49 protein-coding genes, 2 tRNA genes and 1 other RNA gene (2 of these 52 cut by a window edge) are annotated in these 57,413 nt (G+C 58.9%); 33 read left to right on the forward strand and 19 right to left on the reverse strand.

Features of this window, described 5'->3' with window-relative positions; translation table 11 throughout:
- Nucleotides 1-643, forward strand: the 3' portion of a protein-coding gene (locus HX807_RS21355) for a DJ-1/PfpI family protein (protein ID WP_003212262.1). 212 nt of this gene lie to the left of the window's left edge; only the last 643 of its 855 coding nucleotides appear in the window; the start codon falls outside the window, past its left edge; the stop codon is at nucleotides 641-643.
- A 123-nt stretch (nucleotides 644-766) separates the two neighbouring features.
- Complete coding sequence (locus tag HX807_RS21360; protein ID WP_003212260.1) at nucleotides 767-1,228, forward strand: DUF4440 domain-containing protein; 462 nt, start codon at nucleotides 767-769, stop codon at nucleotides 1,226-1,228.
- A 68-nt stretch (nucleotides 1,229-1,296) separates the two neighbouring features.
- Here HX807_RS21360 and HX807_RS21365 read toward each other — a convergent pair whose 3' ends face one another.
- Nucleotides 1,297-2,244: a GlxA family transcriptional regulator gene (locus HX807_RS21365; RefSeq protein ID WP_177050965.1), complete on the reverse strand. Its 948-nt coding sequence runs from the start codon at nucleotides 2,242-2,244 to the stop codon at nucleotides 1,297-1,299.
- 236 nt (nucleotides 2,245-2,480) lie between these two features.
- Between HX807_RS21365 and HX807_RS21370 the strand changes: the two genes are divergently transcribed.
- The 3 genes from HX807_RS21370 to tatC are packed head-to-tail and all read left to right on the forward strand — an operon-like array spanning nucleotide 2,481 to nucleotide 3,830.
- The gene (locus HX807_RS21370; protein WP_003212256.1) at nucleotides 2,481-2,717 is read left to right on the forward strand and encodes a twin-arginine translocase TatA/TatE family subunit; all 237 of its coding nucleotides are present in this window, start codon (nucleotides 2,481-2,483) and stop codon (nucleotides 2,715-2,717) included.
- Between the two features lie 10 nt (nucleotides 2,718-2,727).
- Nucleotides 2,728-3,042 (forward strand): Sec-independent protein translocase protein TatB, encoded by a 315-nt coding sequence (gene tatB, locus HX807_RS21375; protein ID WP_003212255.1) that lies wholly within the window; start codon nucleotides 2,728-2,730, stop codon nucleotides 3,040-3,042.
- A gap of 11 nt (nucleotides 3,043-3,053) precedes the next feature.
- Entirely contained in the window at nucleotides 3,054-3,830 is a 777-nt protein-coding gene (tatC, locus tag HX807_RS21380) for a twin-arginine translocase subunit TatC (protein WP_043226579.1), read from the forward strand.
- A 77-nt stretch (nucleotides 3,831-3,907) separates the two neighbouring features.
- Here the strand turns inward: tatC and ssrA are convergent.
- The 4 genes from ssrA to HX807_RS21400 form a co-directional block, all read right to left on the reverse strand.
- Nucleotides 3,908-4,301: a transfer-messenger RNA gene (gene ssrA / locus HX807_RS21385) on the reverse strand.
- Between the two features lie 102 nt (nucleotides 4,302-4,403).
- Entirely contained in the window at nucleotides 4,404-4,688 is a 285-nt protein-coding gene (locus HX807_RS21390; protein WP_003212250.1) for a hypothetical protein, read from the reverse strand.
- Between the two features lie 186 nt (nucleotides 4,689-4,874).
- Nucleotides 4,875-7,685, reverse strand: coding sequence for an FAD-binding and (Fe-S)-binding domain-containing protein (locus HX807_RS21395; protein ID WP_177050967.1), 2,811 nt, complete (start codon nucleotides 7,683-7,685; stop codon nucleotides 4,875-4,877).
- A gap of 70 nt (nucleotides 7,686-7,755) precedes the next feature.
- Complete coding sequence (locus HX807_RS21400; RefSeq protein WP_003212243.1) at nucleotides 7,756-9,450, reverse strand: lactate permease LctP family transporter; 1,695 nt, start codon at nucleotides 9,448-9,450, stop codon at nucleotides 7,756-7,758.
- Between the two features lie 261 nt (nucleotides 9,451-9,711).
- On the opposite strand from HX807_RS21400, the gene HX807_RS21405 reads away from it, so the two are divergent.
- A complete protein-coding gene (locus tag HX807_RS21405) occupies nucleotides 9,712-10,479 on the forward strand; it encodes an FCD domain-containing protein (protein WP_003212240.1) in 768 nt (255 codons plus the stop codon).
- Between the two features lie 55 nt (nucleotides 10,480-10,534).
- On the opposite strand, the gene smpB is transcribed toward HX807_RS21405, so the two are convergent.
- A complete protein-coding gene (gene smpB, locus HX807_RS21410; protein WP_003212238.1) occupies nucleotides 10,535-11,017 on the reverse strand; it encodes an SsrA-binding protein SmpB in 483 nt (160 codons plus the stop codon).
- Between the two features lie 168 nt (nucleotides 11,018-11,185).
- Between smpB and HX807_RS21415 the strand changes: the two genes are divergently transcribed.
- Together HX807_RS21415 and HX807_RS21420 are read left to right on the forward strand one after the other, a co-directional pair.
- Entirely contained in the window at nucleotides 11,186-11,620 is a 435-nt protein-coding gene (locus HX807_RS21415) for a type II toxin-antitoxin system RatA family toxin (protein WP_003212236.1), read from the forward strand.
- Nucleotides 11,613-11,927: an RnfH family protein gene (locus HX807_RS21420; protein WP_177009217.1), complete on the forward strand. Its 315-nt coding sequence runs from the start codon at nucleotides 11,613-11,615 to the stop codon at nucleotides 11,925-11,927. The genes HX807_RS21415 and HX807_RS21420 overlap by 8 nt, the downstream gene beginning before the upstream one ends.
- Before the next feature lie 62 nt (nucleotides 11,928-11,989).
- Here HX807_RS21420 and HX807_RS21425 read toward each other — a convergent pair whose 3' ends face one another.
- Complete coding sequence (locus HX807_RS21425) at nucleotides 11,990-12,517, reverse strand: outer membrane protein assembly factor BamE (RefSeq protein ID WP_177050969.1); 528 nt, start codon at nucleotides 12,515-12,517, stop codon at nucleotides 11,990-11,992.
- Nucleotides 12,518-12,615: 98 nt separating this feature from the next.
- On the opposite strand from HX807_RS21425, the gene fur reads away from it, so the two are divergent.
- Nucleotides 12,616-13,020, forward strand: coding sequence for a ferric iron uptake transcriptional regulator (gene fur, locus HX807_RS21430; RefSeq protein ID WP_003212228.1), 405 nt, complete (start codon nucleotides 12,616-12,618; stop codon nucleotides 13,018-13,020).
- A 96-nt stretch (nucleotides 13,021-13,116) separates the two neighbouring features.
- On the opposite strand, the gene recN is transcribed toward fur, so the two are convergent.
- Nucleotides 13,117-14,790, reverse strand: a complete 1,674-nt coding sequence (gene recN / locus HX807_RS21435) for a DNA repair protein RecN (protein WP_008436836.1) — start codon at nucleotides 14,788-14,790, stop codon at nucleotides 13,117-13,119.
- Nucleotides 14,791-15,043: 253 nt separating this feature from the next.
- Between recN and grpE the strand changes: the two genes are divergently transcribed.
- The 8 genes from grpE (at nucleotide 15,044) to HX807_RS21475 (ending at nucleotide 25,510) form a co-directional block, all read left to right on the forward strand.
- Complete coding sequence (gene grpE / locus HX807_RS21440) at nucleotides 15,044-15,604, forward strand: nucleotide exchange factor GrpE (protein WP_003212224.1); 561 nt, start codon at nucleotides 15,044-15,046, stop codon at nucleotides 15,602-15,604.
- A gap of 102 nt (nucleotides 15,605-15,706) precedes the next feature.
- Nucleotides 15,707-17,623, forward strand: a complete 1,917-nt coding sequence (gene dnaK, locus HX807_RS21445) for a molecular chaperone DnaK (protein ID WP_003212222.1) — start codon at nucleotides 15,707-15,709, stop codon at nucleotides 17,621-17,623.
- 316 nt (nucleotides 17,624-17,939) lie between these two features.
- On the forward strand, nucleotides 17,940-19,064 hold the full coding sequence (dnaJ, locus tag HX807_RS21450; protein ID WP_003212219.1) for a molecular chaperone DnaJ: 1,125 nt from the start codon (nucleotides 17,940-17,942) through the stop codon (nucleotides 19,062-19,064).
- Nucleotides 19,065-19,074: 10 nt separating this feature from the next.
- Nucleotides 19,075-19,881: a 4-hydroxy-tetrahydrodipicolinate reductase gene (dapB, locus tag HX807_RS21455; RefSeq protein WP_003212216.1), complete on the forward strand. Its 807-nt coding sequence runs from the start codon at nucleotides 19,075-19,077 to the stop codon at nucleotides 19,879-19,881.
- A 259-nt stretch (nucleotides 19,882-20,140) separates the two neighbouring features.
- A complete protein-coding gene (carA, locus tag HX807_RS21460) occupies nucleotides 20,141-21,277 on the forward strand; it encodes a glutamine-hydrolyzing carbamoyl-phosphate synthase small subunit (protein ID WP_177050978.1) in 1,137 nt (378 codons plus the stop codon).
- A 105-nt stretch (nucleotides 21,278-21,382) separates the two neighbouring features.
- On the forward strand, nucleotides 21,383-24,604 hold the full coding sequence (gene carB, locus HX807_RS21465; RefSeq protein WP_177050987.1) for a carbamoyl-phosphate synthase large subunit: 3,222 nt from the start codon (nucleotides 21,383-21,385) through the stop codon (nucleotides 24,602-24,604).
- Complete coding sequence (greA, locus tag HX807_RS21470; protein WP_003212209.1) at nucleotides 24,601-25,077, forward strand: transcription elongation factor GreA; 477 nt, start codon at nucleotides 24,601-24,603, stop codon at nucleotides 25,075-25,077. The genes carB and greA overlap by 4 nt, the downstream gene beginning before the upstream one ends.
- Nucleotides 25,078-25,105: 28 nt before the next feature.
- Nucleotides 25,106-25,510 (forward strand): hypothetical protein, encoded by a 405-nt coding sequence (locus tag HX807_RS21475; protein ID WP_003212207.1) that lies wholly within the window; start codon nucleotides 25,106-25,108, stop codon nucleotides 25,508-25,510.
- An 8-nt stretch (nucleotides 25,511-25,518) separates the two neighbouring features.
- Here the strand turns inward: HX807_RS21475 and yhbY are convergent, their stop codons facing one another.
- Nucleotides 25,519-25,827 (reverse strand): ribosome assembly RNA-binding protein YhbY, encoded by a 309-nt coding sequence (gene yhbY, locus HX807_RS21480; RefSeq protein WP_003212205.1) that lies wholly within the window; start codon nucleotides 25,825-25,827, stop codon nucleotides 25,519-25,521.
- 105 nt (nucleotides 25,828-25,932) lie between these two features.
- Here yhbY and rlmE point away from each other — a divergent pair, with 105 nt between their 5' ends.
- The 16 genes from rlmE to HX807_RS21560 all read left to right on the forward strand — a co-directional run bounded on the left by rlmE (nucleotide 25,933) and on the right by HX807_RS21560 (nucleotide 42,203).
- Nucleotides 25,933-26,583, forward strand: a complete 651-nt coding sequence (rlmE, locus tag HX807_RS21485) for a 23S rRNA (uridine(2552)-2'-O)-methyltransferase RlmE (protein ID WP_003212203.1) — start codon at nucleotides 25,933-25,935, stop codon at nucleotides 26,581-26,583.
- A 200-nt stretch (nucleotides 26,584-26,783) separates the two neighbouring features.
- The gene (gene ftsH, locus HX807_RS21490; protein ID WP_008436840.1) at nucleotides 26,784-28,694 is read left to right on the forward strand and encodes an ATP-dependent zinc metalloprotease FtsH; all 1,911 of its coding nucleotides are present in this window, start codon (nucleotides 26,784-26,786) and stop codon (nucleotides 28,692-28,694) included.
- An 8-nt stretch (nucleotides 28,695-28,702) separates the two neighbouring features.
- Nucleotides 28,703-29,554, forward strand: coding sequence for a dihydropteroate synthase (gene folP, locus HX807_RS21495; RefSeq protein ID WP_102368079.1), 852 nt, complete (start codon nucleotides 28,703-28,705; stop codon nucleotides 29,552-29,554).
- Nucleotides 29,555-29,570: 16 nt separating this feature from the next.
- Nucleotides 29,571-30,908 (forward strand): phosphoglucosamine mutase, encoded by a 1,338-nt coding sequence (gene glmM, locus HX807_RS21500; RefSeq protein WP_003212196.1) that lies wholly within the window; start codon nucleotides 29,571-29,573, stop codon nucleotides 30,906-30,908.
- A 66-nt stretch (nucleotides 30,909-30,974) separates the two neighbouring features.
- Nucleotides 30,975-31,730 carry a triose-phosphate isomerase gene (tpiA, locus tag HX807_RS21505; RefSeq protein WP_003212194.1) on the forward strand — a complete coding sequence of 252 codons (756 nt, stop codon included), beginning with the start codon at nucleotides 30,975-30,977 and terminating at the stop codon, nucleotides 31,728-31,730.
- A gap of 4 nt (nucleotides 31,731-31,734) precedes the next feature.
- Complete coding sequence (secG, locus tag HX807_RS21510; RefSeq protein WP_026078118.1) at nucleotides 31,735-32,118, forward strand: preprotein translocase subunit SecG; 384 nt, start codon at nucleotides 31,735-31,737, stop codon at nucleotides 32,116-32,118.
- Nucleotides 32,119-32,139: 21 nt separating this feature from the next.
- Nucleotides 32,140-32,225, forward strand: a tRNA-Leu gene (locus tag HX807_RS21515).
- A 96-nt stretch (nucleotides 32,226-32,321) separates the two neighbouring features.
- Nucleotides 32,322-32,398: transfer RNA gene (locus HX807_RS21520), tRNA-Met, on the forward strand.
- 140 nt (nucleotides 32,399-32,538) lie between these two features.
- Nucleotides 32,539-32,997 carry a ribosome maturation factor RimP gene (gene rimP / locus HX807_RS21525; protein ID WP_003235029.1) on the forward strand — a complete coding sequence of 153 codons (459 nt, stop codon included), beginning with the start codon at nucleotides 32,539-32,541 and terminating at the stop codon, nucleotides 32,995-32,997.
- Between the two features lie 47 nt (nucleotides 32,998-33,044).
- Complete coding sequence (nusA, locus tag HX807_RS21530) at nucleotides 33,045-34,526, forward strand: transcription termination factor NusA (RefSeq protein ID WP_003212187.1); 1,482 nt, start codon at nucleotides 33,045-33,047, stop codon at nucleotides 34,524-34,526.
- A gap of 27 nt (nucleotides 34,527-34,553) precedes the next feature.
- A complete protein-coding gene (gene infB, locus HX807_RS21535; protein ID WP_003212186.1) occupies nucleotides 34,554-37,076 on the forward strand; it encodes a translation initiation factor IF-2 in 2,523 nt (840 codons plus the stop codon).
- 159 nt (nucleotides 37,077-37,235) lie between these two features.
- On the forward strand, nucleotides 37,236-37,637 hold the full coding sequence (gene rbfA / locus HX807_RS21540; protein ID WP_003212184.1) for a 30S ribosome-binding factor RbfA: 402 nt from the start codon (nucleotides 37,236-37,238) through the stop codon (nucleotides 37,635-37,637).
- Between the two features lie 3 nt (nucleotides 37,638-37,640).
- Entirely contained in the window at nucleotides 37,641-38,558 is a 918-nt protein-coding gene (gene truB / locus HX807_RS21545) for a tRNA pseudouridine(55) synthase TruB (protein WP_003212182.1), read from the forward strand.
- Nucleotides 38,559-38,717: 159 nt separating this feature from the next.
- Nucleotides 38,718-38,987, forward strand: a complete 270-nt coding sequence (gene rpsO / locus HX807_RS21550) for a 30S ribosomal protein S15 (RefSeq protein WP_003177875.1) — start codon at nucleotides 38,718-38,720, stop codon at nucleotides 38,985-38,987.
- Between the two features lie 194 nt (nucleotides 38,988-39,181).
- Entirely contained in the window at nucleotides 39,182-41,287 is a 2,106-nt protein-coding gene (pnp, locus tag HX807_RS21555) for a polyribonucleotide nucleotidyltransferase (protein WP_003212180.1), read from the forward strand.
- Between the two features lie 295 nt (nucleotides 41,288-41,582).
- Nucleotides 41,583-42,203: a BON domain-containing protein gene (locus tag HX807_RS21560; RefSeq protein WP_003212178.1), complete on the forward strand. Its 621-nt coding sequence runs from the start codon at nucleotides 41,583-41,585 to the stop codon at nucleotides 42,201-42,203.
- Between the two features lie 331 nt (nucleotides 42,204-42,534).
- On the opposite strand, the gene HX807_RS21565 is transcribed toward HX807_RS21560, so the two are convergent.
- From HX807_RS21565 to HX807_RS21610, 10 genes are all read right to left on the reverse strand, one after another.
- Nucleotides 42,535-45,474: a DUF748 domain-containing protein gene (locus HX807_RS21565; RefSeq protein ID WP_003212176.1), complete on the reverse strand. Its 2,940-nt coding sequence runs from the start codon at nucleotides 45,472-45,474 to the stop codon at nucleotides 42,535-42,537.
- Nucleotides 45,475-45,582: 108 nt separating this feature from the next.
- The gene (locus tag HX807_RS21570; RefSeq protein ID WP_102368082.1) at nucleotides 45,583-46,599 is read right to left on the reverse strand and encodes a class I SAM-dependent rRNA methyltransferase; all 1,017 of its coding nucleotides are present in this window, start codon (nucleotides 46,597-46,599) and stop codon (nucleotides 45,583-45,585) included.
- Between the two features lie 43 nt (nucleotides 46,600-46,642).
- A complete protein-coding gene (locus tag HX807_RS21575) occupies nucleotides 46,643-47,518 on the reverse strand; it encodes an oxygenase MpaB family protein (protein WP_102368083.1) in 876 nt (291 codons plus the stop codon).
- 6 nt (nucleotides 47,519-47,524) lie between these two features.
- Complete coding sequence (acs, locus tag HX807_RS21580) at nucleotides 47,525-49,462, reverse strand: acetate--CoA ligase (RefSeq protein ID WP_177050989.1); 1,938 nt, start codon at nucleotides 49,460-49,462, stop codon at nucleotides 47,525-47,527.
- Nucleotides 49,463-49,646: 184 nt separating this feature from the next.
- Nucleotides 49,647-51,311, reverse strand: coding sequence for a glucose-6-phosphate isomerase (gene pgi, locus HX807_RS21585; RefSeq protein ID WP_076013744.1), 1,665 nt, complete (start codon nucleotides 51,309-51,311; stop codon nucleotides 49,647-49,649).
- A gap of 225 nt (nucleotides 51,312-51,536) precedes the next feature.
- Complete coding sequence (gene panC / locus HX807_RS21590; RefSeq protein ID WP_008436871.1) at nucleotides 51,537-52,388, reverse strand: pantoate--beta-alanine ligase; 852 nt, start codon at nucleotides 52,386-52,388, stop codon at nucleotides 51,537-51,539.
- Complete coding sequence (panB, locus tag HX807_RS21595) at nucleotides 52,385-53,185, reverse strand: 3-methyl-2-oxobutanoate hydroxymethyltransferase (RefSeq protein WP_008436874.1); 801 nt, start codon at nucleotides 53,183-53,185, stop codon at nucleotides 52,385-52,387. The genes panC and panB overlap by 4 nt, the downstream gene beginning before the upstream one ends.
- A gap of 348 nt (nucleotides 53,186-53,533) precedes the next feature.
- Nucleotides 53,534-54,022: a 2-amino-4-hydroxy-6-hydroxymethyldihydropteridine diphosphokinase gene (gene folK, locus HX807_RS21600; protein WP_003212163.1), complete on the reverse strand. Its 489-nt coding sequence runs from the start codon at nucleotides 54,020-54,022 to the stop codon at nucleotides 53,534-53,536.
- Between the two features lie 4 nt (nucleotides 54,023-54,026).
- Nucleotides 54,027-55,433 (reverse strand): polynucleotide adenylyltransferase PcnB, encoded by a 1,407-nt coding sequence (locus tag HX807_RS21605; protein WP_003212161.1) that lies wholly within the window; start codon nucleotides 55,431-55,433, stop codon nucleotides 54,027-54,029.
- A gap of 711 nt (nucleotides 55,434-56,144) precedes the next feature.
- Nucleotides 56,145-57,413 carry the 3' portion of a sigma-54 dependent transcriptional regulator gene (locus HX807_RS21610; protein WP_003212159.1) on the reverse strand. It continues 171 nt past the right edge of the window, so only the last 1,269 of its 1,440 coding nucleotides appear in the window; its start codon lies beyond the right edge, outside the window — the gene reads right to left on this strand; its stop codon occupies nucleotides 56,145-56,147.

Here is a 57,413-nt window from a genome sequence, read left to right on the forward strand (position 1 = left end):
TTATGACGGCGGTACGCTTCTCGATTTCGCTGGCCCTAGCGAGATTTTTCACCGGCTGCCCAATACAAATGTTCGCTATGCAAGCCTCAATGGGGGCAACGTGACCCTCGAATTTGGGGTCGTGTACGGCAACACCGAACGACTGGCTGATATCAAGCAGACAGACTTAATCCTGGTTCCCGGCGGGTCTGATTTATCGGCGCCGATGCAACCGGAGTACCTGGCGCAGATCCGGCGGCTGGCTGAAGGGGCCAAGCACATTACGTCGGTTTGCAATGGATCGCTCGTACTGGCCGCCGCCGGCGTTCTCAACGGTAAGCGAAGCGCTTGCCACTGGGCCTTCGTCAACAAACTGGCTGAATATGGCGCGATCGGCGTTCCGGATCGTTTCGTAGAGGACGACAACGGCCGGTTCATGAGCGGCGGTGGCGTAACGGCAGGCATCGACTTCGCCATTCGCGTTGCCGCGAAAATGCGCGGGAACCTGGACGCCGAATTCACGCAACTGGCGATTGAATACGATCCTGATCCGCCGTTCCACTCCGGTCACCCCAGAGACGCTCGGCCGGAAGTCATCGCGATGGTCGACAAAATATTGCCTAACGCATCCAAGGGGCTCGCACGAATTCCGGGCGTTCGCTGAAACAAGTGGCAGGCATCATTATGGCCGCATCCCTTACTCCTAATGATGCCCGATTGACACGCGCCCGATCTGTTCAATCCGGCGCAGCACTCATTAACTCAAGTCAAAATGGGAAATCATTAGATGAAGTTTCATATTATTGCCGCTGCTCTCACAGCCTGCGTCTCGCTGTTTACCTTCTCTGTAGAGGCATCTGCAGGTGACCAGCAGCGCCCGCCTGAGGCGGCCATCAAAGCCGAGAATGCACGATTTGCGCAAGCTTACGGACAAGGTGATTATGCGGCGATCGGCCGTCTTTATACGAAGGATGGCGCACTCTTGCCACCTGGAGGCGGCAAAATCACTGGAGCCGCGGCAATCACGGAATACTTCAGCAAACAACATGTTGGGGCCAGGTCCGACACCGTGTCTTTCGCCAATTACGAGTTTTACGGTGACGGTCAGACCGTTACCGAAGTATCGGATGCCGAGATCCGTGATGCCGATGGAACGCTCAAGTACAGCGGGAAACAGACGCTGATCTTCCTGAAACAGGATGGCGTTTGGAAGTTGCATCGCGACATGTGGAACGATCACGCCCTTTAAGGTGAAGTGATGGCGATTCCCGGGTGAAACTCTTCGGTCTGCCGAAGCCTTGATGGGCCATCGAACCATCAACTGCTACCGCTGAGCCTGCTCTCACGTCGAATGGATTGCGGTGGATGCCCGTAGATTTTGACGAAGGCTCTGCGCATGCGTTCTGGATCGGTGAACCCTATGGCCAGCGCAATCTGCTCGATTGGTTCACTCCCGTCTTGCAGACGCAAACACGCCGCCTCAACTCGCAAGCGCTCGACCGCTTTGGCCGGCGTTTCACCCGTTTCTCGGCGGAATGCTCGTCCGAACTGTCGCAGGCTCAATCTCGCGGCGTCAGCAAGTCGCTCGACAGGCAGCGACTCTGCCAGGTGTTCTCTGGCAAAGTTCAGGGCGATGCGGATGCGATCCGACTCTGGCTCCATTTGTGACATCGCGGAGAATTGGGACTGACCTCCCGGCCGACGATAGGGAACGACCAGGAGCCTGGAGACTTTGTGCGCAGTTTCCGCGCCCATATCCCGTTCAATCATGGCCAACGTCAAGTCGATTCCGGAGGCGATGCCCGCCGATGTCCAGATGCGTCCATCCGCGATATAAATGCTATCGCCCTCAACCCTGATATTGGGGAAGCGCATCTGCAATTGTGCGGTGTAGCTCCAGTGCGTTGTTGCTCTCAGACCGTCCAGCAGGCCGGTTTCCGCCAGCAAAAAAGCCCCTGTACACACACTTGCCACGCGCGAGGCCTTGGAGGCCAATTGCTTGGCAACCGCGATGTTCTCCGGTGACTGCATCGGCTCGATATCTCCGCCTACAAACACCACGGTATCAAACTTGCGGTTGCCGACCGGCCTTGTTTCGATCGGCAGGCCTGCATTGCCAACAATCAGCCCACCGGACGTCGAGATGACACGAAGATCATAAGGGGTATGGCCGGCAGCGGTGCTCACCTGATTAAAAGCAGAAAGTGGCCCTGCAAGATCCAGAGCATCGTGACCATGGCAAACGAAGAATCCAACGCGATGCATGTTGAGCGACCTCAAATATTCAGAAGGCTTTTTTTATAGATAACCCTCGAGTTACGCCATAGCAACTCATTTTTCGAGGCGCGTCGATGCTGAAACGAAATTGGCCGGAAGTAAGGGAAATATGTCGTTTGCGCCTTCGGGCGTCAGACGTACAGTCGACGGTCTGAGGTCAGCATGTCTGACGCTTAAGGGCTATCTCCAAAACAGCCGATTTGTAGGCTTAAGAGGCACGTGACATGGGCATTTTTGACTGGAAACACTGGATCGTCATTCTGGTGGTGGTCGTATTGGTTTTCGGCACCAAGAAACTCAAGACCCTGGGTACCGATGTCGGTGAGTCGATCAAGGGGTTTCGCAAAGCCATGAGTGATGAAGAAAAAACTGGCGGACAACCTCCAGTCCAGCCGCTGTATCAGCCGCAGACCCTCGACGCCACAGCACCACGATTCGAAGAGCCCATCCGCAAAGAATAGGTCGTGACGCATGTTTGGTATCAGTTTCTCTGAACTGTTGCTGGTTGCTCTCGTTGCCCTGCTGGTATTGGGCCCCGAGCGACTGCCGGGTGCCGCGCGTACTGCCGGGCTTTGGGTTGGGCGTTTGAAACGCAGCTTCAACATCATCAAACAGGACGTCGAGCGTGAACTCGGCGCTGACGAAATTCGCCGCCAATTGCGTCACGAGCATATCCCCGCGCAGGAAGAGCACACGCCGCTGGTTGAGTTCGAGCCAGTGCAGCCTGCTCTTCCGGCTGAGCCAGTCTCGATGAACGCGCATTGCACCAATGAGCCGACATCATGACCACGAGTCCCATGAGCGAAATCCCGGAAAACGACCAGCCAATGTCGTTGGTCTCACACCTCACCGAACTGCGATCGCGTTTGCTGCGTTGTGTGCTGGCGATCTTCGTGATCTTCTGCGGACTGTTCTACTTCACGCAGAGGATCTACACATTCGTCTCGGCGCCGTTGCGCAAATTCTTGCCTGAAGGTGCGACGATGATTGCCACCGATGTGGCGTCGCCATTTATTACACCGTTCAAGCTGACCATTATGGTCGCGTTGTGCCTGGCTATGCCGGTGATCCTTTATCAGATCTGGGGTTTCATCGCGCCAGGTTTGTACACGCGCGAAAAGCGCGTCGCGGTACCGCTGCTGATTTCCAGCATTGCCCTGTTCTACGCAGGCATGGCGTTCGCCTACTTCCTTGTGTTCCCGTTGATTTTCCACTTCTTCGCCAGCGTCACCCCGCAAGGGGTGTCGATGATGACCGACATTGCCAGTTACCTGGATTTCGTCATGACGTTGTTTCTCGCTTTTGGCGTCGCGTTCGAGATTCCCGTTGCCGTGGTGCTGCTGGTGTGGATCGGCATCGTAGACGTCAAATACATGAAGAAGATTCGTCCGTACGTGGTCATAGGCTGCTTTGTGGTTGGCATGATTCTTACGCCGCCGGATATTTTTTCGCAGACGCTGCTTGCTGTGCCGATGTGGCTGCTGTTCGAAATCGGTGTGCTATGCAGTTCGATGGTGACCCCCCGTGGCGAGTACGAAGACGACTTGGAACAATCGCCAGTGGCCCGGTTGTGAGTTCGTTGTCGGCATCTGCTGGTTACTGAATTTCAGGCACAAAAAAAGACGTCCGTGGACGTCTTTAGATGATGAAGTGGTGGAGCCGGGGGGATTTGAACCCCCGTCCGCCAGTACTCCGCTGTCGGTACTACATGCGTAGCCGTTTCTATTAAGTTAACCCTCAGCGACCCGAAGGGCAGGGTGCTTTGGGCGAGTTGTGTAAGTTTTAGCCGCTTCGTCCACAACGTACTGCACGGCGATTCTGTTCTATATGACAATCACTTTGGGTTTACAGACATCCCCTGATGATTGCTGGACCCGAAGGTACCAGGAGGGAAGGGCTAAGGCTGCTTACGCAGCGAGAGCGTATTCCCCGTAGGTTTCGTCATTGGCAACTATAAGAAGTTGCAACAGTGGATTTACGAGTTCTGTTACCAACTCGGCATGCACCTAAAGTTTCGCAACCGGCGTCGAATCCTAAACGGCCCCGTGCTTGTAACTCGTTGTTTCTTAGTGAGTGACAAGCCTGTGCAGTGTACGTCAATCGGTCACAGAAGGCCAACCCGAAGGTTGGCCTGAGCAATCAGCGAGTTACTGATTGCCGCCTTTGTCCGTGTCTTGCAGGCTTTGCAGGGCCTTGGAGGTGATCTCGATGCATTTCTTGTCATCGCCTGCCGCATGGGCTGCCTTGGCTTGGGAAACGGCGGTGTCGATTTCGCCAGATTTGCCGCTGGTGTCGGTGGCGAGCAACGCTTTACCGTTGTTGATTTTGTCCAGGTTGATTTGGCACAGATCGTCTTTTGTTCCGGCCGCAAACGCGGGGGACGCCAGCATCGCAGCGGTAATGAACAAACCAGCAAGAGCGGAACGCTTCATGGGTATCTCCTTGTGCAAATAGGGCTCGATGCTGCCGGTTTTCCGTGCAGCCAGCGAGGTCACTGATGAGCCTCGTTTGTCGAGGCCTATGCAGATGACTACGCCGGCGCGCAGGGGTTCTGTTTTGTCGCTGGATTAGTCGAAAAACCCCGAAATCATTAGGTTTTGCACCCAAAGAGGGCGGCCCTAGTGGGCGCGCGCCTGGGTTACTCGATCCACCAGGTACACCAGGCCGTGGTAATCAATTCCACCGTGTTGTGTCAGGCCAATCTCACACGTACGGCTGGTGGAGATGCCCTCGCTGCAATACTGCACGGCGTCCTTCAGGCTGCGCAGTGAGTGCGCGTTCAGCTCTGGCGTGGTGAAGCCTTTGTCGCCGGCAAACCCGCAGCAATGAATGCCTTCAGGGATCACCACGTTTTTGCTGCAACGCCTGGCCAGGTCGATCAGCGCCTGGCTCTCTCCCAGGTGTTGGGTGCTGCAGGTGACGTGCACGGCGATCGGGGCTTCCTGGGGGGTGAAGTCGAGGCGGTCCATCAGGTGCGTGCGGATAAAGCGTACCGGGTCGTAGAGGTCGAGACGGGTTTCGGCCAGGTCCTGGACCAGGCGCAGGGTGCACGGGCTGGTGTCGCAGTAGATCGGGTCGAGGCCGCCACGGCTGGCGTGGAGCAGGGCGCCGATCAGTTCCTGGCGTTTGTGTTCGGCTTGTTCGGCGTAGCCCTTGGATGCGAATGGTTGGCCGCAGCAGAGGTTGTCCTGATTGTCGGGAAAGACTACCTGATAACCGGCTTTTTCCAGCAGGCCACGGGTTTTGTCGTACAGCGACATCTGTTCGTGGTCGCCGGCTGCCGGGCCCATCGCACGTGAGACGCAGGCGGCGAGGTACACCACGCGAGGGCGCTCATCGCTCACGGCGGGGCTGAAGCGAATGGCCTTTTCCGGTTGCGGCATGGCGTTGGTCCACTGCGGGATTTGCTCCTTGGACAGCCGGGTTACCGTGGCCGAGAGCTTCGCCAGTCGCGGAGCGCCCAGCAGCATGCGCGCACCGTTGGCTACGTGCAGGGTGAAGCGCGCACCTTGCAAGGCGGTGGCGAAGTGCGTCGACAGCCATTCGGCGGTTTTCGTACGGTCGGCGTCGCGGCTGCGCAGCTTTTTCACCAGGTCGCCGGTATTGATGCCTACCGGGCAGCGTTGGGCGCAAAGCCCGGTGGCCGCGCAGGTGTCGATGCCTTGGTATTGATAGGCCGCTTCCAGTTCGGTGGTGTCGATGCCGGCGCGTTTCCGGGCCTGGATATCGCGCCAGATCACAATGCGCTGGCGCGGGCTCAGGGTCAGTCCTTTCGACGGGCAAACCGGTTCGCAGAAACCGCACTCGATGCACTTATCCACAAGCTCGTCGGCGGCGGGCAATGGCTTGAGGTGCTTGAGGTGGATTTGCGGGTCTTCGCTGAGCACCACGTCCGGGTTGAGAATGCCGTTGGGGTCAAGCAGGCGCTTGACCTGCCACATCAATTGGTAGGCATCGCTGCCCCATTCCAGCTCGACGAAGGGCGCCATGTTGCGACCGGTGCCATGCTCCGCCTTCAACGAACCGCCAAACTCCACGGCCACCAGTTGTGCGACGTCGTCCATGAACGCCTGGTAGCGTGCGACTTCTTCCGCGCTGTTGAAGCCTTGAGTGAACACAAAGTGCAGATTGCCTTCCAGGGCGTGTCCGAAAAGGATCGCTTCGTCGTAGTGATGTTTGTCGAACAACTCGATCAGGCGATTAACGCCAATGGCCAGTTGTTCCACCGGGAAGGTCACGTCTTCGATAATCACGGTGGTGCCGGTTTTGCGCACGGCGCCCACGGCGGGGAAGGTGTCTTTGCGGATTGCCCACAGGCGGGCGTTTTCCACCGGGTCTTCGGTGAAGTCGACTTGTTTCTCCACCGGGAAGCTGGCCAGGGAAGCCATGATCAGCGCCAGTTGCTCATGCAGCAGCGAGGGCGAGGCGGCGCGGGATTCGATCAGCAGGGCACAGGCATTTTCCGATAGCTGCTGTACGAAAGCCGGCATGCCGGGTTTGTCCTGCACCGAACGCATGCTGCGGCGGTCCAGTAGTTCAACCGCTGAAACAGGTTGGGTTTTGAGTAAGGTCACCGCGTTGCAGCAGGTTTCCACATCCGGGAACACGATCAGGGCCGAGGCTTTGTTCGGGTGGTCGATCACCGTGTCGTAGGTCACTGCGCTGATAAAGCCCAGGGTGCCTTCGGAGCCGACCAGCAAATGGCTGAGGATATCCAGTGGCTCGTCGAAATCCACCAGGGCGTTGAGTGACAACCCGGTGGTATTTTTCAGACGGTATTTGTGGCGGATTTTTGCAGCCAGTTCAGCGTTTGCCCGGGTTTCTCGACCGAGTGCCGCCAGGCGGTCAAGCAGCTCGCCATGGCGTTGGCGAAAGGCCGCGACACTGGCCGGATCTTCCGTGTCCAGGCGGCTGCCGTCGGCCAGTACCAAGCGAATGCCCGCCAGGGTGTGATAGGTATTCTGCGCCGTGCCGCAGCACATGCCGCTGGCATTGTTGGCGACGATGCCGCCAATCTTGCAGGCATTGATCGACGCCGGATCCGGACCGATCTTGCGCCCGAATGGCGCCAGCCAGGCGTTGGCTTGCGCCCCGATCACGCCGGGCTGCAAGCGGATTTGTGTGCCCTGGCCGCGAATCTCGCGCCCGTTCCAATTGTCCCCCAGCACGATCAGTACCGAGTCGCTGATGGCCTGTCCCGAAAGGCTGGTGCCCGCCGCACGAAAGGTCACCGGCACGCGATCGCGTTGAGCCAGTTGCAGCAGCGCCACCACCTCATCTTCCGACTCGACACGGATCACCAGTTGTGGGATCAGTCGGTAAAAGCTGGCGTCGGTGCCGAAGGCGAGGGTGGAAAGTGGATCGTCGAAACGACGATCTTTCGGGATCAGTTGTGCGGCGTCGCTCAGAAAAGCAGCAGGCAGGCTCATCGGTCCTCCAGAAATAGCAGACGCCGGAATCGCTGCCCGGCGTCGGTTCTTACCCTATCGCGTGCAGGTCTTAGTGCACCAGCATACCGGTGAACCAGTAAGCCTGGGCCAAGGTGATCAGCCCGACGATCGTCGCGAAAAACAGGCTGTGCTTGAGGGTAAAGCGGAACAGGTCGGATTCCTTGCCCACCAGGCCAGTGGCGGCGCATGCCACGGCAATCGACTGCGGCGAGATCATCTTGCCGGTCACGCCGCCGCTGGTGTTCGCCGCTACCAGCAAGGTGTCGTTGACGCCGATCTGGTGCGCGGTAGTGGCTTGCAGCGAGCTGAACAGCGCGTTGGACGAGGTGTCGGAGCCGGTCAGAAACACTCCGAGCCAGCCAAGGAATGGCGAGAAGAACGGGAATGCCGCGCCGGTAGCCGCCAGCACCAGGGCCATGGTTGATGACATGCCCGAATAGTTGGTGACGAAGGCAAAGGCCAGCACCATGCCGATGGAAAGGATCGGCCAGCGCAGCTCATAAAAGGTTTCTTTCAAGGTGGTCAGACCAGTTTTGAAATCGATTTTCAGCACCAGCATCGAAACCAAAGCGGAGAAGAAAATGGCCGTGCCGGTCGCGGAAATCGGATCAAGCTTGAATACCGCCGGGATTGCCGTCGGGGTGGCAACGATGGGCGCAACCTTGATCACCAGTTGATCCAGGTGCGGGATCGCAAAGTTGAATACCGAGCTGTACATCGCGCCGCCGGCGGCGAACATCGCCTTGAAGGGCTTGAGGGTCCAGATGGTGACCAGCACGGTCAGGATCAGGAACGGCGACCAGGCCTTGAAAATTTCCCCCAGGCTGTAAGGCGAAGCCAGGGTGTTGCGCGGCAGGCCAAAGCCACCGGCGCTGGCAGTGACGGCAGTGCCGGACGTTGCGCCAACGATTTGCGCGCCGGCACTGCGCTTGGGCTGCCAGACTTTCAGGAACAGGGTCAGGGAAATCAGGCTGGCCAGGGCCGAGGTGATGTCCGGCAGTTCCGGGCCGATGTAGTTCGAGGTGAAGAACTGGGTAACGGCGAAGCTCAGGCCCGCAACCAGCGCGGCAGGCCAGGTTTCCTTGACGCCGCGCAGCCCGTCCATCATGAACACCAGCCAAAACGGCACGAACAACGACAGCAGCGGCAACTGGCGACCGGCCATGGCGCCGATCTTGAACGCGTCGATCCCGGTCACTTGCCCGGCCACGATGATCGGAATCCCCAGTGCGCCGAACGCAACGGGGGCGGTGTTGGCAATCAGGCACAGGCCGGCGGCATACAGCGGGTTGAAACCCAGGCCTACCAGCAGTGCGGCAGTAATCGCCACCGGTGCGCCGAAACCGGCGGCGCCTTCCAGGAACGCGCCGAAGCAGAAGCCGATCAGCAGCACTTGCAGGCGCTGGTCGTCGGTAATCGACAGCACGGAGCTGCGGATGATTTCGAACTGGCCGCTCTTGACCGTCAGTTTGTACAGGAATACGGCGGCGACGATAATCCAGGCGATTGGCCACAGGCCGTAGGCGAAGCCATAACCGGCGGCGGCGAGCGCCATGTCGACCGGCATCTGGAAGGCAAAGATCGCCACCAGGATCGACAGTGCCAGGGTGATGCTGCCCGCAACGTGGCCTTTGAGGCGAAACACCGCCAGGGCCAGGAAGAAAAATACGATGGGAATGACGGCGGCCAGTGCGGACAGGCCGAGGCTGCCGAGCGGGCTGTAGAGCTGTTGCCAGGTTTGCATATGGGGTGGCCCCTAATTGTTGTTGGTCAGGCACTGCTTGGATGATTTGGGTAATTGGTATTACCAATTTACAATCACCGTTGGCTAGGTTAAAAGCCTTCTGGGGGATGTGTCAATTTGCCGCTTGTGAATCTTTGGTCGTAGGTCGGGGTTGGTGGGTGCTGATTGGCTTAAACGAGGGCGTTCTGATAGGTGCCGGATACGCGGCGATAGGCCAGAATAGGGGCCCTGGCGAGTGGTCGGGATGGTGGAGAGTGAGTTATGGGGTTTGATCAGGTGCGTCAGCGCCGTTTGTCTGACGACATCGTCGAGCAGCTTGAGGGCATGATCCTTGAGGGCACGCTGAAGTCGGGCGAGCGCTTGCCGGCCGAGCGCGCACTGGCCGAGCAGTTCGGGGTGTCGCGGCCGTCGTTGCGTGAGGCGATCCAAAAGCTGGTGGCAAAAGGTTTGCTGATCAGTCGCCAAGGTGGTGGCAATTATGTGGTGGAGTCGCTGGGTTCAACCTTCAGTGATCCGCTGCTGCATCTGCTGGAAAATAATCCGGAGGCTCAGCGTGATCTTCTGGAGTTTCGTCAGACCCTGGAGGCCTCGTGCGCGTATTACGCAGCGTTGCGTGCCACTGAGGTGGACCGCGAGCGGCTAACGGCAGCGTTCGAGGAGTTGCAGGATTGCTACACGCGGTCGGATGAAGTGAGCCGGGCGGAAGAGGGCGCGGCGGATGCGAGGTTTCACCTGGCCATCGCCGAGGCCAGCCATAACGCGGTATTGCTGCACACCATTCGCGGCTTGTTCGACCTGCTCAAGCGTAATGTGGTGACCAATATTGGCGGCATGTACCAGCAGCGTACGGAGACCCGCGACATGCTGATCAATCAGCACCGGGACCTGTACCTGGCGATTATCGAGGGGCGTGCCGAGCAGGCACGGGAAGTCTCAACACGTCACCTGCTGTACGTGCAGGAAGTGCTGGAGGAAGTGCGGCAGGAGGTTCAGCGCATGGCCCGGGCGGAGCGGCGCAAAGGGATGTAGCAAATGCTGTGGATGAGGGAGCCGGCTCCCTCATCCACATCAAGTCACAAGAAAGTCAGTCTTCCTTGCCCTTGTTGCGCACGGCACGCTGCAATTCCCGGTTGGAATCGCGCTCGCGCTCGGTATCACGCTTGTCGTATTCCTTCTTGCCCTTGCCCAGTGCGATCTCGCACTTGACCAGGTGCTTGCTCCAGTACCACGACAGGCAGACACAGGCGTAGCCCTTTTGCTGCACGGCGGCGTGGAGCTTTTCCAGCTCGCGGGCATTGAGCAACAGCTTGCGCGTGCGCACCGGGTCGGCGATCACGTGGGTGCTCGCGGTCATCAGCGGCGTGATATGACTGCCGAGCAGCCATGCCTCGCCGTCTTTGAGCAGCACATAACTGTCGACCAGCTGCAGCTTGCTGGCACGCAGACTTTTTACTTCCCAGCCGGCCAGGACCAGACCAGCCTCGAAACGATGTTCGATGAAGTAATCGTGTCGCGCCTTTTTATTTTGCGCGATGGTCCCTGTTGGGTGTTTCTTTTGTTTAGCCATAGGGGCGGCATTATAGGGAGTTGCGAGCGCGTCGGCTACGGTCAACCTGCGTGCTTGAGCGTGTTGAATGAATCCCGGACAATGCAGGCTGGTTTTTGATTTTTTTCTTTCGCGAATCCTGTTGTCCTTTCGCGATGTTTGCCGCTCAGCTGTGGAAATAACGCTCACATGACGACGCATATTCAACGTTCGGCCCTGTTGCCTTATCCGGCACAGGCGCTCTATGACCTGGTCAACGACGTGGCGCGTTACCCGGAGTTCCTGCCTTGGTGTTCGACTGCCGAGGTGTTGGAGAGCAGTGATGAGCACATGGTTGCCAGCGTGGGGGTGGCAAAGGGCGGCTTGAGCCAGCACTTTGTCACGCGCAACACGCTGGTGCCCGGGCAGTCCATCGAGATGAATCTCGAAGAAGGGCCGTTCACTCAGTTGCACGGTGTGTGGGTGTTCAAGGCGTTGAACGAGAAAGCCTGCAAGATCAGCCTGGACCTGTCGTTCGACTATGCCGGCCCTATCGTGCGTGCCACCCTGGGGCCGCTGTTCAATCAGGCGGCCAATACTCTGGTGGACGCGTTTTGCCAGCGCGCCAAGCAAATGCATGGCTGAGCCATTGGTTGAAATCGAGGTGGTGTACGCCGCGGTGGATCGCCAGGTGTTGATGAGCCTGGCAGTAGCGCCGGGCTCAACCCTCAGGGCCGCAGTGTTGGGCTCGGGAATGGCTGCGCAATTTCCGGAGCTGAATCTGCAGGATTGCCCCTTGGGGATTTTCGGCAAGGTGGTGGCAGACGCTGACGTGCGTGTGGTGCAGGCTGGAGACCGAATCGAGATCTATCGGCCATTGCTCGCAGATCCGATGGAGATACGTCGTTTGCGTGCGGCCAAGGCTGCCAAGGCAAAACAGCAGAATTCATAGCTTGAGAAACGGCAGACAACAAAAAGCCCGGCATGCCGGGCTTTTTATCGAGCGTTACAAACTTACTGCGGGCTGGCGTCCAGAGGTTCTGGAGTTGGCACCGGAACGGTTTGCACGCCGTCGACGCCTTTCTGGATCTCGTCCAGCAAGGAGCCAGGCTTGGCCGGTACTTCGGACTTCGGCTTCTCCTCGTTCTGCGCGGGCGCAGGAGTCGTGGTGCCGGTGTCTTTGCCCAGCAAGGCTTCATCGCGGCTTACGCCCGGTTTGAAGTCCCCCGACAGGCTGACGAGCTGGTCATTGCCATTGAAGATGACACTGACCCGCTCCTGCTGGCGTTCACCGCCACCAGGTTGGATGCTATAGAGATAATCCCAGCGATCGGCATGGAATGTGTCGGTCAGCAGGGGATTGCCCATGATAAACCGTACTTGCCGTCGGGTCATTCCCGGGCGTAACTGGTCTATCATGTCCTGCGTGACGACATTGCCCTGCTGGATGTCGATTTTGTAAACCCCGGGGAATGAACAACCGGCGAGTGCGAGCAGTCCCACAAAGGTGAAACTGGTTAGCAAGAGCTTGGTGTTTTGCATCGGTGGGCGACTTCCACTATCTTGGCTGGGACAACGTAAACGCCGATCATACCCGTATTAAGAGAAGCTGCGAAGCAGCATCCGCGAGAAAGCTAACCATGGTTGAAAATAGCGAACTACGCAAAGCCGGTCTTAAAGTGACTCTGCCACGAGTCAAGATTCTACAAATGCTCGATTCTGCTGAGCAGCGCCACATGAGTGCCGAGGATGTATACAAGGCGCTGATGGAGTCTAACGAGGACGTCGGCCTGGCCACGGTTTACCGTGTTCTGACCCAGTTTGAAGCAGCAGGACTGGTGGTTCGTCATAATTTCGACGGCGGTCATGCAGTGTTCGAACTGGCCGACGGCGGTCATCACGACCACATGGTTGACCTGGATACCAATGAGGTTATCGAGTTCACCAGTCCGGAAATCGAGAAGCTCCAGCACATGATCGCTGAGCAGCATGGATTCGATTTGGTGGACCACAATCTGGTTCTCTACATACGTAAGAAAAAGTAAGAAAGCTACGCAGATTCGCTCTGCGAAACGATCGAAGGCGACCCTAGGGTCGCCTTCGTGCTTTCTATAGAAAGAAAATACTCAGTAAGCCAGGCTTCAGGCCTTCGCGGTTACCACCATTTTCTTCGCGTGAGCCAAGGACTCCTTGGTCAAGTCGATGCCGCCGAGCATCCGCGCCACTTCTTCTACCCGTTCGGTCTTGTTCAGCTTGGACACGGCGGTATGGGTCGCATCGCTGCCTCGCACCTTGTGCACGAACAAGTGCTGATGCCCTTGGGCGGCTACTTGTGGCAAGTGGGTGACGGTCAGTACCTGGCCGCGATCGCCCAGCCGGCGCAGCAACTGGCCCACGATCTCGGCAGTCGGGCCGCCGATCCCTACGTCCACTTCATCGAATACCAGTGTTGGCACGCGAGAGGTCTGGGCGGTGATCACCTGAATCGCCAGGCTGATCCGCGACAGCTCGCCGCCGGAAGCTACCTTTGCCAGTGCCTTGAGTGGCTGGCCCGGGTTCGCGCTGACCAGCAGTTCTACCTGTTCAAGGCCGTTGGGCAGCAGTTCATTGCTGGTGTTAGTGTGCAACTCGATGGTGAAGCGCCCGCCGGGCATGCCCAGGCGCTGGATTTCCTGCTCTACCGCACTGGCCAGGCCGGTCGCTGCCTGATGGCGCAGGTCGCTGAGCTCTCGGGCTTTCTCGTGATAATGACGAGCAAAGGACGCCAGCTCTTCACCCAGTCGCTCGATGGATTCGTCGTTGGCGTTCAGGGTTTCAATTTCATCCAGCAGCTTTTGCTGCATGGTTGCGACTTCGGTCGGCTGGATCCGGTGTTTGCGCGCCAGGGTGTAGATGGTGTCCAGGCGCTCTTCTATATCCTGCAGGCGGGCTGGGTCGGCATCGAAGTGATCGAGGAAACGGTTCAGCTCGCCCACGGCTTCTTCTACCTGGATTTGCGCGCTGGTCAGCAAGGTGGTGGCTTCGTTCAGCGAGCCTGATGCGTTATTCACGCTGGATAGCCGGTTCAGGCTGGCAGTCAGGGCGTTGAGCACATTGCCGGAGTCACTTTCGCTGCACTGCTCCACTACTTGCCGACAGATACCCAGCAGGGTTTCGGCGTTGGTCAGGTTCTTGTGTTCCTGTTCCAGTTGCTCCAGTTCCGTCTCGCCGAGCCCCAGGCTTTCCAGCTCTTCCAGTTGGTAGCTAAGCAATTGGTGGCGGGCACGCTGCTCATCGCCGGAGTTGGAAAGGCGCTCCAGCTCCTGGCGGGTCTGGCGCCAGCGCTGCGCAGCCAATTGCACCTGGCGCGCAAGATCGGTGGCACCGGCGTATTCGTCGAGGAGTCGGCGATGGGTGTCGGTTTTCAGCAGGGACTGGTGTTCATGCTGGCTGTGGATATCGATCAGCAGTTCGCCCAGGGCTTTCAAATCGCCGAGCGGGCAGGGCGTGCCATTTATATAGCCGCGGGAGCGCCCTTCGGCCGTGATCACCCGGCGCAGGATGCACGGGCCTTCATTGTTAAGGTCGCGCTCGGCAAGCCAGGCCTCGGCTTCCGGGATATCGGCCAGGTCAAAGGTGGCGAGGATGTCGGCCTTGTCGGCGCCCGGGCGTACCACCCCGCTGTCGGCGCGATCACCCAGGGTCAGGCCCAGAGCGTCGAGCATGATCGACTTGCCGGCGCCGGTTTCGCCTGTGATTACGCTCATCCCGCGATCCAGTTCAAGATCCAGATGTTCAACGATGGCGTAGTTATGTACGGACAGGTGCACCAGCATGACGGCCGCTCCCAGGCTTTAGGTCTGGTTATTTATACAGTGTTTTGTTTGAAGGTGACAATCCTGATGCTTAGTCCGATTTGCTTGAATAAATCGCTTTTTAAGCGCAACAGGGAATGATTGATAAGAATTGATCCAGGACAAGTGAAAGACTTTTGGTAACGCCTCGACCCTTGAACCTGAAAATTGTGGCCCCATATACCGGAACAGAAGCGCGAGTCGAGTTCGCGCATGATTTTGAAAGGAGAAATCTATGGCTGACGAACAGACGCAGGATACGCAAAATCCAGACGCCAACCAGGCCGCAGGTGAAGACCTGGCCGCTCGTGTGCAAGTGCTCGAAGAGCAATTGGCAGGCGCACAGGATCAATCGTTGCGTGTTGCCGCCGATCTGCAGAACGTCCGCCGCCGCGCCGAGCAGGATGTAGAAAAAGCTCACAAATTCGCCCTGGAAAAATTTGCCGGTGATCTGTTGCCGATCATCGACAGCCTGGAGCGTGGCCTTGAGCTGTCCAACCCGGACGACGAAAACATCCGCCCAATGCGCGAAGGGATCGAACTGACCCTGAAAATGTTCCAGGACACCCTGAAGCGTTACCAGCTGGAAGCCATCGATCCGCAAGGCGGCGAGCCGTTCAATGCCGAGCATCACCAGGCAATGGCGATGCAGGAAAACGCTGATCTTGAGCCGAACAGCGTATTGAAGGTGTTCCAGAAGGGTTACCAGCTCAACGGTCGCTTGCTGCGCCCGGCAATGGTTGTGGTGAGCAAGGCTCCTGCACCGGTTGCACCTTCTATTGATGAGCAGGCTTGAAATAAGTCGTAACGGCCCCATCTATAAGTCAAGCGTTTAAGTACTGCCGCAGTTAGCCACCACTGCTGCGGCAAAAAAATCTAAGTTTCGGGAGAGTAAATCATGGGCAAAATTATCGGTATCGACCTGGGGACTACCAACTCCTGCGTCTCCGTGCTGGAAAACGGCGTATCCAAAGTTATTGAAAACGCCGAAGGCGCACGCACCACTCCGTCCATCGTGGCTTATGCCAACGACGGCGAAATCCTGGTGGGCCAGTCCGCCAAGCGTCAAGCTGTGACCAATCCGCATAACACCCTGTACGCGGTGAAGCGTCTGATCGGTCGTAAGTTCGACGAAGAAGTCGTACAGAAAGACATCAAGATGGTCCCGTACAAAATCGCCAAGGCTGACAACGGTGACGCCTGGGTTGAAGTGAACGGCCAGAAAATGTCGCCGCCACAAATCTCGGCTGAAATCTTGAAAAAGATGAAGAAAACCGCCGAAGACTACCTCGGTGAAGCCGTGACTGAAGCGGTGATCACCGTTCCGGCCTACTTCAACGACAGCCAGCGCCAGGCGACCAAAGACGCCGGCCGTATTGCTGGCCTGGACGTGAAACGTATCATCAACGAACCAACCGCAGCCGCTCTGGCCTACGGTATGGACAAGGCCAAGGGCGACCACACTGTGATCGTTTACGACCTGGGTGGCGGTACCTTCGACGTTTCCGTGATCGAAATCGCTGAAGTCGATGGCGAGCACCAGTTCGAAGTGTTGGCTACCAACGGTGACACGTTCCTGGGCGGTGAAGACTTTGACATTCGTCTGATCGACTACCTCGTTGACGAATTCAAGAAAGAAAGCGGCATGAACCTCAAGGGTGACCCGCTGGCCATGCAGCGCCTGAAAGAAGCCGCTGAGAAAGCCAAGATCGAACTGTCTTCGAGCAATTCGACCGACGTGAACCTGCCGTACATCACTGCAGACGCTACCGGTCCTAAACACTTGAACGTGAAAATCTCCCGCGCCAAGCTGGAAGCGCTGGTAGAAGACCTGGTTCAACGCACCATCGAGCCTTGCCGCATTGCGCTGAAAGACTCGGGTATCGACGTTGGCGCGATCAACGACGTGATCCTGGTGGGCGGTCAGACCCGTATGCCACTGGTTCAGAAGCTGGTTACCGAGTTCTTCGGTAAAGAAGCGCGTAAAGACGTGAACCCGGACGAAGCAGTTGCCATGGGTGCTGCCATCCAGGGCGCGGTATTGGCCGGCGACGTGAAAGACGTTCTGCTGCTGGACGTAAGCCCGCTGACCCTGGGTATCGAAACCATGGGCGGCGTGATGACTGCGCTGATCGAGAAAAATACCACGATTCCTACCAAGAAATCGCAAGTGTTCTCGACTGCCGACGACAACCAGGGCGCCGTGACCATTCACGTGCTGCAAGGTGAGCGTAAGCAAGCCGGTCAGAACAAGTCCCTGGGCAAGTTCGACCTGGCCGAGATTCCACCGGCACCACGTGGCGTGCCGCAAATTGAAGTGACCTTCGACATCGACGCCAACGGCATTCTGCACGTAGGCGCCAAAGACAAGGCCACCGGCAAGACTCAGTCGATCGTGATCAAGGCTAACTCGGGTCTGTCCGAGGAAGAAATCCAGCAGATGATCCGTGACGCTGAAGCCAACGCTGACGAAGACCGCAAGTTCGAAGAGCTGGCCGCTGCCCGTAACCAGGGTGATGCACTGGTTCACTCGACTCGCAAAATGATCGCTGACGCTGGCGACAAAGTGACTGCCGAAGAGAAAACTGCAATCGAAGCCGCAGTAGTTGCCCTGGAAGCCGCCGTTAAAGGCGACGACAAGGCTGCTATCGAAGCCAAGGTTGAAGAGCTGTCGAAAGTCTCTGCGCCAGTGGCTCAGAAAATGTACGCCGAACAAGGCCAACCGGCTGACGGTGCTGCACACCAGGCAGAACCTGAAGCCAAGCACGACGATGTTGTCGATGCCGAGTTCGAAGAAGTCAAAGACCAGAAGTAACTTGGTCGCCCGGTTGACCGCTCACAAGCGGTGACTGGTAGGATGTCGCCGCGCGGGAGCTTGCTCCCGCGTTGGCGTGTCTGGGGTACGCGAATTTTTACAGCATGCGACAACGCTCGGATGCTGGCGGTGTGATCGGGAATGCTCCTGCTTTCCGGACGACAGTCACCGCGTTTTTGGCCGGTTGCCGGCTGAAAGCAGTAACGACCAGGATCGTTGAATTGACGTGAGTTGGGTCCGGGCCTGTATTGGGGCTCAACGAGTTTGGCAAGGCTCAGGAGGGTTTTGCCGGACGTCCTTAAGAGTGCAAAGACTTATGGCAAAGCGTGACTATTACGAAGTGTTGGGTGTGGAGCGCGGCTCCAGCGAGGCGGACCTGAAAAAGGCTTACCGTCGCCTGGCAATGAAGCACCACCCGGACCGTAATCCGGATAGCAAAGAATCCGAAGAGCTGTTCAAAGAGGCCAATGAGGCCTACGAATGCCTGTGTGATCCGAACAAGCGCGCCGCTTACGATCAGTATGGCCATGCCGGTGTCGACCCAAGCATGGGTGGCGGCGGTGCCGGTTTCGGCGGGCAGAACTTCTCCGATATTTTCGGCGACGTGTTCAGCGACTTCTTTGGCGGCGGCCGCGGTGGCCAGCGTGGCGGTGCCCAGCGTGGCAGCGACCTGCGCTACACCCTGGAACTGAACCTGGAAGAAGCGGTGCGCGGCACCAGCGTCAATATCCGTGTTCCGACGCTGGTCAATTGCAAGCCGTGCGACGGTTCGGGCGCCAAGAAAGGCTCCTCGCCGATCACTTGCCCGACTTGCGGCGGTATCGGCCAGGTACGCATGCAGCAAGGCTTCTTCTCGGTGCAGCAAACCTGCCCGCGCTGCCACGGCCAGGGCAAGATCATTTCCGATCCGTGCGACTCGTGCCACGGCGAAGGGCGTGTCGAAGAGTACAAGACTCTCTCGGTGAAAGTGCCGGCGGGTGTTGATACTGGCGACCGCATTCGTCTGTCGGGCGAAGGCGAGGCGGGCACTCAGGGCGGCCCGACGGGCGACCTGTATGTGGTGATCAATGTGCGCGAGCACTCGATTTTCCAGCGCGACGGCAAGCATTTGTTCTGTGAAGTGCCGATCAGCTTTGTCGATGCGGCCTTGGGTGGCGAGCTTGAGATTCCGACGCTGGACGGTCGGGTCAAGCTGAAGATCCCTGAGGGTACGCAGACCGGCAAGCAATTCCGTATCCGTGGCAAAGGCGTTGCGCCGGTGCGCGGTGGCGGTGCTGGTGACCTGATGTGCCGTGTGGCGGTAGAGACGCCGGTGAACCTGGGGCGTCGTCAGCGCGAACTGCTGGAAGAGTTCCGCAGCTCCCTGGCCGGCGATGACACTCATTCGCCAAAAACCACCGGCTGGTTCGAAGGCGTGAAGCGCTTCTTCGGCGACCTGTAAGGAAGTGAGTATGCGACGTATCGCGGTGATGGGCGCTGCCGGGCGCATGGGCAAGACCCTGGTCGAGGCCGTGCAGGCGCGCTCGCCGGCCTCCGGGCTGACGGCGGCGATTGTTCGTCCCGGCAGCACCTTGATAGGTGCGGATGCGGGTGAGTTGGCGTCCCTGGGGCGGATCGGTGTTTCGTTGTCCGGCAATCTGGAGCAGGTTGCCGACGAATTCGACGTGCTGATCGATTTCACCCTGCCGGACGTGATGCTGAAAAACCTGGCGTTCTGCCGCAAGGCGGGCAAGGCCATGGTGATCGGCACAACGGGCCTGAGCGCCGAGCAAAAGCAGCTGCTGGTGGAGGCGGGCAAGGATATTCCAATCGTGTTCGCGGCCAATTTCAGCGTCGGCGTCAATCTGTCGCTGAAGCTGCTCGACATGGCGGCGCGGGTGATGGGTGATGAGGCTGACATCGAGATCATCGAGACTCATCACCGGCACAAGATCGATGCGCCGTCCGGTACGGCATTGCGTATGGGCGAGGCGATTGCCGATGCCCTGGGTCGTGACCTGTCGAAGGTGGCGGTGTATGGCCGCGAAGGCCATACCGGTGCCCGCGCCCACGACACCATCGGTTTTGCCACCGTTCGCGGCGGTGATGTGGTGGGCGATCACACCGTGCTGTTCGCAACCGAGGGTGAGCGTCTTGAGATCACCCACAAGGCGTCTAGCCGTATGACGTTCGCCAAGGGTGCTGTACGTGCGGCGCTGTGGCTTGAGGGTCGTGCGCCGGCCCTGTACGACATGCGCGACGTGCTGGACCTGCATTAAGAAGTAGCTAAAACGGGGTCTCAGGAATATGCTGAGGCCCCGTTTTTACCCGCTAGGCGACGTCCCGTCGTATTCCCCTGCCTTTAAGGCTCATTAGCGGTGGACCAAAAAAGCCTTTTTCTGTAAGCTACAGCTTTAGTGTGTCCACTAAAAGCGCGCAGAATAATTCAGTGAAGAAGCGGGGTGACGTGTCCATACGTCACTCCGCTTTTTTACAACCTGCGATCGCCCTTTCAGGCTTTATTTACGGGAGGTCTTCTTGACTAAGCCAGCCATACTCGCCCTTGCTGATGGCAGCATTTTTCGCGGCGAAGCCATTGGAGCCGACGGTCAGACCGTTGGAGAGGTGGTGTTCAACACCGCCATGACCGGCTATCAGGAAATCCTTACTGATCCTTCCTACGCCCAACAGATCGTTACCCTGACCTATCCGCACATCGGCAACACCGGTACTACACCGGAAGACGCCGAGTCTGATCGTGTCTGGTCGGCTGGCCTGGTCATTCGTGACCTGCCACTGGTAGCGAGCAACTGGCGTAACACGATGTCCCTGTCCGATTACCTGAAAGCCAACAACGTTGTGGCGATCGCCGGTATCGATACGCGTCGCCTGACACGCATCCTGCGTGAAAAAGGCTCGCAGAACGGCTGCATCATGGCCGGTGACAACATCTCCGAAGAAGCAGCGATTGCAGCGGCCCAAGGTTTCCCTGGCCTGAAAGGCATGGATCTGGCGAAAGTCGTCAGCACCAAGGAAACGTACGAGTGGCGCTCCACCGTCTGGGACTTGAAGACCGACAGCCACGCGACCATCGAAGCTTCCGAACTGCCGTACCACGTCGTGGCCTACGACTACGGTATCAAGCACAACATCCTGCGCATGCTGGTCGAGCGCGGTTGCCGCGTGACCGTGGTGCCTGCGCAGACCCCGGCCAGCGACGTACTGGCCCTGCAGCCGGACGGCGTGTTCCTGTCCAACGGCCCGGGTGACCCGGAGCCTTGCGACTACGCCATCAAGGCGATCAAGGAAGTGCTGGAAACCGAGATCCCGGTGTTCGGCATCTGCCTCGGCCACCAACTGCTGGCCCTGGCTTCCGGCGCCAAGACCCTAAAAATGGGTCACGGCCACCACGGTGCCAACCACCCGGTGCAGGACCTGGACACTGGCGTCGTGATGATCACCAGCCAGAACCATGGTTTTGCGGTGGATGAAGCGACGCTGCCGGGCAACGTCCGGGCGATTCACAAGTCGCTGTTCGACGGTTCCCTGCAAGGTATCGAGCGCACCGACAAGAGCGCGTTCAGCTTCCAGGGCCACCCTGAAGCAAGCCCGGGCCCGAACGACGTAGCGCCGCTGTTCGACCGTTTCATCAATGAGATGGCCAAGCGACGCTAACTGAGCGGCCTGAGGGCGGCCCGGGAAACCGGCGGCCCCCTCGGGCTCTTCAAAGATTGTTCAAGACGGCTTGCCGACTGACCTGCGGATTTGAGTGACAAACCCATGCCAAAACGTACAGACATAAAAAGCATCCTGATTCTCGGCGCTGGCCCGATCGTGATCGGCCAGGCCTGCGAATTCGACTACTCCGGCGCCCAGGCCTGTAAAGCCCTGCGCGAAGAGGGCTACCGCGTCATCCTGGTGAACTCCAACCCGGCCACCATCATGACCGACCCGGACATGGCCGACGCCACCTACATCGAGCCGATCAAGTGGCAGACCGTTGCCAAGATCATCGAGAAAGAGCGTCCGGACGCACTGCTGCCAACCATGGGTGGCCAGACCGCCCTGAACTGCGCACTGGACCTGGAGCGCGAAGGCGTCCTGGAGAAGTTCGGCGTAGAGATGATCGGCGCCAATGCCGACACCATCGACAAGGCTGAAGACCGTTCGCGTTTCGACAAGGCCATGAAGTCCATCGGCCTTGATTGCCCGCGTTCCGGTATCGCCCATAGCATGGAAGAGGCCAACGCGGTCCTGGAGCGCCTGGGCTTCCCGTGCATCATCCGTCCGTCCTTCACCATGGGCGGCACCGGCGGCGGTATCGCTTACAACCGTGAAGAGTTCGAAGAAATCTGCGCCCGCGGCCTGGACCTGTCTCCGACCAAAGAGCTGCTGATCGACGAATCCCTGATCGGCTGGAAAGAATATGAGATGGAGGTTGTCCGCGATAAGAAGGACAACTGCATCATCGTCTGCTCGATCGAAAACTTCGACCCGATGGGCGTGCACACCGGTGACTCGATCACCGTTGCGCCGGCACAGACCCTGACGGACAAGGAATACCAGATCATGCGTAACGCCTCTTTGGCGGTGCTGCGTGAGATCGGTGTGGAAACCGGTGGCTCCAACGTCCAGTTCGGCATCTGCCCGGACACTGGCCGCATGGTTGTGATCGAGATGAACCCGCGTGTATCGCGTTCTTCGGCGCTGGCATCGAAAGCTACCGGCTTCCCGATTGCGCGCATCGCCGCCAAGCTGGCGATCGGTTACACCCTGGACGAGCTGCAGAACGAAATCACCGGCGGCGCAACACCGGCTTCCTTCGAGCCGTCGATCGATTACGTCGTCACCAAGTTGCCACGCTTCGCTTTCGAGAAATTCCCGAAAGCCGACGCCCGCCTGACCACTCAGATGAAGTCGGTCGGTGAAGTCATGGCCATCGGCCGCACCTTCCAGGAGTCCCTGCAGAAAGCCCTGCGCGGCCTGGAAGTGGGCGTTTGCGGTCTGGACGAGAAGCTCGACCTGAGCAACCCGGATAGCATGAGCGTGCTCAAGCGCGAGCTGACCGTGCCGGGTGCCGAGCGTATCTGGTACGTGGCCGATGCTTTCCGCGCCGGCATGACCGTCGAAGACATCTTCGGCATGAACATGATCGACCCGTGGTTCCTGGTGCAGATCGAAGATCTGATCAAGGAAGAAGAGAAGGTCAAGACCCTCGGTCTGTCCTCCATCGACCGCGACCTGATGTTCCGCCTCAAGCGCAAAGGTTTCTCCGACATGCGTCTGGCCAAGCTGCTGGGCGTGACCGAGAAGAACCTGCGCACCCATCGCCACAAGCTGGACATCTTCCCGGTCTACAAGCGCGTTGATACCTGTGCGGCCGAGTTCGCCACCGACACTGCATACATGTACTCCACCTACGAGGAAGAGTGCGAAGCCGCGCCGTCGGGCCGCGACAAGATCATGATCCTGGGCGGCGGTCCAAACCGTATCGGCCAAGGCATCGAGTTCGATTATTGCTGCGTACACGCCGCTCTCGCCCTGCGCGAAGACGGGTACGAGACCATCATGGTCAACTGCAACCCGGAAACTGTTTCTACTGACTACGACACTTCCGACCGTCTGTACTTCGAGCCGGTAACGCTGGAAGACGTACTGGAAATCTGCCGTGTCGAGAAGCCAAAAGGCGTGATCGTCCAGTACGGCGGCCAAACCCCGTTGAAACTGGCTCGCGCACTTGAAGCTGCTGGCGTGCCGATCATCGGTACCAGCCCTGACGCTATCGACCGTGCCGAAGACCGTGAGCGCTTCCAGCAGATGGTTGAGCGCCTGAACCTGCGTCAGCCGCCAAACGCCACTGTGCGCAGCGAAGACGAAGCGATCCGCGCGGCCAGCAAGATTGGTTACCCGCTGGTGGTGCGTCCGTCCTACGTACTGGGTGGCCGGGCGATGGAAATCGTCTACGAAGAAGACGAACTCAAGCGTTACCTGCGTGATGCGGTGAAAGTGTCCAACGATAGCCCGGTGCTGCTGGACCACTTCCTCAACTGCGCCATCGAGATGGACGTGGATGCGGTCTGCGACGGCACCGACGTGGTGATCGGCGCGATCATGCAGCACATCGAACAGGCTGGCGTTCACTCCGGTGACTCCGCTTGTTCGCTGCCGCCATACTCGCTGCCTGCACACATCCAGGACGAGATGCGCGAACAGGTCAAGAAAATGGCCCTGGAGCTGGGCGTGGTCGGCCTGATGAACGTACAGTTGGCGCTGCAAGGCGAAGACATCTACGTCATCGAAGTCAACCCGCGCGCCTCGCGTACCGTGCCGTTTGTTTCCAAGTGCATCGGTGTTTCCCTGGCAATGATTGCTGCCCGTGTGATGGCCGGTAAGACCTTGAAGGAAATCGGCTTCACCAAGGAAATCATTCCGAACTTCTACAGTGTGAAAGAGGCGGTGTTCCCATTCGCCAAATTCCCTGGTGTGGACCCGATCCTGGGCCCGGAGATGAAGTCCACCGGTGAAGTGATGGGCGTGGGCGATACCTTCGGTGAAGCATTCGCCAAAGCCCAGATGGGCGCCAGCGAGGTGCTGCCTACCGGCGGTACTGCGTTCATCAGCGTGCGCGATGATGACAAGCCGCTGGTTGCAGGCGTGGCCCGTGATCTGATCAACTTGGGCTTCGAAGTCGTGGCCACTGCCGGGACCGCCAAGCTGATCGAGGCTGCCGGCCTGAAAGTGCGTCGCGTGAACAAGGTGACGGAAGGCCGTCCACACGTGGTCGACATGATCAAGAATGACGAAGTCACCTTGATCATCAACACCACCGAAGGTCGCCAGTCGATCGCGGACTCCTACTCCATTCGTCGTAACGCCTTGCAGCACAAGATCTACTGCACCACCACCATTGCTGCTGGCGAAGCTATCTGCGAAGCGCTGAAGTTCGGTCCTGAAAAAACCGTGCGTCGCTTGCAGGATCTACACGCAGGATTGAAGGCATGATCAAATACCCAATGACCGTCCAGGGCGCAAAAGCCCTGGAAGAAGAGCACGCCCACCTGACCAAGGTCGTCCGTCCGAAGCTGAGCCAGGACATCGGTACGGCCCGGGAATTGGGTGACCTGAAGGAAAACGCTGAATACCATGCTGCCCGCGAGCAGCAAGGTATGGTCGAGGCGCGGATCCGTGACATCGAAGGCCGCCTGCAGAATTCGGTGGTTATCGACGTCACGACCATCCCGCATACCGGCAAGGTGATTTTCGGCACCACCGTGGAAATCGCCAACGTCGAGACTGACGAAAGCGTGGTTTACCACATCGTGGGTGAAGACGAGGCCGACTTCAAACTCGGCAAGATCTCCGTCGGTTCGCCGCTGGCCCGCGCCTTGATTGCCAAGGAAGAGGGTGACGTGGTGGCCGTCAAGACGCCTGGTGGCGTGATCGAGTACGAGATTGTCGAAGTTCGTCACATCTGAAAGACGGCGCCCGCTTCGTGCGGGCGCCATGCTTTGGCAGTTTGCCCAGATGCTTTGGGTTGGCGGCCTATGGCTGTTACATATTGGTGTGCTGCCGGCGCTGGGCCTGATTGGCCTGGCACCGTTGCTGATCGATGAGGTCAGCGGATTATTAAGCGCGTTGCTGGTAGGTTTTGCAGCGGCGTGCGTGACGCTTCAGGCGCTGGTGCTGATCAAGGCCGAAGGCTTGGGGAGTCTGTGGCGGGATATTCGCGGGCAACTGCTGTTGATGGCGCTGTATGCGTGCGCAATGTTTTGCGTGGTGCGCATCTTTCTGCCGGAGGCGTTGCGCTGGCAGCTGTTCAGCTATCTTGTGCTAGGGTTTTCCGGGTTGGTGCTGGTTGTACAGCCGGCGCCAGGATGGAGTGGCAGGGCGTGCGAAGCACGCCCGTGACCCTTGTTTCACTTGAAGCGGTGTACGTTCGACAGTTGCTTGTTGGCGCTGAAGTTCTTGCGATACAGCAGCGCCATCTTGCCGATGACCTGAACCAGGTCCGCTTTGCCAGCCTTGCACAGTTCTGCAATAGCTGCCAGGCGCGCCTCGCGATCAAGGATGCTGACCTTGATCTTGATTAGCTCGTGATCGCCCAATGCGCGTTCAAGTTCGGCTAACACACCTTCAGTCAAACCGTTGTCAGCCACAATCAAAACTGGTTTCAGATGGTGGCCAATGGATTTGTACTGTTTCTTCTGCTCTTGAGTGAGCGGCATAATCTGACCCCTGCGTCTGATCTTGTAAAAAGCGGCGGCCAGTTTACCCGAGCGAGTCCGGGACCGCCCAGTTAATCACGACCCGTTTTATTTTCGAGGTGGCCCGTGGCCCGTTCCAAAACTAGCCTTAAGTGGCTGCAAGAGCATTTCAACGACCCTTACGTCAAAATGGCGCAAAAGGATGGCTACCGTTCCCGGGCCAGCTACAAACTGCTGGAGATCCAGGAAAAGGACAAGTTGATCCGTCCTGGCATGAGCGTTATCGACCTGGGTGCCGCCCCGGGTGGCTGGTCCCAGGTGACCAGTCGTCTGATTGGTGGACAAGGTCGTTTGATCGCTTCCGACATCCTGGAAATGGACAGCATCCCTGACGTGACCTTTGTTCACGGCGATTTTACCCAGGATGAAGTGCTGGCACAGATCCTTGAGGCCGTCGGAAATTCGCAGGTAGACCTTGTGATTTCCGATATGGCCCCCAATATGAGTGGATTACCGGCTGTTGATATGCCGCGAGCCATGTTCCTGTGCGAATTGGCACTGGACCTGGCAGGGCGGGTACTGCGTCCGGGTGGTGACTTCCTGGTCAAGGTCTTCCAGGGTGAAGGCTTCGACGAGTATCACAAGAACATCCGCAAACTGTTCGACAAGGTACAGACACGCAAGCCTGACTCTTCCCGGGACAGGTCTCGCGAGCAGTATTTGCTGGGTCGCGGCTTCCGTGGCATTGAAGGCGCTGCCAGTGAAGAGCGTTTTTGAGAAATTTGACGGAGGCGATAGGTTTTTTTATATCGCTTTCGTCATGAAGCTTTACGAATATTGTGTAGTCAAAGTTTCACAAAGGGTTACAGACGGCGCCTGCCAGAGTTGTAGGTAATGTAGTAAGTTAGGCCGGTGAATATCATGCGAAGCACGCGCCAGTAGCGGAGCTTGCTTCAGAGGGTAGTTAATTGAACGATATGGCAAAGAATCTGATCCTGTGGTTGATCATCGCGGCTGTCCTCGTGACGGTGATGAACAACTTCTCCAGCCCTAACGAGCCGCAGACCCTCAACTATTCCGACTTCATCCAGCAAGTTAAGGATGGCAAGGTCGAGCGCGTAGCGGTTGATGGCTACGTGATTACCGGCAAGCGCAACGATGGCGACAGCTTCAAGACCATCCGTCCGGCAATCCAGGACAATGGCCTGATCGGCGACCTGGTGGATAACCACGTGGTTGTCGAAGGCAAGCAGCCTGAGCAGCAGAGCATCTGGACCCAGCTCCTGGTGGCCAGCTTCCCGATACTGGTGATTATCGCCGTGTTCATGTTCTTCATGCGCCAGATGCAAGGTGGTGCGGGAGGCAAGGGCGGGCCGATGAGCTTCGGCAAGAGCAAGGCACGCCTGCTTTCCGAAGATCAGGTGAAAACCACCTTGGCTGACGTTGCAGGCTGCGACGAAGCCAAGGAAGAAGTGGGCGAACTGGTTGAGTTCCTGCGCGATCCGGGCAAGTTCCAGCGCCTGGGTGGCCGTATTCCTCGCGGTGTGCTGATGGTTGGCCCGCCAGGTACCGGTAAAACCCTGTTGGCCAAGGCCATTGCCGGCGAAGCCAAAGTACCTTTCTTCACCATTTCCGGTTCCGACTTCGTCGAAATGTTCGTCGGTGTAGGTGCCAGCCGTGTTCGCGATATGTTCGAACAGGCCAAGAAGCACGCCCCGTGCATCATCTTCATCGATGAAATCGACGCCGTTGGTCGCCATCGTGGCGCCGGCATGGGCGGCGGTCATGATGAGCGTGAGCAGACGCTTAACCAGTTGCTGGTTGAGATGGACGGCTTTGAAATGAACGACGGCATCATCGTGATCGCTGCAACCAACCGTCCAGACGTACTCGACCCCGCTTTGCTGCGTCCGGGCCGTTTTGACCGTCAGGTCGTTGTCGGGTTGCCAGACATCCGTGGTCGTGAGCAGATCCTGAAAGTGCACATGCGCAAAGTGCCAATGGGCGACGACGTGGCTCCGGCCGTGATTGCCCGTGGTACTCCAGGCTTCTCCGGTGCCGACCTTGCCAACCTGGTGAACGAGGCGTCGCTGTTTGCCGCCCGTACCGGCAAGCGCATCGTTGAAATGAAGGAGTTCGAGCTGGCGAAAGACAAGATCATGATGGGCGCCGAGCGCAAATCCATGGTCATGTCCGAGAAAGAGAAGCAGAACACCGCTTATCATGAAGCCGGTCACGCCATTGTTGGTCGCGTTGTGCCTGAGCATGACCCGGTCTACAAGGTATCGATCATTCCTCGTGGCCGGGCGCTGGGCGTCACCATGTTCCTGCCGGAAGAGGATCGCTACAGCCTCTCCAAGCGTGCCTTGATCAGCCAGATCTGCTCGCTGTATGGCGGCCGGATCGCCGAAGAGATGACCCTGGGCTTCGACGGTGTTACCACCGGTGCCTCCAACGACATCATGCGTGCCAGCCAGATTGCACGGAACATGGTGACCAAGTGGGGTCTGTCGGAGAAACTCGGTCCTTTGATGTATGCCGAGGAAGAAGGCGAAGTATTCCTGGGTCGCGGTGGTGGTGGTCAAGCTGCCAGCTTCTCCGGCGAGACAGCCAAGCTGATCGACTCCGAGGTGCGCAGCATCATTGACCAGTGCTACGGCACGGCCAAGCAGATCCTCACCGACAACCGCGACAAGCTCGACGCCATGGCTGATGCCCTGATGAAGTACGAGACCATTGATGCCGAGCAGATTGACGACATCATGGCCGGTCGTACGCCTCGCGAGCCTCGCGATTGGGAAGGTGGTTCGGGTACTTCGGGCACGCCGCCAGTGGTACAGAACGAACGCCCTGAAGCCCCGATCGGCGGCCCGGCTGCTGACCATTAAGGTTTGAAATGACTTCTGCGTTGTCCTCGACCCGGTTGCCTTGCGGCAGCCGGGTTCTTGATTTGGCCCATACACACGTTATGGGCATTCTTAATGTAACCCCTGATTCCTTTTCCGATGGTGGTCGCTTCAGTCAGCTTGATGCTGCGTTGCGCCATGCGGAAGCGATGGTGGCTGCCGGTGCGACTCTGATTGACGTCGGTGGCGAATCAACCCGGCCCGGTGCGCGCGCAGTTTCTCCCCTGGAGGAGCTGGAACGGGTTGCTCCGATTGTCGAGCGCATCCATCAAGAGCTGGACGTCATCATCTCTGTCGACACCTCGACCCCTGCCGTTATGCGCGAAACTGCGCGGCTGGGTGCAGGGTTGATCAACGATGTGCGCTCTTTGCAGCGCGATGGCGCTCTGGATGCGGCCGCCGCGACGGGGCTGCCGGTTTGTCTGATGCATATGCTTGGCGAGCCGGGCACGATGCAGGACGACCCGCATTACGACAATCTGGTCGGTGAAGTGAAAGGCTTCCTTGCTGAGCGCATGGCTCAATGCGCGGCGGCGGGGATTGCTCCCGAGCGGATAATCCTCGACCCGGGATTTGGCTTTGCCAAGACCTTGCAGCACAATTTAAGCCTGTTCAAGCATATGGAATCCCTGCATGCCCTTGGTCGCCCCTTGTTGGTCGGGGTTTCGCGCAAGAGCATGATAGGTCTGGCGTTGAATCGTCCGGTGGGTGAGCGGCTGCATGGCGGCCTGGCACTTGCGGCACTTGCCGTGGTCAAGGGTGCGCGCATCTTGCGCGTGCATGACGTGGCCGAGACGATAGATGTAGTGCGGATGATCGCAGCGGTTGAATCAGCCGAATAAGAATGATGGAGCACTTATGACTAAAAAGTATTTTGGCACCGATGGCATTCGCGGTCGGGTCGGCGAATTCCCGATTACTCCCGATTTCATGCTCAAGCTGGGCTGGGCCGCCGGCATGGCGTTCCGCAGCATGGGGGCCTGCCGTATCCTGGTGGGTAAGGACACGCGTATCTCGGGTTATATGTTTGAGTCTGCGCTGGAGGCAGGTCTGTCTGCTGCCGGCGCTGATGTGATGCTGTTGGGGCCGATGCCTACGCCGGCGATCGCTTACCTGACGCGTACCTTTCATGCTGAAGCCGGTATCGTGATCAGCGCTTCGCACAATCCCCACGATGACAATGGCATCAAGTTCTTCTCGGGCCAGGGCACCAAGCTGCCGGATGAGATCGAGCACATGATCGAAGAGTTGCTGGATGCGCCGATGACCGTCGTCGAATCGAGCAAGCTGGGCAAGGTATCGCGGATTAACGACGCTTCCGGCCGTTACATCGAATTCTGCAAAAGCAGCGTGCCTAGCAGCACCAATTTTGCCGGGTTGAAGGTCGTCATCGACTGCGCCCACGGCGCGACGTACAAAGTCGCACCGAGTGTGTTCAAGGAGCTTGGCGCAGACGTTACTGTACTGTCGGCGCAGCCGAACGGCCTGAACATCAACGACAACTGCGGCTCAACCCACATGGGGCAGTTGCAGGCGGCTGTCCTGGCTGAGCATGCCGACTTGGGCATCGCGTTCGATGGTGATGGCGACCGCGTATTGATGGTCGACCACACTGGCGCGATCGTCGATGGCGACGACCTGTTGTTCATCATCGCCCGTGACCTGCATGAGCGTAACAAGCTGCAAGGCGGCGTCGTCGGTACCTTGATGAGCAATCTTGGCCTGGAGCTGGCCCTGGCAGATCTGGGGATCCCGTTTGTGCGCGCCAATGTCGGTGACCGCTACGTGATTGCCGACCTGCTGGAGCGTAATTGGCAGGTGGGTGGCGAAAATTCCGGTCATATCGTCTGCTTCCAGCACACGACTACCGGGGATGCGATCATTGCGGCGCTGCAGGTGCTGCTGGCGCTGCGTCGCCGTGAAGAAAGCCTGGCCCAGGCGCGGCAGGCGTTGCGCAAGTGCCCGCAAGTGCTGCTCAACGTGCGCTTTGCAGGCGGTGACAACCCTATCGAGCATCCAGCTGTCAAAGAGGCCAGTGAGCGCGTGACTGCCGCCATGGCGGGGCGTGGCCGGGTCTTGCTGCGCAAGTCGGGTACCGAGCCTTTGGTGCGTGTAATGGTCGAGGGCGAGGACGAAACACAGGTTCGCGGCTATGCCGAAGAGCTGGCAAAACTGGTAACTGAAGTTTGCGCCTGAATTCGGCTTGCCAGTGATGATGTGGTTGGGTAACATCTGCGCCCACTTTGACCGACGAGGTACAGCATGCGTCGCACTATGGTAGCTGGTAACTGGAAGATGCACGGTACCCGCGCCAGTGTCGCTGAGCTGATCAATGGCCTTCGTCATTTGGCCTTGCCTAGCGGTGTTGATGTCGCGGTATTCCCGCCTTGCTTGTATATCAATCAAGTGATTGATGGCTTGAAAGGCAAGTCGATCCAGGTCGGCGCGCAGAACTCTGCGGTGGAATCCATGCAAGGTGCGTTGACCGGTGAGATTGCACCGAGTCAGCTGGTTGATGCGGGTTGCTCCCTGGTGCTTGTTGGGCACTCCGAGCGCCGCCAGATCATGGGCGAGCGTGATGGGACACTCAATCGCAAATTCGCGGCGGCACAGGCTTGCGGCTTGGTTCCGGTGTTGTGCATAGGGGAGACCCTTGAGCAGCGTGAGTCCGGTAAAACTCTTGAGGTTGTCGGGCGTCAGCTGGGCAGCATCATCGAGGAGCTGGGAGTCGGTGCCTTTGCAAATGCAGTAATTGCTTACGAGCCGGTCTGGGCCATTGGCACCGGGCTGACTGCTTCGCCGCAACAGGCGCAGGATGTGCACGCAGCCATCCGCGCGCAGTTGGCGGCAGAGAATTCTGAGGTCGCACGAGGTGTGCGGCTTCTATACGGCGGCAGCGTGAAGGCGGCCAATGCGGTCGAACTGTTCGGCATGCCGGATATCGATGGGGGGCTCATTGGTGGAGCTTCCCTGAATGCAGATGAGTTCGGTGCGATCTGTCGCGCCGCGGGAAACTGAAAAAATGCTGGAAACAGTCATCGTTGTTTTTCATCTGCTGGGTGCACTGGGCGTAGTTGCTCTGGTTTTGCTGCAGCAGGGTAAAGGTGCGGACGCTGGTGCGTCTTTCGGGGCAGGTGCTTCAAATACTGTGTTCGGAAGCCAAGGTTCCTCTACCTTTCTTAGTAAGTTTACTGCTATACTTGCCGCCGGTTTCTTCATAACCAGCTTGGGGTTAGGTTACTTTGCTAAAGAGAAAGCTCATGTGCTGACTCAAGTAGGTCTCCCAAACCCAGCAGTGTTGGAAGTACCAAAAGCAAAACCGGCTTCTGATGATGTCCCGGTGCTTCAAGAGCAAAAGTCGGCTACTCCAGCGACTGACGTACCTCCAGCTCAAGAGCAGAAGTAAGAAGGTTGTAAACGCTGTATTGCCGAGGTGGTGGAATTGGTAGACACGCAACCTTGAGGTGGTTGTGCCCATAGGGTGTAGGGGTTCGAGTCCCCTTCTCGGTACCAATTATCAGGAGAGCCCGCTGTTGCGGGCTTTCTTGTAGGTGGAAGGTTACATTGACCCTGTAAGGGATCGGTCGTATACTTCCGCCCCAGCTTTGTCGCGGGGTGGAGCAGTCTGGTAGCTCGTCGGGCTCATAACCCGAAGGTCGTCGGTTCAAATCCGGCCCCCGCAACCAGTTTTAGCGGAGCCCCTTTTAAGGGGCTTTTTGTTAGCTGGACACTTTCAACGCCGCTGTTCGACGGCGTTTCAAGGATGGGCGTTTCGCCCATTTTTTTATTTTGCACAGCATGCACATACATGCACGAGGGGGTTCAGGTGTCGAGCAAGCTAGAAGAGTTGCAGGCCTTGTTGGCCCCGGTGGTCGTGGCCCTAGGCTATGAATGCTGGGGTATTGAGTTTTCGGCTCAAGGTCGCCACTCAATGTTGCGCGTTTATATCGATAAAGAGGGCGGCGTGCTGGTGGACGATTGTGCCATTGTCAGCCGTCAGATCAGCGGTGTCCTGGATGTTGAAGATCCGATCTCCGTTGAATACACCCTCGAAGTTTCCTCGCCTGGCATGGAACGCCCACTGTTCACTATTGATCAGTTTGCAAAATTTGCCGGTGAACAAGTGAAGATCAAGCTGCGCTCTCCCTTTGAAGGGCGACGCAACTTTCAGGGCCTTCTGCGCGGTGTAGAAGAGCAGGACGTCGTGGTGCAGGTAGAAGACCATGAGTTCCTGTTGCCGATCGATATGATCGACAAGGCCAACATTATTCCCAGTTTTGACTGAGACGCGGATCCCGCGGATCCAATGGCTTGCGAAAGGCGAGGCGTACGATGAGCAAAGAAGTACTGCTGGTTGTTGAGTCGGTATCCAATGAAAAGGGCGTACCGGCAAACGTGATTTTTGAAGCGCTGGAGCTGGCCCTGGCCACTGCTACCAAAAAGCGTTTTGAAGACGAAGTTGATCTGCGTGTGGAAATCAACCGCCACACCGGTGCCTACGAGACTTTCCGTCGCTGGACGGTCGTCGAAGAAGCCGATCTTGATGATCCGGCCATCGAAACCTGGCCGAGCAAGGTTGCTGAAACGCATCCGGGCGCCCAGGTCGGTGATGTCGTCGAAGAAAAGATCGAATCCATCGAGTTCGGCCGCATCGCTGCACAGACTGCCAAGCAAGTCATCGTGCAGAAGGTCCGCGAAGCCGAGCGCGCTCAAGTCGTTGACGCTTATCGCGAGCGCCTGGGGGAAATCATCTCCGGCACCGTGAAAAAAGTCACCCGCGACAACGTGATCGTCGACCTGGGTAACAACGCTGAAGCGTTGCTGGCCCGCGAAGACATCATTTCCCGCGAAACTTTCCGGGTTGGCGTGCGCTTGCGTGCGCTGCTCAAGGAAATCCGCACCGAGAACCGCGGCCCTCAGTTGATCCTGTCGCGTACCGCGCCGGAAATGCTGATCGAGCTGTTCCGCATCGAAGTGCCGGAAATTGCCGAAGGCCTGATCGAAGTCATGGCTGCGTCCCGCGATCCGGGTTCACGCGCCAAGATCGCGGTCCGCTCCAAGGACAAACGCATCGACCCGCAAGGCGCTTGCATTGGTATGCGCGGTTCGCGCGTCCAGGCAGTGTCGGGCGAATTGGGCGGTGAGCGTGTGGACATCGTCCTGTGGGACGATAACCCTGCGCAGTTCGTGATCAACGCAATGTCGCCTGCTGAAGTGGCGGCAATTATCGTTGACGAGGATGCCCATGCAATGGACATCGCCGTTGGCGCAGACAATCTGGCTCAGGCCATCGGTCGCGGTGGTCAGAACGTACGTTTGGCCAGCCAGTTGACCGGCTGGACCCTGAACGTGATGACCGAATCGGACATCCAGGCTAAGCAGCAAGCAGAAACCGGTGACATCCTGCGCAACTTCATCGACGAGCTGGAAGTCGACGAAGACCTGGCACAGGTGCTGGTAGATGAAGGCTTCACCAGCCTGGAAGAGATTGCCTACGTACCGTTGGAAGAAATGCTCAACATCGACGGCTTTGACGAAGACACCGTCAACGAGCTTCGCGCTCGGGCCAAGGATCGTTTGTTGACTAAAGCCATCGCTACTGAGGAAAAGCTGGCAGACGCCCATCCGGCCGAAGACCTGCTCTCGCTTGAGGGTATGGACAAGGATTTGGCGATGGAACTGGCGGTGCGCGGCGTAATTACCCGCGAAGACCTGGCCGAGCAGTCTATTGACGACCTGCTCGACATCGACGGCATTGACGATGATCGTGCCGGCAAGTTGATCATGGCCGCCCGAGCCCATTGGTTCGAGTAATTAGGCGCGGCCTGAGGAGAGAAGTGCATGACGCAAGTCACGGTGAAACAACTGGCCGATGAGGTCAAAACACCGGTAGAGCGCCTGTTGCAGCAGATGCGTGAGGCAGGTCTGCCGCACACCGCCGCCGATGAAGGTGTGAGCGATAGTGAGAAGCAGTCTTTGCTGACTCACTTGAAGAGCAGCCACAAGGCGAAAGTGGAAGAACCGCGCAAGATTACATTGCAGCGCAAAACCACCAGCACCCTGCGTGTTGCTGGCAGCAAGAGCATCAGCGTTGAAGTACGCAAGAAGAAAGTCTTCGTACAGCGCAGCCCGGAAGAAATCGAAGCCGAGCGCAAACGCGAACTGGAAGAACGTCGCGCAGTAGAAAATGCTGCTCGTCAGAAGGCTGAAGAAGAAGCCAAGCGTCGCGCCGAAGAAGAAGCGCGTCGCCAGCCTGCTGCTGCGCAACCTGCTAACACTGAGGCCGTTGCTGCGCCTAGCGCGCCTGTTGAAGCTGTTCGTGAGGCCGCTCCGGTTGCCGCCGCGCCAGCTCCTGCAGCCGACGCTCGCAAACGCGAAGAACCTCGCCGCCCGGACAAACCACGTGCCGACGATAACAATCGTCGTGGCAGTGGCGATGGTGAGCGCAAAAACGCTCCACATCGTGCTTCGGTCAAAGAGAAGGCGCCAGCGCCACGCGTTGCCCCACGTACTACCGACGAAGAAAGCGACAGCTTCCGTCGCGGTGGTCGCGGCAAGGCTAAGCTGAAGAAGCGCAACGCCCACGGTTTCCAGAGCCCAACCGGCCCTGTCGTGCGTGACGTGCAGATCGGCGAGACCATCACTGTTGGCGACCTCGCCAATCAGATGTCGGTCAAGGCTGCTGAAATCATCAAGTTCATGTTCAAACTGGGTACCCCAGCGACCATCAACCAGGTACTGGATCAGGAAACTGCCCAACTGGTTGCTGAAGAGCTGGGCCACAAAGTGACCCTGGTCAGCGACACCGCCCTGGAAGATTCCCTGGCCGAGTCCCTGAAGTTTGAAGGCGAGACTTTCTCCCGTGCGCCAGTCGTGACCGTAATGGGCCACGTTGACCATGGTAAGACCTCGCTGCTCGACTATATCCGTCGTGCCAAGGTAGCTGCAGGCGAAGCCGGCGGCATCACCCAGCACATCGGTGCATACCACGTTGAAACCGAACGCGGCATGGTCACCTTCCTCGACACCCCTGGTCACGCCGCGTTTACCGCCATGCGTGCCCGTGGTGCCAAGGCGACTGACATCGTGATCCTGGTAGTTGCAGCGGACGACGGCGTAATGCCGCAGACCATTGAAGCTGTCCAGCACGCTAAAGCCGCTGGTGTTCCTCTGGTTGTTGCAGTGAACAAAATCGACAAGCCGGGCGCCGATCTCGATCGCATCCGTAGCGAACTGTCGGTTCACGGCGTGACTTCCGAAGAGTGGGGCGGTGATACGCCATTCGTTTCGGTTTCGGCGAAAGTCGGTACCGGTGTAGACGAACTGCTCGAAGCTGTCCTGCTGCAAGCCGAAGTTCTTGAACTGAAAGCAACTCCATCGGCCCCAGGTCGTGGTGTTGTGGTTGAATCGCGTCTCGACAAGGGTCGTGGCCCGGTTGCAACCGTTCTGGTTCAAGACGGTACCCTGCGCCAAGGCGACATGGTCCTGGTCGGTTCGAACTATGGCCGTGTACGTGCCATGCTCGACGAGAACGGCAAGCCAATCAAGGAAGCCGGTCCTTCCATCCCTGTCGAGATCCTCGGCCTGGACGGTACCCCGGACGCTGGCGACGAGATGAGCGTGCTGTCGGACGAGAAGAAAGCCCGTGAAGTGGCTCTGTTCCGTCAAGGCAAGTTCCGCGAAGTCAAGCTGGCCCGTGCTCACGCCGGCAAGCTGGAAAACATCTTCGAGAACATGGGCCAGGCAGAGAAGAAGACGCTTAACATCGTCCTCAAATCTGACGTTCGTGGTTCCCTCGAAGCGTTGAACGGCGCCTTGAATGGCCTGGGTAACGACGAAGTGCAAGTGCGTGTGGTCGGCGGCGGTGTCGGTGGTATCACCGAATCCGATGCCAACCTGGCGCTGGCCTCCAATGCTGTACTGTTCGGCTTCAACGTGCGTGCCGATGCTGGCGCACGGAAGATCGTCGAGCAGGAAGGCCTGGACATGCGTTACTACAACGTCATCTACGACATCATCGAAGACGTCAAGAAAGCCCTCACCGGCATGCTTGGCAGCGACGTCCGGGAGAACATCCTGGGTGTGGCCGAGGTGCGTGACGTGTTCCGCTCGCCGAAATTCGGCGCGATCGCCGGTTGCATGGTTATCGAAGGTGTTGTGCACCGTAACCGTCCAATCCGTGTACTGCGTGAAGACATCGTTATCTTCGAAGGCGAGCTGGAATCCCTGCGCCGCTTCAAGGATGACGCTTCCGAAGTACGTGCCGGCATGGAATGCGGTATTGGCGTCAAGAGCTACAACGACGTCAAGGCGGGTGACAAGATCGAAGTCTACGAGAAGGTCCAGGTTGCTCGCAGCCTCTAACTCGCGTACTTCAAGGGCCACGCAGCGCCCGGGCATGCAAATGCCTGGCGCTGTGTCCGGACTCTAAACGCAACGCCCGGTCTGGCTTTTGTCAGGCCGGGCGTTTGCCGCTTTCAGACCCCACGGGTTTCACCGTGTGGCAGCAACAGGTAACAAGACATGGCAAAAGAATACAGCCGTACCCAACGTATCGGCGATCAGATGCAGCGTGAGCTGGCACAGCTGATCCGTCGTGAAGTAAAAGACCCACGTGTTGGCCTGGTCACCATCACCGCCGTTGAAGTCAGCCGTGACGTTGGTCACGCCAAGATCTTCATCACCGTGATGGGTCAGGACAACAGCGAAGAAATCGCGCAAAGCATCAAGGTGCTCAACTCCGCCGCAGGTTTCCTGCGTATGCAGTTGGCCCGTGAAATGAAGCTGCGCAGCGTTCCTCAGTTGCACTTCCACTACGACGAAAGTGTCGTGCGTGGCGCGCACCTGTCGGCACTGATCGAGCGGGCCGTGGCTGAAGACAATCAGCACCCGGAATCCGCCACGCCTGAAGACGCCAAGGAGTAATCGGTGGCTCAGGTCAAACGTATCCGTCGTAATGTCAGCGGCATCATTCTGCTCGACAAGCCCATTGGTTTTACCTCCAATGCGGCGTTGCAGAAGGTTCGCTGGCTGCTCAATGCCGAGAAGGCAGGGCACACCGGCAGCCTCGACCCCTTGGCCACCGGCGTGTTGCCGTTGTGCTTCGGCGAGGCCACCAAGTTTTCGCAATACCTGCTCGATTCCGACAAGGGCTACGAGACCCTGATGCAACTGGGCAAGACCACCACCACGGCAGACGCCGAAGGTGATGTTTTGCAGGTTCGCGAGGTGACCGTTGGTCGTGCTGATATCGAAGCTGCCTTACCTGCTTTTCGTGGGCAAATCAGTCAGATACCGCCGATGTACTCGGCTCTCAAACGTGATGGCCAGCCTCTTTACAAGCTGGCACGTGCAGGGGAAGTGGTGGAGCGCGAACCGCGTTCTGTTACTATTGCGCGCTTGGAATTGCTCGCCGCTGAAGGCGACACCGCCCGGTTGGCGGTGGACTGCAGCAAAGGCACCTATATCCGCACCCTCGTGGAAGATATCGGTGAGCAACTAGGCTGTGGCGCATACGTTGCAGAACTGCGACGCACCCAGGCAGGCCCTTTCACCCTGGCCCAGACGGTCACGCTGGAAGAGCTGGAAGCAGTGCATGCCGAAGGCGGCAACGAAGCGGTTGATCGCTTCCTGATGCCATCGGACAGCGGTTTACTGGATTGGCCATTGCTGCACTTCTCGGAGCACAGCGCGTTCTACTGGCTTAACGGCCAGCCGGTACGTGCACCGGATGCCCCGAAGTTCGGCATGGTGCGGGTACAAGATCACAACGGTCGCTTTATCGGTATCGGTGAAGTGAGCGAAGACGGGCGCATCGCGCCGCGTCGACTGATTCGGTCAGAATGACCGAAACCAGTTTGTGGTAAAAGCGCAGTAGCTTTTACTCAAACTGGAACGAGGGTGGCTGTTAGCAGGCATGGTCACTACTCATTTTTAGATACAGGGATTTGTCCCTGGCCTGTTGAAACTGCCCTTTGGGTGGTTTCCTGAAAAAAGGATTGCCTCATGGCTCTCGACGTTCAAGAAAAAGCACAAATCGTTGCTGACTATCAGCAAGCTGTTGGTGACACTGGTTCGCCAGAAGTGCAAGTTGCACTGCTGACCCACAACATCAACAAGCTGCAAGGTCACTTCAAGGCCAACGGTAAAGATCACCACTCCCGTCGTGGTCTGATCCGCATGGTAAACCAGCGCCGTAAGCTGCTGGACTACCTGAAAGGCAAGGATCTGGGTCGTTATCAGACTCTGATCGGTCGCCTGGGTCTGCGTCGCTAATAAGCGATTGCGCTAGAGGTTGGTTGGCTGTCGTGTGTCAGTGGGTTTCCTGCTGGCCCATGGCAGGCTTCCAGCCTCAAGTTTTATCTGGATACACGTTTTACCCTGGACAGGCGTTGGGCCGATTCCCGACATTGCCCAAGAATTTCGCAAGAAGACAAGTTCCCCAAGAGCCACAAAGAAGGTAGGACACCGTGAACCCGGTTATCAAAAAATTCCAGTTCGGTCAGTCGACCGTTACCCTCGAGACAGGCCGTATCGCCCGTCAAGCCTCCGGCGCAGTGCTGGTTACCGTTGACGACGACGTCACCGTATTGGTGACCGTTGTAGGCGCCAAGACCGCTGACCCAAGCAAAGGCTTCTTCCCTCTTTCCGTTCACTACCAGGAAAAGACTTACGCTGCCGGTAAGATCCCTGGTGGTTTCTTCAAGCGTGAAGGCCGTCCTTCCGAGAAAGAAACCCTGACTTCCCGACTGATCGACCGTCCGATCCGTCCGCTGTTCCCAGAAGGCTTCATGAACGAAGTGCAGGTTGTCTGCACCGTCGTTTCCACCAGCAAGAAGACCGATCCGGACATCGCTGCGATGATCGGTACCTCGGCGGCCCTGGCCATCTCCGGTATTCCTTTCGATGGCCCGATCGGCGCTGCCCGTGTTGCATTCCACGAAAGCACCGGCTACCTGCTGAACCCGACTTACGAACAACAGAAAGCTTCGAGCCTGGACATGGTCGTTGCCGGTACTTCGGAAGCCGTGTTGATGGTTGAATCGGAAGCCAAAGAGCTGACCGAAGACCAGATGCTGGGCGCTGTACTGTTTGCTCACGACGAGTTCCAGGTTGTGATCAACGCTGTCAAGGAACTGGCCGCTGAAGCTGCCAAGCCAACCTGGACCTGGGCTCCTCAGCCAGAAGCTACCGCACTGCTGGGCGCTATCCGCTCCGAGTTCGGCACCGCTATCTCCGACGCCTACACCATCACCATCAAGGCCGACCGTTACGCTCGCCTGGGTGAGCTGAAGGACCAGGTTGTTGCCAAGCTGTCCGGTGAAGAAGGCCAGCCTTCTTCCAGCGAAGTCAAAGCAGCCTTCGGCGAAATCGAATACCGCACCGTTCGCGAAAACATCGTTAACGGCAAGCCACGTATCGACGGCCGCGACACCCGCACCGTACGTCCGCTGAACATCGAAGTCGGCGTTCTGCCAAAAACCCACGGTTCGGCCCTGTTCACCCGCGGTGAAACCCAGGCCCTGGTTGTTGCAACACTGGGTACTGCCCGTGACGCACAGCTGCTGGACACCCTGGAAGGCGAGAAAAAAGACCCGTTCATGCTGCACTACAACTTCCCTCCGTTCTCGGTAGGTGAGTGTGGTCGCATGGGTGGCGCTGGTCGTCGCGAAATCGGTCACGGCCGTCTGGCCCGTCGTTCGATTGCAGCCATGTTGCCTGCCGCCGACGTGTTCCCGTACACCATTCGCGTTGTGTCGGAAATCACTGAGTCCAACGGTTCCAGCTCCATGGCTTCGGTCTGCGGCGCTTCCCTGGCTCTGATGGATGCCGGCGTTCCGATGAAGGCACCGGTTGCCGGTATCGCCATGGGCCTGGTTAAAGAAGGCGAGAAGTTCGCCATCCTGACCGACATCCTGGGCGACGAAGACCACCTGGGCGACATGGACTTCAAAGTAGCCGGTACCGCCAAAGGTGTTACCGCGCTGCAGATGGACATCAAGATCAAGGGCATCACCGAAGAAATCATGGAAATCGCTCTGGGCCAAGCCCTGGAAGCGCGCCTGAACATCCTCGGTCAGATGAACCAGATCATTGGCCAGTCCCGTACCGAACTGTCGGAAAATGCTCCGACCATGATCGCGATGAAAATCGACACCGACAAAATCCGTGATGTTATCGGTAAAGGCGGCGCGACCATTCGTGCGATCTGTGAAGAGACCAAGGCTTCGATCGACATCGAAGACGACGGCTCGATCAAGATCTTCGGCGAAACCAAGGAAGCGGCTGAAGCGGCACGTCAGCGCGTCCTGGGTATCACTGCTGAAGCCGAGATCGGCAAGATCTACGTCGGTAAGGTTGAGCGCATCGTCGACTTCGGCGCATTCGTCAACATCCTGCCGGGCAAGGACGGTCTGGTTCACATCTCCATGCTGAGCGATGCTCGCGTTGAGAAAGTGACCGACATCCTGAAAGAAGGCCAGGAAGTGGAAGTGCTGGTACTGGACGTGGACAACCGCGGCCGTATCAAGCTGTCCATCAAGGACGTAGCAGCAGCCAAGGCTTCGGGCGTTTAATCACCCCGTCGCTGCAAGCTGAAAAAGGACTCTTCGGAGTCCTTTTTTTATGCCTGCGGGAAACTGTCGCGAAATCAGGCGTTTAGCCATACCCCAAAAGCCGCAACTTGCATGCAGGCACGTTCGTCTTCATGCAAGTTGCACGATTCCGAAAATCACCTGTTTTCATAACGTATTGTTTTATAAGGATTTAATTGTTCGCATCGAGTTGGCACACTGTCTGCAATATCCCTGTTAACGCTGCAGCATCAAGGTTTACGTACTGCAGACTTTTAATAAAACAGGAGTTACTCGTATGAAGAAGTTCGCTCTCGCTACTGCTACCGCTCTGACCCTGGCCATGGGTGCTAACGTAGCCTTTGCTCAGACTTCCCAAGCCCCTATGACGCTGGCGGCCGGTGAAGTCACCAAGGCTAAAGAGTCCACTTCGGATACCTGGATCACCACCAAAGTCAAAGCTGACCTGCTGACCGAGAAAGGTATTCCTGGTTCGGACATTAAGGTTGAGACCAACAAAGGTGTGGTTTCCCTGTCCTCGACAGTTGCTATCTCCGACGCTCAGAAAGCTACTGCTGTAGCGATCACCAAGAAAATCAAAGGCGTAACCGCAGTTTCGGCTGACGGCCTGATGGCTGGCGGCGCTACCAAGGCTGATAACGTCGACAAAACCAAAAGCGCAGCTGCTGGTGCCAAAGAGTCCACCTCGGACACTTGGATCACCACCAAAGTGAAAGCTGACCTGGTAACCGAGAAAGGTATTCCTGGCACCGACATCAAAGTCGAAACCAACAAAGGTGTAGTTTCCCTGTCGTCGACCGTCGCAGTGACTGAAGCGCAGAAAACCACCGCGGTGAACATCACCAAGAAAATCAAAGGCGTTAAAGCTGTATCGGCCGACGGCCTGAAAGCAGAGTAACGCTTAACGAATCGCCTGAGCTAGGCGGAGGCGGCCACGAGCGAGTCTAGTTATCCGCTCAATGCACCTCACAGGTTCATGCGACCGACCACACGGATGTGGTCATTACAGGCCCCGGCACTTGTGTCGGGGCCTGTTCTATTGTGGGTAGAAAAGTGGGGAGGTCAGCGAGGCTCTTGTGGCGAGGGGGCTTGCCCCCGTTGGGCTGCGTAGCGGCCCCTTGGTATGACGACGGTGATCCGCCTGAATGACCGCGACGCCCTCATTGGGGCCGCTACGCAGCCCAACGGGGGACAAGCCCCCTCGCCACAGGTGCTCAGCGGGTGCCGGTTTATTCGGCATCCAGATGCATCGGTGTTACCACCCGACCATCTTTCTCCGCTTCCCCAAGGTTTGCATCGATAAAGTAAACCCGCTCATCTTCCAGCTGCGCCTTGTCTACCAGGTAGTCCTTGATCGCGCTGGCGCGGTCCTGGCCCAGTTGGCGCAGCAACACGTCACTGCCACTCCAGAACTTGATCACACCGTCCCGCAGCTTGGCGGTGCGCTCGTCATTGCTCAGGTCTTTCCATTCGGCCGGAGGCTGTTGCTTCAGGCGGGTGCGGTAGATGCCTTCCAGCAGCGGCGCCTTTTCCTTTTCCGGTACTTCAAGCAGCGACGCCTGGGCCGGTACCTTGTCGCCACGGCGCTGGAGGATCTTGTAGTAGTTGTACTGGTATTCGCGTTCCAGCCGTTGTGCGGCCAAAAGCGGGCCGTCACTGCTGGCAGCGGCGGTGCCTTCGATCTCCAGGCGCAGCGCTGGGCGCTCCTTGAGGGCTTTGGCCAGGCTGTCGAGGGCCGACTGGGAATCCTTGCTCAGCTCGCTGGAGCCTGCGGCAAACGACACGTTGCCAAGGTCTTGGGCACCACCACCGCTGATCAGGCCGCCAATGAACTTGAATGGCGCCGTGGCCGCACGTACTACCAGGTTGCGCAGGGTCTGCCAGACAATCGGCATGACGCTGAACTGCGGGTTGTTCAAGTCGCCGGTCACCGGCAGTTCGATCGAGATCTTGCCGTCGGAGTCCTTGAGCAGGGCTATCGCCAGGCGAATCGGCAGGTCCACGGCGTCGGCGCTGTCGACCTTCTCACCCAGTTGCAGTTGCTCGACCACCACCTTGTTTTCGGCCTTCAACTGGCCCTTGGTGATGACGTAATGCAGGTCCAGGTTGAGCCGACCCTTGCGGATGCGGAACCCGGCAAACTTGCCCGAGTATGGCGTCAGGGTGGTCAGTTCGACGCGTTTGAAGCTGGTGGCGATATCCAGTGCGGCCATCGGGTCAAACGGATTCACGCTGCCCTTGATGGTGACCGGTGCATAACGGTCAACCTTGCCCTTGACGTCGACGCTCGCCGGTTTGGCCTGGCGACTGTCAATGGTGCCGATCTGGCCGTTGAGCTGCTGGATGGCCGTGGCGAAGTTCGGGGTCAGGCTGAAGTCGGCGAAGTTGGCCGAGCCGTCGTTGATCGCAATTTGACCAATATGAATGCCCAGGGGCTTCTCTTTGCTGGCCGCAGGTTTCGCCGCGGACTTGCCGGGGCTGTTGGCCGGCTGCGGGATCAGCAGGTCATCGATGTTGGTGGTGCGGTCATCGTTGATCATGAAGCGCGCATAGGGCTGCAACAGGTTGACCTTGTCGATCGACAGGCTGTCGCCGTGTTGATAATTCACGCCTTCCAGCACCAGGCGCTGCCACTTGAGGAAGTCGCGGGTCTTCATGGTGTCCAGGGTGTGCAACTGGTCGACCTGGGCCCGGCCGGTCACCTGGAATGCCAGGGGGGCGGTGCTTTTCAGGTTCACGTCGAGGTTGCTGCCGAGCATGCCGCTACGCAGTTCCAGGCGGATAAACGGGCTGATATAGGACTGGGCGACGCGCAGGTCGATGTCTTTGGTGTCCACTTTCAGCTTGGCGCTGACCGGGCTCAGGTTGACCTGGCCGGTCGCCTCGAGCTTGCCTTGTTTGCCTACGCCGGTATCGAGCTTGAGGGTAAAAGGGCTCTGGTTAAGGCTGTCGAAACCCTGCAGGTCAAGGTTCAGCGGCCCGACTTCCAGGGCGACTGCCGGTTTGGCCGAGCGGTCAGCCAGATGCACTTGATAGTCGCGCAGTTGCACGTCCTTGAGCAGCACTTGCCAAGGCTTGCTCGGCGCTGCCGGTGCAGGTTTTGGCGAGTCGGCGGTAGCGGGTGCGGTGGCTGGCTCGGCTGCGGGTGCAGTTGCAGGTTTGCTCGGTTGGCTGGCAAACAGCTTCTGCCAGTCCAGCTGGCCGTCGGCTTCAAGGGCGGCCCAGGTTTCGAGTTTATTACTGCGGATCTTGCCGACGATCACTTGCTGTTTGGCCAGGTCCACGGTGGTTTCGCTGACGTCCAGCTTCTGCAGGCGCGCGAGCGGCCGGCCATCCGGTGCCTTGATCGCAAACGGCGCGACACTCAGGGCGACGTTGGTCAGGTTCAGCTCGGTTTCCTTGGCCAGGCTCAGCTTGTAGTCGGTGCTGAAGTTGAGGATGCCGTCTTCCAGAACCAGCGGCACCGCGTCACGTACATACGGCCACCAGACTTTCATCTTGCCGTCGGTAACCTTGAGTTTGCCCTCGGAGGCGATCGGGATCAGGCTGAAGTTGCCGGTCCAGTCGATCTGGCCGCCTTCAGGGCCGGCTGCCACCAGGGTCATGTCGGCGTTGTCATCGGGCAGCGTGCTGAGGTTTTTCAGCTCGAAATCGAGTTTGTCGTAGAGAAACTCGATCGGCTCGCTCGGGCGCAAATCCTGGAAGTGCACATAGCCGCCTGCCAGCTTGATGTTATCGATGCGCAGCGGGAATGGCTTGGCGTTTGGATCGGTTGGTGTCGGTTCGCTGGCCGGGAGTTTGAACAGCTGCGCCAGGTTGAGCTGGCCGGATTTGTCGAACAGCAGCTCGGTCTTGGGCTTGTCGAGTTGTACGTCGGCCAGGTGCAGGGCGCGGGTCCACAGGCTGTCGATCTGCAGGTTGGCATAGAGGCGTTCAAAGGCCACTTGCTCCTTGCCCGGCTCACCGATATTCAGGCCCCACACGGTCAGTTCGAGGCTGAACGGGTTGAGCTCGATACGCTCGACACGCGCCGGCACCGTGGCGTAGTTGGCCAACTGTTGGTTGGCCACGCGAAGGGCAATGCCGGGGAGAATCAGGAAGCCCAGCAAGCTGTACAGGGCAAGGGCGGTCAGCAAGGCGCCAGCGGCGCGAATCAATCCTTTGGGCATATGTGACGCCATCTATGTCAATCAAGAGTGCCTTGGAGTATGGCACGGGTTTACGGTTCCGAAGAGCCGGGCCTTTATTACTGCGCCCTGACCCTTTTGGGACAAGTCCTACAGTTGCAGGATCAGGGTCTTCAGCGGTGGTTGCTGGTCGTGGGACGGGAAGTCTGCGCCGGGTGTCATGACCTGCCAGTCGCGCACCGGGCGCCCGGCCTTTTCCGCACAGCGCAGGACCTGGTCACGCCAGTCGTCCATACCGACTTTCGCCAGGTTGTTGCAGCAGATCAGCACGCCGTTGTCGGCCGTGGCCAGCAGCGCCGGCTTGAGCAGGCTCTGGTAGTCGCGCAGCAGGTCGACCGTGCCGAAGGCGCTCTTGGCCCAGGCGGGTGGGTCGAGCAGTACCAGATCGTATTGACGCTGCTCCAGGCGCGGGTAACTCGGCAGTTTCTGCCCCCGACGCTGGCTGATGGGCAGGCCGGCCAGCTGGCGGATTGCCGGGAAGTAGTCGGACTGGATGAATTCCATCGTCGGCAATTGCGGGTTGAGTTGACCGTTTTCGCGACCGACCGCCAGGTTGCCCTCGGCAAAGTCCAGGTTGCACACCTCACGAGCGCCACCGGCAGCAGCACTCAGGCCTACGCCGCAGGTGTAGGCAAACAAGTTCAGCACGCTTTTGCCGGCGCTGTGTGCCTTGACCCAGCCGCGGGTGTTGCGCAGGTCCAGGAACAACAGCGGGTCTTGCCCGGCATGGCGGCCGCGCACGCGGTAATTGAGGCCCCATTCGTGGCCGACCAGGTCTTCCAGGGCTGCGGGTTCGGCACGGTACACCGTGTCTTCACGGTCGATGCGCGAGTTGCCCCGGGAACGGTCGTTGTAGACCAGCAGCAGTTCAAGCCCCAGGTGCTGGTTGATTGCTTGATGCAGGTGCAACAAGTCGTCACTTTCCAGCGACTGGTGAAAACTCTGCACCAGCAGTTGCGGGCCGTAGCGGTCGATCGTCAGGCCGCCGGCGCCTTCCTGGCTGCCGTGGAACAGGCGATAGCAATCGGTACCTTGTGCATGAAGCTCGGCGAGCAGGTCCTGGCGATGATCGAGGGCGGCGCGCAGCGCCTGATTCAAGGAAGACATAGTGCGCGCCTTGCAGAGTAATTGGGGCGCGGGAGTTTAACAGTTATGGCTCCAGCAGGCCCATTCGCCTGTGGGCCCGCTGCACCGAACCATTGCGCATGGCCCAGCGCAACAACGGCGCGCTGCGCCTGACCCCGGCACGAATCATCTGGCGCTGGATCGGGCTTTGCTTCTGCCCGAGCATGTCGCTGGCCCAGTCCGGCAGCAGGTCGATACCGGCCTGCATCATCAGCGAGCCAAACGGCTTGGCCAGGGTGCTGGGAGACGGCGCGTTGAGCAGCAGGCGCAGGACTTCGTGGCTGCGCTGGTCACACAGCAGTTGCGGGCGGATACGCTCAAGGTAATCGGAAACTTCCTGGCGCGAACGCGGCACATGGCGCGCGCCCAATTGCTCGGCCACCAGGGCGATTTCGCTGTAGTAGCGGTCTTGATCCCTCAGAGATAAATCCGGGTTGCGATAACGCAGGTGGGCCGCGAGAAAGTTGCTGACCTCCGCCACATGCACCCAGGTCAGCAACTCGGGATCACTGGCGGCATACGGTCGACCGTCCGGTGCATGGCCGACCACTTGCAGGTGAATGGTGCGCACTTTCTCGATCAGCCATTCGGCGTCACGCCGCGAACCAAACGTGGTGCCGGAAATGAACTGCGAGGTGCGTCGTAACCGCCCCAACATGTCCTGCCGAAAGTTCGAGTGGTCCCACACGCCGGCCAACGCCAGCGGGTGCAATGCCTGCAACATCAACGCGCTGATGCCGCCGATCAACATGCTGCTGAAGTCGCCATGGACCTTCCAGCTCACCGAGTTCGGCCCAAAGAGACCCGGATCGCCCTTGGGGTTCTCCAGGTCGAGTTGGCCCAGCGACAAGCCGGTCAGGCTCATCAGCTGGTTTTCGATGCGGCTGCGAATGAATTCCATGGGTTCCTAGCGGTTGAGGCGCTTGTCGATCAGGCCGTCCACCACGCTCGGGTCGGCCAGTGTGGATGTATCTCCCAGGCTGTCCAGTTCGTTGCAGGCAATCTTGCGCAGAATCCGCCGCATGATCTTGCCTGAGCGGGTTTTCGGCAAGGCCGGCGCCCATTGAATCAGTTCGGGCTTGGCGAAGCTGCCGATTTCCTTGCTGACCAGGTCCAGCAGGTGCTTTTTCAGCGCGTCGTCGGGCTCGACGCCATTCATGGGCGTGACGAAGGCATAGATGCCCTGGCCTTTTACGTCGTGTGGATAACCGACCACCGCGGCTTCTGCGACCTGATCATGCAGCACCAGGGCGCTTTCGACTTCGGCGGTGCCGATGCGGTGCCCGGAAACGTTGATCACGTCGTCGATGCGCCCGGTGATCCAGTAGTCACCGTCCTCGTCGCGCCGCGCGCCGTCGCCGGTAAAGTAGTAGCCGGGATAGGGTTTGAAATAGGTGTCGATCATCCGCTGAGGGTCGCCGTACACGCTGCGGATTTGCCCTGGCCAGCTGGATTTGATCGCCAGCACGCCGCTGCCGGCGCCACTGATTTCCTTGCCTTGCTCATCGAGCAGCACCGGCACCACGCCAAACATCGGCTGGGTGGCGCAGCCAGGCTTGATCCGCTGGGCGCTGACCAGCGGGCTGAGCATGATGCCGCCGGTTTCGGTCTGCCACCAGGTGTCGACAATCGGGCAGCGTTGTTCGCCCACGGCATTGAAGTACCAGTCCCAGGCTTCCGGGTTGATTGGCTCGCCGACACTGCCCAGCAGGCGCAGGCTGGCGCGGGAAGTGTTTTCCAGTGGGCCGTGGCCTTCCCGCATCAGCGCGCGTAACGCGGTCGGCGCGGTGTAGAAGATGTTGACCTTGTGTTTGTCGATCACCTGCCAGAACCGCGAGCTGTCCGGGTAGCTCGGCACGCCTTCGAACATCAGCGAGGTCGCACCATTGGCCAGTGGCCCGTACACGATATAGCTGTGGCCGGTGACCCAGCCGACATCGGCGGTGCACCAGAACACTTCGCCTTCGCGGTAATCGAGCACGTACTTGAAGGTCATCGCCGCCTGCAGCAGGTAACCGCCGGTGGTGTGCAACACACCTTTGGGTTTGCCGGTGCTGCCGGAGGTGTAGAGGATAAACAGCGGGTCTTCCGCATCCATCGGCTCGGGCGGGCAGTCGTCGCTGGCTGCATCCAGGGCCTGTTGATACTTGAGGTCGCGCCCTTCAGTCCAATTGACTGCCGCGCCAGTGCGCTGCACCACCAGTACCGTGCTGACACCCGGGCAACTGGCCAGAGCCTTGTCGACATTCTGTTTCAGCGCCACCGGCTTGCCGCCGCGCACGCCTTCATCGGCGGTGATCACCGTGTGGCAATCGGCGTCGAGAATGCGGTCGCGCAGGGCGTCCGGCGAGAATCCGCCAAACACCACCGAATGCACCGCACCGATCCGCGTACAGGCCAGCATCGCGTAGGCCGCCTCGGGAATCATCGGCATGTAGATACACACGCGGTCGCCTTTCTTTACGCCACGGCTTTTCAGCACGTTGGCCAGGCGGCTGACGTTTTGGTGGAGCTGGCGGTAGGTAATTTTGGAAGACGTCGCAGGATCATCGCCCTCCCAGATGAAGGCCGGCTGATCAGCGCGTTGCGCGAGGTGACGGTCGATGCAGTTGTAACTGACGTTCAGTTGGCCTCCGGCAAACCATTGCGCGGCGCCGGTCTTGATGTCGGATTTCTGGACGGTCTGCCAGGGCGTGGTCCAGTCGAGAAAACGCTTGGCCTGTTCGGCCCAGAACGTATCGGGTTGCTCGACGGATTGGCGGTAGAGGCGCTGGTAGTCCTCTTGACTGAGTTGCGCAGCCCGGCGGACGGCATCGGCGGCGGGGAACGTGCTGATATCGAACATGAGGGATCCTTATTCTTGTTTTTTGCGACAAGAGGGGAGCTTTGCGACCCTCGTAGGAGCTGGCTTGCCAGCGATTGCATCACCTCGGTAGTGAGTTTCACCGAGGTGTTTGCATCGCTGGCAAGCCAGCTCCTACAAGGGTCCGCTCCCGCAGGTTCAGACCCTCATTGTAGTGCTGATACCATCAACCGCGGTGACGGCCGCGGAAGTAGTTGATCAACCCTTGGGTGGACGCGTCGTCCGCAGGCTGTTCTTCGGTGCCGGTCAGGCGGTTGTAGACGCCTTTGCCCAGCTCCTTGCCCAACTCCACGCCCCACTGGTCGAACGCGTTGATGCCCCAGATGACGCTTTGCACGAACACTTTGTGTTCATACATCGCCACCAGTGCGCCAAGACGGCGAGGGCTGATGCGTTCAACCACAATGGTGTTGCTCGGACGGTTGCCCGGGATCACCTTGTGCGGTGCCAGCTTCTGCACTTCGGCCTCGTCCATGCCTTTGTCGCGCAGCTCGGCTTCAGCTTCGCTGCGGGTCTTGCCGAGCATCAGGGCCTGGCTCTGGGACAGGCAGTTGGCGTACAGCCACTGATGGTGGTCGGAGACCGGGTTGAAGCTGACGATCGGCACGATGAAGTCGGCCGGGATCAGTTGGGTGCCCTGGTGCAGCAGCTGGTGGTAAGCATGCTGGCCGTTGCAGCCTACGCCGCCCCAGATAACCGGGCCGGTGTCGGTGGAAACCGGCGTACCGTCCTGGCGCACGCTCTTGCCGTTGGATTCCATGTCCAGCTGTTGCAGGTGCTTGGTGATGTTACGCAGGTAGTGATCGTACGGCAGGATTGCGTGGCTCTGCGCGCCCCAGAAGTTGCCGTACCACACGCCCAGCAGGCCGAGCAGCACCGGCATGTTCGCCTCGAATGGAGCGGTCTGGAAATGCTGGTCCATGGTGTAGGCGCCGGACAGCAGTTCCTTGAAGTTGGACATGCCGATGGCCAGCGCGATGGGCAGGCCGATAGCCGACCACAGCGAGTAACGACCGCCCACCCAGTCCCACATCGGGAAAATGTTCTCTTCGCGGATACCGAAGGCCACGGCCGCCGCGTTGTTGCTCGATACAGCGATGAAGTGGCGATACAGCTCGGCCTCCGAGCCACCCTGGGCCAGGTACCAGGCGCGGGCGGCCTGGGCGTTTTTCAGGGTTTCGAGGGTGTTGAAGGATTTTGACGAGACGATGAACAGCGTGGTCTCGGCGCGCAGCTTCATGGTCAGCTCGTGGAACTCGCTGCCGTCGATGTTTGCCAGGTAATGGCAGCGCACGCCTTTGTGGGCGTAGGACAACAGCGCTTCAGACACCAGCTCCGGGCCGAGGAACGAGCCACCGATACCGATGTTCACCACGTCGGTGATCGGCTTCTCGGTGTAGCCACGCCACAGGCCGTCGTGGATGCGGCCGACCAGGTCAGTGATCTGGTTCAGCACCTTGTGCACGTCCGGCATGATGTTCACGCCGTTGACCGACAACTTGTCACCCACCGGGCGACGCAGTGCGGTGTGCAACGCCGGACGGCCTTCGGAAGAGTTGACCGGCTCGCCGTTGAACAGCGACTTGATCGCGCCCTGAAGGTCGACTTCCTTGGCCAGGCCTACCAGCAGGTCGCGGGTTTCGCTGGTGATCAGGTTTTTCGAATAATCGAGGAAAAGTCCGCAGCTGCTCAAGGTGAACTGGGTAAAGCGCTGGGGATCGGCATTAAAGGCTTCGCGCATGCTGAAATCCTGCATGGCTTGGCGATGTTGATTGAGCGCTTGCCAGGCGGGCAGAGCGGTAACGTCATGAGGAGTGCGGTAGTACGCCATCGCTGCGGGTTTCCTTTTTATTGCTGGGACTGCTTTTAGGACACTTGAAAGCCGGGAATGTCCTGTCTTTGTGAAGATGACAGGCTCCGGTCAACGCCAACGAAGAGCGTAGGGCGAATACATTAAACCTAGCGTGTCGATCTGTCTTGGCTTTGTCTGCGCTGTGGCCGGTACTTTTTTATACCGGCCGACCAGGCAGTGCAACAGGCGGGGTGTGCGGCGGGGTCAGTTCAGGTGCAGATGCAGGTTGTCGATCAGCCGGGTGGCGCCCAGGTAGGCGGCGACCAGGATCACCAGGTCCTTGTCTTCGGCGGTGGCCGGACGCAGGTGCAGGCCCTGGCGAACCTCCAGGTAGTCCATGCGAAAACCTGCCGCTTCGATCTGCTGGACCTGTGCGGCGCGCAGTTTGGCGAAGTCGCGGTCGCCCGCTTCAATGGCGGCGGCAATCTGGCTGAGGCTGCGGTACAGCACCGGTGCGATCGCGCGCTGTTCGTCGGTGAGGTAACCATTGCGCGACGACAGCGCGAGGCCGTCGTCGGCGCGCACGGTCGGCTCGCCGATAATCTGGATCGGCATGTTCAGGTCATGGACCATGGCGCGAATCACCGCCAGTTGCTGGTAGTCCTTCTGGCCAAAGATCGCCAGGTCCGGCTGGACCATGTTGAACAGCTTGCTGACCACCGTGGCCACGCCTTCAAAATGCCCGGGCCGGCTGGCGCCGCACAGGCCTTCGGACAGTTGCGGCACGCTGACGCGTGTCTGGCCGGCCATGCCGTCGGGGTACATTTCGTCGACGGTCGGGGCGAACAGCAGGTTGCAACCGGCTTGCAAGAGCTTCTCCTGGTCGGCCGCCAGGGTGCGCGGGTATTTGTCCAGGTCTTCGCCGGCGCCAAATTGCAGCGGGTTGACGAAAATGCTCGCCACCACGAAGTCGGCTTGTTGCGCAGCCTTGGTGACCAGCGTGGCATGGCCGCTGTGCAGGTTGCCCATGGTGGGCACGAAGCCGATGCGTTTGCCCGCGCTGCGGGCATGGGTGACGGCGGCGCGCAGTTCGCGCACGGTCTTGACGGTGTTCATGCGGAGAATCCGTGTTCGGCGCCCGGGAAGGTGACGGCTTTGACTTCGCTGACGTAGGCGGCGAGGGCTGATTGGATACTGTCCTGGCCCGCCATGAAGTTCTTCACGAACTTGGGTACGCGGCCGGTAAGGGACAGGCCCAGCATGTCATGCAGTACCAATACCTGGCCGTCTGTGGCAGAACCGGCGCCGATACCGATCACCGGTACTTTAACGGCCTGGGTGATTTCCGCTGCCAGCTCGCTTGGCACGCATTCGAGCAGAATCATGCACGCACCGGCCTGTTCAAGGGCGATGGCATCGGCCCGCATCTGGCGCGCCTGGGCTTCGCCGCGGCCTTGTACCTTGTAGCCGCCGAGGATATTCACCGACTGTGGCGTCAGGCCCATGTGCGCGCAAACCGGCACGCCGCGTTCAGCCAGCAAACGAATCGATTCGGCGAGCCAGGCGGCACCTTCAACCTTGATCATGTGTGCACCGGCACGCATCAGTTGAGCACTGTTGGTCAGGGTCTGTTCGATGGTGGCATCGGCCATGAAGGGCAGGTCGGCAATGATGAAGGCGCCTTCGTTGCCGCGCTTGACGCAGGCCGTGTGGTAAGCGATTTCATCATTGGTGACGGGCAGGGTGCTGTCATTCCCTTGTAGAACCATGCCCAGGGAGTCCCCCACCAGCAACACTTCAACTCCTGCCTGGCTGCTGGCCTGGGCAAAAGTGGCGTCGTAGCAGGTCAGCATGGTGATCTTTTCACCTTTGAGCTTGAGGCTCTGCAAGGTGCTCAGGGTAACGTTTGGCATGAAAAGGGTCCTCATTCAGGCGCTTGGAAACAGCGAGTAACGCGCGTGAGTCTTCGTTTATACAGGCGCACTTTCTTAAGGATCAGTGCTTATAAGGCCTGGATTGCGCCCTTTAGCGCCGGGTAGGCGGCAGCGGGACGCCTATAGTCGTGAGGAGGACTCTGGAAGTCAATTGGATGTGTTACCGCATTGTTACGGCGGTGGTGTTACCGCTGTTACTGATGCGATTCAGCAGTAAATGATGCGTAGTAAATGCAGGAGCGAGCTTGCTCGCGAAGGTCGTCAATGATGACGCGGGAAGCCTGGCGCCCAGCGGTGTTCTCAGGTTTTTCGCGAGCAAGCTCGCTCCTACAGGTTTGAAGGCAGGCGTTCCAGGCCGACAAACGGGCAGGCATCCAGCAGGTCGCCGAGCAGGCGGCCATCGGCCAGTTGCAGGCTGGCAGGGGCCAGTTCTGCCAGCGGGTAAAGCACGAACGCCCGCAGGTGCATTTGATAGTGCGGCACCTTCAGGCGTGGCTCATCGATCAGCCGGTCGCCAAACACCAGGATATCCAGGTCCAGGGTGCGCGGGCCCCAACGCTCAAGACGCTCGCGGCCCTGGTCATTCTCGATGGCTTGCAGCGCATCGAGCAGTTCCAGTGGTGCCAGGGCGCTGTCCAGGGCCGCGACCGCATTGGTATAGCGCGGCTGGCCCGGGAGCAGGGAATCACTTTGATAGAAGGCGGAGACGCCCGCCAGCGTGGTGTCCGGCAATTGCGCGAGGGCCTCGATGGCGTCGCGCAATTGTTGCTCAGGGGCAGCCAGGTTGCTGCCCATGCCGACGTAGATACGTTCCACGTGCTTACTCGCCCGACGCGCTCGATGAATCGCCAGCGCTGCGTTTGCGCTTGCTGCCACTGCTGCGGCGACGTTTTTTCGGACCATCGCCGGTGGCTTCGCCTTTGCTGCTGAGCTCTTTGATCATCTCGCGGCGCTGGCTGTCGTTGGCGTCCTGGTAGTCGGTCCACCATTCGCCCAGGCCGTCGGTCTGTTCGCCGGCGCTTTCGCGCAGCAGCAGGAAGTCATAGCCGGCACGGAAGCGCGGGTTGTCCAGCAGCAGATCGGCGCGTTTGCCGCTGCGGCGTGGCAGGCGCTCCTGCATGTCCCAGATCTCGCGGATCGGCATGGTGAAGCGTTTCGGGATAGCGATGCGCTGGCATTGCTCGGCGATCAGCTCGTGAGCGGCTTCCTGCATGGCCGGAATTGCCGGCATGCCACGGTCTTGCAAGCGCATGACGCGTTTTGGAAGCGCTGGCCACAACAGGGCGGCAAACAGGAACGCCGGGGTTACCGGTTTGTTCTGCTTGATGCGCAGGTCGGTGTTGATCAAGGCTTCGCTGATCAGCGTGTGGGTGTAGGTCGGGTTGTACTCCAGTGCTTCGGCGCTGGCCGGGAACAGTGGGTCGAACAACTGCAGGTCTACCAGCATTTCGAAGGTGTCGGCAGCATAGCCGGAGAGGAACAGCTTGAGCACCTCTTCGAACAACCGGGCCGAGGGAATTTCCCGCAGCATCGGCGCCAGGTCGCGAATCGGCGCGGCCGTGTGCTTCTCGATGCCGAAGTTCAGCTTGGCGGCGAAACGCACGGCCCGCAGCATGCGCACCGGGTCTTCCTGGTAGCGTTGCGTCGGGTCGCCGATCAGGCGCAGCAGGTTGTTGCGGATGTCGTGTACGCCATTGGCGTAATCGAGGATGCGCTCACTGACCGGATCGTAATACAGGGCATTGATGGTGAAGTCGCGGCGCTGCGCGTCTTCTTCCAGGGTGCCGTAGACGTTGTCCCGCAGGATGCGCCCGCTTTCGTTGCGGGAAGACTGGTTAGTGTCTTCTTCTTCATCGTTTTGCGGATGGTTGGCGCGGAAGGTCGCGACCTCGATGATCTCGCGACCAAAGTGGATGTGCACCAACTTGAAGCGCCGGCCGATGATCCGCGCATTGCGGAATTCGGCACGCACTTGTTCCGGCGTGGCGCTGGTGGCGACGTCGAAATCCTTGGGAGTGATATTGAGCAACATGTCGCGCACGCAACCGCCAACCAGGTAGGCCTGGTAGCCGGCGTTCTGCAAACGTTCGACGATGTTCACCGCATAACGGCTGAACTGGGCGCGTTGCAGCGAATGCTGGCTGCTATTGAGCACTTCAGGCGTGCTGCGTTTGTGTTGCGTACGACGCAAGGGAGAACGGAATGACTGGAACAACTTCTTCAGCATGGGATGCACTGTTTGAAGGAATGTTCGGCCATAACGAAGAATGACCGCATGATGGGCCGGGATTCTAGCATTTAGTCAGGGGATGGTGTAGGAACTAGCTGCAAGGCTTGAGCCAGAAGCTTAAAAGAAGGGTGGCAAGTGCCAAATCGCAGAAACTACAAGGGGAGCCGAAGCTCCCCCAGAAGTAGTTGCGTGCTCTATTTTTATTATTGGTTTCGGGCTTCTTGTTTTTGTTGATCGCCCTCGCCATGAAGCTTCACCTTCATGACACTCCCAATCGGGAGCCAAGAGCAAACGGATTGCTTTGGTCGCTGTGTTGCTGATCTACGATCCAACCAGTTCAGGCTCTGCCTTAGGGCAGTTTTTGTTGTTCTCGGCCTGGTTGCGGGGCAAGCCCCAAATGCAACGCCTCTCCAAAAGAATCAGTTAGCTGCGCCTCCGCCGTGTTGTTTTTGTTATGCGTGAGTCGATTCGTCTTATTTTTATTGTCTTGTACATTTGCTTGTTATTGTTTTTGTACTAAGCATATAGCAGGGTGCGTGCCAACTTTTGCGAGGCCCAGCAAAATAAGGGGTTCGGGGCGTTTTCAGGTTTTTTGAAGGCGAAAAAAAGCCGGGGCTTCGTTACCGTAAGCCCCGGCTTTTGTTACGTGAAAAATCAGCGGTAACAGTTTTTTCACATCTGAGGGTGTTACCTGTGGGGGCAACCCACTCAGCTTTCGCTGGCAACCCCGGTCTTGCGCCGCGGGATACCCAGGCGCTGGCGCCGTTCCCACAGGCATTTACGGCTGACGCCCAGTTTGCGCGCCAGTTCGGTCTCGGTCATGTGGTCCTGGTGCTCCAGCACGAAATGCTGGAAGTAATCTTCCAGTGACAAATCTTCTGTCGGCTCGTGGCTGTTATTACTGCCGCCACCTTGCTGCGGTGGCAAACCGATGAAGTCATCATCATCCAGGTCGCTGAGCTCGATATCGATCCCCAGCAGCTCGGCGGAAATTTCCGGGCTCTCCGACAGAATCACCGCACGCTCTACCGCGTTTTCCAGCTCCCGCACGTTACCCGGCCAGGAGTAGTGACGAATCGCCTGCTCGGCATCGGCAGCAAACTTCAGGTCGGTACGGTTGATTCGCGCACTCTGGCGCGCCAGGAAGGCCGTGGCGATTTCGTTGACGTCGGCGCCGCGCTCACGCAGGGCCGGCAGTTTGAGTGCGATCACGTGCAGACGGTAATAAAGGTCTTCACGGAACTGGCCAATCTTGGCCAGGCTCTTCAGGTCACGGTGAGTGGCCGCAATCAGTCGTACGTCGACCTTTTGCGACTGTACCGAACCGACGCGACGTATTTCGCCTTCCTGGAGTACCCGCAGCAAGCGTGCCTGGGCTTCCAGCGGCAGTTCGCCAATCTCGTCGAGGAACAGCGTGCCGCCGTCGGCGGCTTCAACCAAACCCGCACGGCCAGCACTGGCGCCGGTAAAGGCGCCTTTTTCATGGCCGAACAATTCGGATTCGATCAGGGATTCGGGGATCGCCGCGCAGTTCACCGAGATCATCGGTGCCTTGGCGCGCTTGGACAGGTTGTGCAGGGCACGGGCCACCAGTTCTTTACCGGTACCGGACTCGCCCTGGATCAGTACATTGGAGTCGGTTGGCGCCACTTTGCGGATCTTGCTGTACAGGTCCTGCATGGGTGGGCAGGAGCCGATGATGCCGATTTCGCCGTTACTGTTGTCAATACCGGGTTTTTCAGAACCATTGGCGGCCTTGCCCGCTGCCGGGCGTTCAGCCGGTGCGCTGCTGGCCGATTGACGGTCACGCAGGATGCGCGCTACGGCCTGGAGCATTTCGTCATGGTCGAAGGGCTTGGCGATGTAGTCCACCGCGCCCATCTTCATGGAGTCCACGGCCGAGCGCAGGCTGGCGTAGCTGGTCATGATCAGCACCGGAGTGCCTTGGCCGAGCTTGATCAGCTCGGTGCCGGGGGC

The sequence above is a fragment of the Pseudomonas sp. D8002 genome (assembly GCF_013385695.1).
Lineage (GTDB): Bacteria > Pseudomonadota > Gammaproteobacteria > Pseudomonadales > Pseudomonadaceae > Aquipseudomonas.

What these genes read in the sequence shown, in the direction of transcription:
- HX807_RS21360 (WP_003212260.1), top strand. Translation starts at nt 767, where the DNA reads ATGAAGTTTCATATTATTGCCGCTGCTCTCACAGCCTGCGTCTCGCTG.
- HX807_RS21365 (WP_177050965.1), bottom strand. Translation starts at nt 2,244, where the DNA reads ATGCATCGCGTTGGATTCTTCGTTTGCCATGGTCACGATGCTCTGGAT.
- HX807_RS21370 (WP_003212256.1), top strand. Translation starts at nt 2,481, where the DNA reads ATGGGCATTTTTGACTGGAAACACTGGATCGTCATTCTGGTGGTGGTC.
- tatB (WP_003212255.1), top strand. Translation starts at nt 2,728, where the DNA reads ATGTTTGGTATCAGTTTCTCTGAACTGTTGCTGGTTGCTCTCGTTGCC.
- tatC (WP_043226579.1), top strand. Translation starts at nt 3,054, where the DNA reads ATGAGCGAAATCCCGGAAAACGACCAGCCAATGTCGTTGGTCTCACAC.
- HX807_RS21390 (WP_003212250.1), bottom strand. Translation starts at nt 4,688, where the DNA reads ATGAAGCGTTCCGCTCTTGCTGGTTTGTTCATTACCGCTGCGATGCTG.
- HX807_RS21395 (WP_177050967.1), bottom strand. Translation starts at nt 7,685, where the DNA reads ATGAGCCTGCCTGCTGCTTTTCTGAGCGACGCCGCACAACTGATCCCG.
- HX807_RS21400 (WP_003212243.1), bottom strand. Translation starts at nt 9,450, where the DNA reads ATGCAAACCTGGCAACAGCTCTACAGCCCGCTCGGCAGCCTCGGCCTG.
- HX807_RS21405 (WP_003212240.1), top strand. Translation starts at nt 9,712, where the DNA reads ATGGGGTTTGATCAGGTGCGTCAGCGCCGTTTGTCTGACGACATCGTC.
- smpB (WP_003212238.1), bottom strand. Translation starts at nt 11,017, where the DNA reads ATGGCTAAACAAAAGAAACACCCAACAGGGACCATCGCGCAAAATAAA.
- HX807_RS21415 (WP_003212236.1), top strand. Translation starts at nt 11,186, where the DNA reads ATGACGACGCATATTCAACGTTCGGCCCTGTTGCCTTATCCGGCACAG.
- HX807_RS21420 (WP_177009217.1), top strand. Translation starts at nt 11,613, where the DNA reads ATGGCTGAGCCATTGGTTGAAATCGAGGTGGTGTACGCCGCGGTGGAT.
- HX807_RS21425 (WP_177050969.1), bottom strand. Translation starts at nt 12,517, where the DNA reads ATGCAAAACACCAAGCTCTTGCTAACCAGTTTCACCTTTGTGGGACTG.
- fur (WP_003212228.1), top strand. Translation starts at nt 12,616, where the DNA reads ATGGTTGAAAATAGCGAACTACGCAAAGCCGGTCTTAAAGTGACTCTG.
- recN (WP_008436836.1), bottom strand. Translation starts at nt 14,790, where the DNA reads ATGCTGGTGCACCTGTCCGTACATAACTACGCCATCGTTGAACATCTG.
- grpE (WP_003212224.1), top strand. Translation starts at nt 15,044, where the DNA reads ATGGCTGACGAACAGACGCAGGATACGCAAAATCCAGACGCCAACCAG.
- dnaK (WP_003212222.1), top strand. Translation starts at nt 15,707, where the DNA reads ATGGGCAAAATTATCGGTATCGACCTGGGGACTACCAACTCCTGCGTC.
- dnaJ (WP_003212219.1), top strand. Translation starts at nt 17,940, where the DNA reads ATGGCAAAGCGTGACTATTACGAAGTGTTGGGTGTGGAGCGCGGCTCC.
- dapB (WP_003212216.1), top strand. Translation starts at nt 19,075, where the DNA reads ATGCGACGTATCGCGGTGATGGGCGCTGCCGGGCGCATGGGCAAGACC.
- carB (WP_177050987.1), top strand. Translation starts at nt 21,383, where the DNA reads ATGCCAAAACGTACAGACATAAAAAGCATCCTGATTCTCGGCGCTGGC.
- greA (WP_003212209.1), top strand. Translation starts at nt 24,601, where the DNA reads ATGATCAAATACCCAATGACCGTCCAGGGCGCAAAAGCCCTGGAAGAA.
- HX807_RS21475 (WP_003212207.1), top strand. Translation starts at nt 25,106, where the DNA reads ATGCTTTGGCAGTTTGCCCAGATGCTTTGGGTTGGCGGCCTATGGCTG.
- yhbY (WP_003212205.1), bottom strand. Translation starts at nt 25,827, where the DNA reads ATGCCGCTCACTCAAGAGCAGAAGAAACAGTACAAATCCATTGGCCAC.
- ftsH (WP_008436840.1), top strand. Translation starts at nt 26,784, where the DNA reads ATGGCAAAGAATCTGATCCTGTGGTTGATCATCGCGGCTGTCCTCGTG.
- folP (WP_102368079.1), top strand. Translation starts at nt 28,703, where the DNA reads ATGACTTCTGCGTTGTCCTCGACCCGGTTGCCTTGCGGCAGCCGGGTT.
- glmM (WP_003212196.1), top strand. Translation starts at nt 29,571, where the DNA reads ATGACTAAAAAGTATTTTGGCACCGATGGCATTCGCGGTCGGGTCGGC.
- tpiA (WP_003212194.1), top strand. Translation starts at nt 30,975, where the DNA reads ATGCGTCGCACTATGGTAGCTGGTAACTGGAAGATGCACGGTACCCGC.
- secG (WP_026078118.1), top strand. Translation starts at nt 31,735, where the DNA reads ATGCTGGAAACAGTCATCGTTGTTTTTCATCTGCTGGGTGCACTGGGC.
- nusA (WP_003212187.1), top strand. Translation starts at nt 33,045, where the DNA reads ATGAGCAAAGAAGTACTGCTGGTTGTTGAGTCGGTATCCAATGAAAAG.
- infB (WP_003212186.1), top strand. Translation starts at nt 34,554, where the DNA reads ATGACGCAAGTCACGGTGAAACAACTGGCCGATGAGGTCAAAACACCG.
- rbfA (WP_003212184.1), top strand. Translation starts at nt 37,236, where the DNA reads ATGGCAAAAGAATACAGCCGTACCCAACGTATCGGCGATCAGATGCAG.
- rpsO (WP_003177875.1), top strand. Translation starts at nt 38,718, where the DNA reads ATGGCTCTCGACGTTCAAGAAAAAGCACAAATCGTTGCTGACTATCAG.
- HX807_RS21560 (WP_003212178.1), top strand. Translation starts at nt 41,583, where the DNA reads ATGAAGAAGTTCGCTCTCGCTACTGCTACCGCTCTGACCCTGGCCATG.
- HX807_RS21565 (WP_003212176.1), bottom strand. Translation starts at nt 45,474, where the DNA reads ATGCCCAAAGGATTGATTCGCGCCGCTGGCGCCTTGCTGACCGCCCTT.
- HX807_RS21570 (WP_102368082.1), bottom strand. Translation starts at nt 46,599, where the DNA reads ATGTCTTCCTTGAATCAGGCGCTGCGCGCCGCCCTCGATCATCGCCAG.
- HX807_RS21575 (WP_102368083.1), bottom strand. Translation starts at nt 47,518, where the DNA reads ATGGAATTCATTCGCAGCCGCATCGAAAACCAGCTGATGAGCCTGACC.
- acs (WP_177050989.1), bottom strand. Translation starts at nt 49,462, where the DNA reads ATGTTCGATATCAGCACGTTCCCCGCCGCCGATGCCGTCCGCCGGGCT.
- pgi (WP_076013744.1), bottom strand. Translation starts at nt 51,311, where the DNA reads ATGGCGTACTACCGCACTCCTCATGACGTTACCGCTCTGCCCGCCTGG.
- panC (WP_008436871.1), bottom strand. Translation starts at nt 52,388, where the DNA reads ATGAACACCGTCAAGACCGTGCGCGAACTGCGCGCCGCCGTCACCCAT.
- panB (WP_008436874.1), bottom strand. Translation starts at nt 53,185, where the DNA reads ATGCCAAACGTTACCCTGAGCACCTTGCAGAGCCTCAAGCTCAAAGGT.
- HX807_RS21605 (WP_003212161.1), bottom strand. Translation starts at nt 55,433, where the DNA reads ATGCTGAAGAAGTTGTTCCAGTCATTCCGTTCTCCCTTGCGTCGTACG.